The following is a 43,730-nucleotide window of genomic DNA, read 5'->3' on the forward strand; positions in this document are numbered from 1 at the left end:
TCCCCCTCTTTGGTCTTGCGACGTTATGCGGTATTAGCCACCGTTTCCAGTAGTTATCCCCCTCCATCAGGCAGTTTCCCAGACATTACTCACCCGTCCGCCACTCGTCAGCAAAGCAGCCAAGCTGCTTCCTGTTACCGTTCGACTTGCATGTGTTAGGCCTGCCGCCAGCGTTCAATCTGAGCCATGATCAAACTCTTCAATTTAAAAGTTTGATGCTCAAAGAATTAAACTTCGTAATAAATTACGTGTTCACTCCTGAGACTTGGTATTCATTTTTCGTCTTGCGACGTCAAGAATCCGTATCTTCGAGTGCCCACACAGATTGTCTGATAAATTGTTAAAGAGCAGGTGCGACGCGGCTTTCAGCTCACCGTCGCGAGGTGGCGTATATTACGCTTTCCCGCTTCAGAGTCAAGCGTTTATTTTCGCTTTTCTCACAGACTTCTTAACGAAGTCTTCCTGACCCGGCGGCCTGTATGCCGTTGTTCCGTGTCAGTGGTGGCGCATTATAGGGAGTTATTAGAGCCTGACAAGACCTAAATGCAAAAAAAAGCTCAACCGTTCACTTTTCAAACAACATTTGAATCAAAAGCCTATTTTTGCCTGGTTTTTAAACAAAAACGAGCCCGTTAGGGCCCGTTTTATTCAAATTTGTGACTTACTGCACTGCCACAATACGATCATCATTGGCTTCAAGGCGAATCACTTTGCCAGGAACCAGTTCACCAGACAGGATTTGCTGCGCCAGTGGGTTTTCGATCTGCTGTTGAATAGCACGTTTTAACGGACGCGCCCCGTAGACCGGATCGTAACCGTTGGCGCTCAACAGTTTCAGCGCCTCGTCGGAGATATGGATTTCATAACCACGTTCTTCCAGACGTTTGTACAGACGCTGCAGCTGGATCTGAGCAATAGAAGCGATGTGTTGCTCACCTAACGGATGGAATACCACAACTTCATCAATACGGTTGATAAATTCCGGACGGAAGTTTTGGCTAACCACACCCAGCACCATCTCTTTCATTCGACCGTAATCCAGTTCGCCAAAGCGCTCCTGAATGAGATCGGAACCGAGGTTAGAAGTCATAATGACCACCGTATTACGGAAGTCGACCGTTCTCCCCTGCCCGTCAGTCAGTCGACCGTCGTCCAGCACCTGCAACAGAATGTTGAATACATCCGGATGCGCTTTTTCCACTTCATCCAACAAGATGACGGAATAAGGGCGACGGCGCACCGCTTCCGTCAAATAACCGCCTTCTTCATAGCCGACATATCCTGGAGGCGCCCCGACCAAACGAGACACGGAGTGTTTCTCCATAAACTCAGACATGTCGATACGCACCATCGCGTCGTCGCTGTCGAACATAAAGTTAGCCAGCGCTTTACACAGTTCGGTTTTACCGACCCCGGTCGGCCCAAGGAACAGGAAGGAACCAATCGGACGGTTCGGATCGGACAGCCCCGCGCGGCTACGGCGTATGGCGTTCGATACTGCTTCAACGGCTTCATTCTGCCCGATCACACGGCTGTGTAACTCTTGTTCCATACGCAACAGTTTTTCACGTTCGCCTTCCAGCATTCTGGAAACCGGAATACCGGTCCAGCGCGCCAGCACTTCGGCAATTTCCGCATCCGTTACTTTGTTACGTAACAGACGCATGGTTTTACCTTCCGACTGGGTCGCGGCTTCCAGCTGTTTTTCCAGCTCCGGAATTTTGCCGTACTGCAGTTCAGACATTCGCGCGAGGTCGCCAACGCGACGCGCCTGCTCGATGGCGATCTTCGCCTGCTCCAGCTCCGCTTTAATAGTTTGCGTACCAGAGAGCGACGCTTTTTCCGCTTTCCACTCTTCTTCTAACTCAGAGTACTGACGCTCTTTATCGTCCAGTTCTTCATTCAGCATATCGAGACGTTTTTTACTCGCCTCGTCAGACTCTTTCATCAACGCCTGCTGTTCCAGTTTGAGCTGAATAATGCGGCGGTCGAGCCTGTCCAGCTCCTCCGGCTTCGAGTCAATCTGCATACGAATGCTGGATGCCGCTTCATCGATGAGGTCGATAGCTTTATCCGGTAACTGACGGTCGGCGATATAGCGGTGAGATAATGTTGCCGCCGCCACAATCGCCGGGTCAGTGATCTGCACATGGTGATGCAGTTCATAACGCTCTTTCAGACCACGCAAAATCGCAATGGTGTCTTCCACCGACGGCTCTGCCACGAACACTTTCTGGAATCGACGTTCCAGCGCCGCGTCTTTTTCGATGTACTGACGATATTCGTCCAGCGTGGTGGCGCCCACACAGTGCAGTTCCCCACGTGCCAGCGCCGGTTTCAGCATGTTACCGGCATCCATGGCGCCATCAGCTTTACCTGCGCCAACCATGGTGTGCAGCTCGTCGATAAACAGGATGACGTTGCCTTCCTGTTTTGCGAGGTCGTTCAGCACGCCTTTCAGACGCTCTTCAAATTCGCCGCGATATTTCGCCCCGGCCACCAGCGCGCCCATATCCAGCGCCAGCACGCGACGGCCTTTCAGGCCTTCCGGTACTTCACCGTTGATAATACGTTGCGCCAGCCCTTCAACAATGGCGGTTTTACCTACGCCTGGCTCACCGATTAACACCGGGTTGTTTTTAGTACGACGTTGCAATACCTGAATGGTACGGCGAATTTCTTCATCACGACCAATTACCGGGTCAAGCTTACCTTGTTCAGCCCGCTCGGTCAGATCGACGGTATATTTTTTCAAGGCCTGACGTTGGTCTTCAGCCCCTTGATCGTTCACGCTTTCACCTCCGCGCATCTGTTCAATTGCCTGAGTGATATTGGCCGTAGTCGCACCGGCTGATTTCAGCAGATCGGTTAACGTGCCGCGAGACTCAAGCGCCGCCAGAACAAACAGCTCTGACGAAATAAAATTGTCCCCCCGTTTTTGCGCCAGCTTGTCGCAAAGGTTCAGTACGCGTACCAGTTCCGAAGAAGGCTGTACGTCGCCGCCGGTGCCTTCCACCTGCGGTAAACGGCTCAGCGCCTGATCGATAGCAGTGCGCAACTGGCCAGCATTAATGCCGGCGGAGGTTAATAAAGGACGTATCGATCCCCCTTCCTGGTTCAGCAAGGCGCTCATTAAATGAAGAGGTTCGATGAATTGGTTGTCGTGCCCCAGCGCGAGCGACTGGGCATCGGCAAGAGCAAGCTGGAATTTGTTAGTAAGACGATCCAGACGCATAACTCCTCCCATAACAGGTCAAAATTGCTACTGGAGATTAAATGAGGTCATCCCTCAATTATTCAAGGTGAATGACCTGAATTATGTGAAAAGAAAGTTACCCGTACCGGATCGTCTTGATTCTTTAGGTTATATCAGCCAAATAAAACTTGCCATACGACCTGTCGTCTTGTCGCGACGATAAGAGAAGAAAGTCTCACTTTCGCTAAAGGTGCAGCGATCCCCGCCATAGACATGTTCAACGCCAGTATTCGCCAGACGTTGGCGTGCAAGCTGATAAATATCCGCCAGAAATTTTTCCCCGTGCGGCAAAAATGCGCTATCGGCTTGCGCATCTTTTGCTAAAAATGCGTCACGCACTTCCGGCCCCACTTCAAACGCGGCCGGGCCAATCGCCGGACCTAACCAGGCGATGATATTTTCTGGTTTGTCAGCAAAGCAGGTGACAGTTTCCTCCAGTACGCCTTCACATAATCCGCGCCAGCCCGCATGAGCCGCCGCCACTTCTGTCCCCTCACGGTTACAGAATAGCACAGGCAGGCAGTCTGCCGTCATTACCGCGCAGACGGTTCCTGGCGTATTGCTGTAAGACGCATCCGCACGTTTGGAGGCATAAGGTTCTCCGGTAAGCCTCAATACATTTTTACCGTGAACCTGTTCAAGCCAGACAGGTTTCGAAGGCAGATTGCCCGCCGCGAACAGACGCTTGCGGTTCTCTTCAACATGCTCCGGGTTATCGCCGCAATGCGCGCCCAGATTCAGCGAGTCGTAAGGCGATAAACTCACCCCACCAATACGGGTAGAACTACAGGCTGCGACGCCTTTCGGCAGCGGCCACTGCGGGACAATCAGTGCATTCATAACCAGTCCACATCATCTTTATGATCTTCGAAATCGGCGCGCATCGCATCGATAAGGTCCACCATATCTTGTGGAATCGGCGCGTGCCACTCCATTTCGATACCCGATACAGGATGGTAGAGACGCAGCATCGTTGCATGCAGCGCCTGGCGGTCAAACTTACGCAGCGTGGAAATAAATTCTTCCGATGCGCCTTTCGGTGGACGTGGACGACCACCGTAGACCTGATCGCCCACTAACGGATGCGTAATATGCGCCATATGCACGCGGATCTGGTGCGTACGCCCGGTCTCCAGACGCAACCTAAGACGCGTGTGCACACGGAAATGTTCCATAATGCGGTAGTGGGTCACCGCCGGTTTGCCCATAGGATGCACCGACATATGGGTACGTTTGGTCGGGTGACGACTGATGGGTTCATTCACCGTTCCTCCCGCCGTCATATGTCCGATCGCGACCGCTTCATATTCGCGGGTGATCTCGCGCAGCTGCAAAGACTCCACCAGGCGCGTTTGCGCCGGAACGGTTTTGGCCACCACCATCAGCCCCGTCGTGTCCTTATCCAGACGATGCACAATGCCCGCGCGCGGGACATCCGCAATCGGCGGATAATAATGTAGCAACGCGTTCAGTACCGTACCGTCCGGGTTACCCGCGCCAGGATGTACCACCAGATCGCGTGGTTTGTTGATAACCAGAATATCGTCATCTTCATAAACAATATCTAACGGGATATCCTGCGCTTCAAAACGAATCTCTTCGTCGATCTCCGCATCAATAGCCACCCGCTCGCCGCCTAACACTTTTTCTTTTGGCTTATCGCAAAGTTGACCATTGACCAACACGCGCTGATTCAAAATCCATTCTTTTATACGCGAACGTGAATAATCCGGGAACATTTCGGCCAAAGCCTGATCTAAGCGTTGACCGAGTTGGTTTTCGGAGACCGTTGCGGTGAGTTGTACTCGTTGTGCCATATACAGCTTCTTCGTTTAACGTTGGGTTTTACGGCTTTGCCGTTTAATATAGTGTGCTATTGTAGCTGGTCTTAACCGGGAGCAGGAACAGAGAATCTCCCGTAAAACATTTTGAGGAAAGTCAAAACGTCATGACGCGCATGAAATATCTGGTGGCAGCAGCCACGTTGAGCCTGTTTCTGGCGGGTTGCTCGGGTTCAAAGGAAGAGGTGCCCGATAATCCGCCGAATGAAATCTACGCGACTGCTCAGCAAAAGCTGCAGGACGGTAACTGGAAACAGGCAATAACGCAATTGGAAGCGTTAGATAATCGTTATCCATTCGGACCGTATTCTCAGCAGGTGCAGTTGGATCTTATCTACGCCTATTACAAAAACGCCGATTTGCCGCTAGCGCAGGCCGCCATCGATCGTTTTATGCGTCTTAATCCAACGCACCCTAATATTGACTATGTCATGTACATGCGCGGCCTGACGAACATGGCGCTGGATGATAGCGTGCTGCAGGGTTTCTTTGGCGTCGATCGCAGCGATCGCGATCCGCAACATGCGCGGGCGGCGTTCAATGACTTTTCGAAACTGGTACGCAGCTATCCTAATAGCCAGTACACCACCGACGCCACTAAGCGTCTGGTATTCCTGAAAGACCGTCTGGCGAAATATGAATATTCCGTCGCAGAGTACTATACCGCGCGCGGCGCATGGGTTGCGGTCGTAAACCGGGTAGAAGGTATGCTACGCAATTATCCTGATACGCAGGCCACGCGCGATGCGTTGCCGCTGATGGAAAACGCCTATCGTCAGATGCAGCTGAATGCGCAGGCTGACAAAGTCGCGAAAATTATTGCCGCTAACAGCAAAAACACCTGAAGCAATACCAACAAGCAAAACGGCAGCCTTCCGGCTGCCGTTTTTTTATTCGATATCTGATGCAACAGAAATGATTTCACTGCAACGCATCCAGTCAAATATGGCCTGCTTTCAGCCATTCCTCAAGTAAAAGATCGCTTCTTCCTGCGATGCCTCACAAAAAGTTCGCCTTGACAAAAAGTGACAAAATAATGTGATTTACATCACACATTTTGACATTAAGAACGGTATGCTGGAATCACCAAGACGGGAAAGACAAGAGGTAAAATTTATGACAATGAACATTACCAGTAAACAAATGGAAATTACTCCGGCAATCCGCCAACATGTCGCAGACCGTCTCGCCAAACTGGAAAAATGGCAAACTCACCTGATTAATCCTCATATCATTCTGTCTAAAGAGCCACAGGGCTTTATTGCTGACGCCACCATTAATACACCGAACGGACATCTGGTCGCCAGCGCAAAACACGAAGATATGTACACCGCTATTAATGAATTGATCAACAAGCTGGAACGGCAGCTCAATAAAGTGCAGCACAAAGGCGAAGCCCGTCGTGCCACCGCATCGGTGAAAGATGCCAGCTTCGTCGAAGCAGAAGAAGAGTAGTCCCTTACATTGAGTGTATCGCCAACGCGCCTTCGGGCGCGTTTTTTGTTGACAGGATTAAAACAGTACGGGTACTGTACTTACGTACACAAAGGAAACAGTTATGAAGCTCACCCGGTTTTTCTTCGCATTCTTTTTTATCTTCCCCTGACCGGGAGGCGTTTCGTCATGTGATAAAGAATGCGAAGACGAACAAGAAGGCCTCCCCCACCGGGAGGCCTTTTTTATTGATAACAAAAAAGGCAACACTATGACATCGGAAAACCCATTACTGGCGCTGCGAGATAAAATCAGCGCTTTAGACGAAGAGTTACTGGCCTTACTGGCAAAACGACGCGCGCTGGCGATTGAAGTGGGACAAGCAAAACTACTGTCGCATCGTCCGGTTCGGGATATCGATCGTGAACGCGCGCTGCTGGACAGACTCATCCATCTCGGTAAAGCCCACCATCTCGACGCACACTACATTACCCGTCTGTTCCAGCTTATCATTGAAGACTCCGTGCTTACTCAGCAGGCGCTGCTGCAACAACATCTGAATAATACTCACCCTCATTCGGCACGTATTGCGTTTCTTGGGCCGAAAGGCTCCTATTCTCATCTCGCGGCGCGCCAGTATGCTGCACGCCATTTTGAGCAATTTATTGAGAGCGGTTGCGCAAAATTCACCGATATTTTTCATCAGGTCGAAACCGGCCAGGCCGATTACGCCGTGGTTCCGATAGAGAACACCAACTCCGGCGCTATCAACGATGTGTACGACTTATTGCAACACACCAGTCTGTCGATTGTCGGTGAGATGACCGTCACTATCGATCACTGCGTGCTGGTTTCCGGCGCTACGGATCTGAATACCATCGAAACGGTGTACAGCCATCCGCAGCCGTTTCAGCAGTGCAGTAAATTTTTGAGCCGCTATCCGCACTGGAAAATCGACTATACCGAGAGTACGTCGGCAGCGATGGAAAAAGTCGCGCAGGCAAACTCTCCGCGCGTCGCGGCGCTCGGCAGCGAGGCAGGCGGCATGTTGCACGGTTTACAGGTGCTGGAACGCATCGCCGCAAACCAGACACAGAATATCACCCGCTTTCTGGTACTGGCGCGCAAAGCCATCAACGTTTCCGATCAGGTTCCGGCAAAAACCACTCTGTTAATCGCCACCGGGCAGCAAGCTGGCGCGCTGGTCGAAGCGCTGCTGGTGCTGCGTAACCACAATCTCATCATGACGAAACTGGAGTCGCGCCCCATTCACGGCAATCCGTGGGAAGAGATGTTTTATCTCGATATTCAGGCGAACCTGGAGTCGCAGGTAATGCAAAGCGCGCTAAAAGAGCTGGGCGAGATCACGCGCTCAATGAAAGTGCTTGGCTGCTATCCCAGCGAAAACGTCGTGCCGGTAGAACCTGCCTGACGTTCAATAAAACGGCTTTTCTTCATCCCTGCGACGGCTACCTGCAGGGTGAAGATGGCGCCGGAGAGCGGATAATCCGCCACTTCCTGAGCAGACATATTTTCTCTGGTAGTTGTAATAAACAGCGTTTTCATATCTGCGCCGCCAAAGCAAACCATCGTCGGACAACGTACCGGCAACCGGTACTCTTCCAGCTGCTCTCCTTGCGGTGAGAAACGCGCCACGCGCCAGCCGTCAAACATCGCGCTCCAGTAGCACCCTTCGCTATCCATCGCCGCGCCGTCGGGAAGTCCTTCTCCTTCGCCAAAATGGCGAAAAAGTTCACGCTTGCCCGGTTCGCCATGCTTATCAAGTAACGTGCGGTATATCACGCCATTCGGCGTATCGGAAGTATACATCCACTGGTTGTCCGGGCTGAACGCCAGGCCGTTGTGTCCCTGGATACCGCACTGGATCACTTTTGCCGTCAGGTCATGATCGATCCGCATCAGCAACGCGCCATTATAGTCACCCGGCGCCCAGAACGTTCCGGCATAAAAACGGCCATCGCCATCAGTGCCGCCATCGTTGAAACGCGCCAGTTTCGTATTAGAGGGATTGTCGCAAACCTTACGCTGCAATAATCCATTTTTATCGGCCAGCCAAATAGCATGACGCATGGCCACAATAAATCCGCCCTGCTCACGCAAGGCAAAACAGCCTACCTCTTCCGGAAACGCCAGCACGCTATGCGTCCCACTCGCCGGATGGTAACGATAGATCTCCTGTTCCAGGATATCAGTCCAATACAGCGCGCTTTCATCCTCGCTCCATGTGGGGCATTCTGGTAAATGTCCGACATAATCAAATAAAAGGTGCGGCGTAGTCATAACGGTTCCTTAAACGAAAAAAGCCAGCAAAGCTGGCTTTTAGTATAGATGTCATCATTATGGTCGGCTGTCATTCGCCTGACGTAATAACACACGGCTTTCATTCTGGAAGCGTCTGGCATAATCGCCAAACCAGTGTTCAACTTTGCGAAAACTGTCGATAAAAGCCTGCTTATCACCCTGTTCCAGTAACCCGATCGCATCGCCAAAACGTTTATAGTAACGCTTGATAAGCGCCAGATTGCGCTCCGACGACATAATAATGTCTGCATACAGCTGCGGGTCCTGGGCGAACAGACGCCCGACCATCGCCAGCTCCAGTCGATAAATCGGCGATGATAGCGCCAGAAGCTGCTCAAGCTGGACGTTCTCTTCCGCCAGATGCAGCCCATAAGCGAAGGTAGCAAAGTGGCGCAGCGCCTGGATAAAAGCCATGTTCTGATCGTGCTCGACAGCGCTAATTCGGTGCAACCGCGCGCCCCACACCTGGATTTGCTCAAGGAACCACTGATACGCTTCCGGTTGACGCCCATCACACCAGACCACCACCTGCTTCGCCAGGCTCCCGCTGTCCGGGCCAAACATCGGGTGCAAGCCCAGCACGGGGCCATCATGGGCCGCCAACATTGCCTGTAACGGACCGCTTTTCACCGATGCCAGATCGACCAGAATACAGTCGGACGGCAGGGGCGGCAGTTGCGCTATGACCTGTTCAGTAACATGAATCGGCACGCTGACGATCACCATTCCGGCATCGGCGACAATGTCCCTGGCGCGCGGCCAGTCCTGTTGTTCCAGAATACGGACCTGATAGCCCGACAGCGTGAGCATTTTTTCAAACAGACGCCCCATCTGTCCGCCGCCGCCCACAATGACGACCGGACGCAGAGAAGGACAAAGCGTTTTGAACCCCTTATCATTTTCGCTGGAGTAAGATTCACGCATTACCCGGCGCAGGACATCTTCAATGAGATCGGGCGGGACACCGATCGCTTCTGCTTCCGCCCGTCGTGAAGCCAGCATAGAGGCCTCACGCTCCGGCACGTAAATAGGCAGGCCAAAACGGCTTTTCACCTCGCCGACTTTGGCAACCAGTTCCAGGCGCTTAGCCAGTAAATTCAACAACGCTTTATCGACATCATCTATTTGATCGCGTAACGCGGTCAATTCAGCAACCATAACAACCTCTTATGCGACGCGCACCGCCAGCTGGCCGCTCAAATCTTTATGAATTTCACGTAACAGGGCATCGGTCATCTCCCAGCTAATACAAGCATCGGTGACGGAAACGCCATACTTCATTTCGCTGCGCGGCTGTTCGGAAGACTGATTACCCTCATGAATATTACTTTCAATCATTAAGCCAATGATTGAACGATTGCCATCTTTAATCTGCGCAACCACAGATTCGGCAACGGCTGGCTGGCGGCGATAATCTTTATTGGAGTTACCATGACTGCAATCTACCATCAGCGAAGGACGTAGCCCCGCCTGTTCCATCTCTTTTTCACACTGAGCGACATCTGCCGGGCTATAGTTTGGCGCTTTGCCGCCACGCAGAATCACATGGCCATGCGGATTTCCCTGGGTTTGCAATAACGCAACCTGACCGGCCTGGTTAATGCCAACAAAACGATGAGGTTGCGCAGCGGCGCGCATGGCGTTAATCGCTGTCGCCAGGCTGCCATCCGTGCCGTTTTTAAAGCCGACCGGCATAGAAAGACCAGACGCCATTTCGCGGTGGGTTTGCGATTCGGTTGTGCGCGCGCCTATCGCCGACCAGCTAAACAGATCGCCCAGGTATTGCGGGCTGTTCGGATCCAACGCTTCGGTCGCCAATGGCAACCCCATATTCACCAGTTCCACCAGTAGCTGACGCGCTATTTTCAACCCGGCTTCCACATCAAATGAGCCATCCATGTGAGGATCGTTAATCAGCCCTTTCCAGCCGACGGTAGTCCGCGGCTTTTCAAAATAGACGCGCATTACCAGATAGAGGCTATCGCTGACCTCTGCGGCAAGGGCTTTAAATCGACGGGCATATTCCAGAGCGGTTTCAGGATCGTGAATAGAACAAGGACCGCATACCACCAACAGACGCGGATCGCGCCCGGCAATAATGTCAGAAATGATTCCCCGGGACTGCGCTATCTGCGCTTCCTGCGCCAGGCTCAACGGAAAGGCCGCTTTAAGCTGCTCCGGCGTCATTAATACCTGTTCATCGGTGATACGTACGTTATTCAGCGCGTCTTTTTGCATGATGGCGATCCTGTCTTTTCTTGTTTGCGATAGTTGATCCTCCACGAGGATGTTTAAACCATACCACAAAAAGTAAAGATTTCAATCCATATTACGTAAAATAAACTTTACATAGTGCTAAATCGTCGATTAAACCTCTCAATTTCGTATCAAAAACTTTACACAACAAGTGAATTATTTTATTCCCAGCTTCAGAAAAGCGGTAAAATGAGCGATGCTCGCTATTTTTTGATTATTTTTTCTCCGCACGCATAATTTTACTTTCTGATATAGGGTGATTAATACCATTATCACAAGAATTTAATATCAGGGATGCCACTTAAATTATTCATATTATCAATAAGACATAATGACGATATGGCAAAATAATGTTATTTTGCTACAAACAATCACGGATGTATTTTAATGTTTTACGACTGAAGATGGTGGGGACTTGTTAATGCGTTTTTCTCACCGATTTATCCTTCTGTTATCGCTATTATTAGCAAGCTTGCCTCTGTATGCTCAATGTGTCACGGAAGAAGAGAAATCCGTACGCGCCATTGTCTCCGGTATCGTCAGTTATACACACTGGCCAGCGTTATCCGGGCCGCCAAGGCTATGCATATTTTCATCTGCGCGTTTTGTCAGGGTACTTAGCGAAGAGGCTAACTGGGCTTTCCCTTATCAACCGCTTGTCATCCGTACCACACAAGAAGCCCTGAGCGCCCGCTGTGATGGTTTTTACTTTGGCAATGAATCGCCAGCTTATCAGGTGGAGTTAACGCGTCATTATCCAGTTAATGCCTTGTTATTAATTGCCGAGCAAAATACCGAATGTATTATTGGCAGCGCATTTTGTCTGATCATTAACAATGATGAAGTCAAATTTTCCGTCAACCTGGACTCCCTCTCGCATAGCGGCGTGAGAGTGAATCCAGAAGTATTAATGCTTGCACGGAATCAAAAGCATGAATAAGGAATTTTCTCTGTCCAGACCAACATTTAAACGCACACTACGGCGGATTAGTATAATCAGCGTGCTGCTTACAATGACATTGATCTGGCTATTAATTTGCGTTGCGTCTGTCCTTACGCTCAAACAGTATGCGCAAAAGAATCTCGATTTGACCGCCGCCACAATGGCCCATAGCCTTGAAGCGGCACTGGTATTTTCCGATAGCGCGGCCGCAGCGGAAACGCTCGCCACACTGGGACGCCAGGGACAATTTTCAGCGGCGGAGGTCCGCGATAAAAATGGCCGTACTATCGCCTCATGGCGATATGATGCGCGAGCCGCAGACGATAAGCTCATCGGCTTAATTAGCCACTGGCTTTTTCCATTGCCGGTATCGCAACCCGTCTGGCACAACGGCAGGGCTATCGGCGAAGTACGGCTTGTCGCCCGCGACAGCCTTATTGGTCATTTTATCTGGCTATCGCTGGCAGTGCTGACAGGATGTATTCTGCTAGCATCCGGCATTGCCCTGCTACTCACGCGTTATTTACACAATGGCGTTGTGGATGCGCTACAAAATATTACTGAAATTGTACACGACGTTCGCACTAACCGAAATTTTTCACGCCGGGTACCTGATGAGCGTATTGCGGAATTTCACCTGTTTGCGCAGGATTTCAATAGCCTTCTGGATGAGATGGAAGAATGGCAGCTACGGCTTCAGGCTAAAAATGCACAATTACTACGTACCGCGTTGCACGATCCGCTGACGGGGCTTGCCAATCGCGCGGCATTTCGCAGCTGTATTAACGCGCTGATGAAGGACAATTCCGCTCGTAGCAGTTCGGCATTGTTATTTCTGGATGGCGATAACTTTAAATATATTAATGATACCTGGGGACATGCGGCAGGCGACCGCGTACTTATAGAGGTTGCCAAAAGATTAGCGGAATTCGGTGGTAGCCGTTATCAGACTTACCGACTCGGCGGCGATGAATTTGCGATGGTGCTTTACGGTGTACATTCGGAGTATGAAGTACAACGTATTTGCGCAGCACTATCCCAGGCGTTTAATCGACCTTTTGAACTGCATAACGGCCAGCGAATAACGATGACCCTGAGTATTGGCTTTGCGCTGACATGGGAACATGCCACTGCCGAAAAACTACAAGAACTGGCCGATCGAAATATGTATCAGGCTAAACACCGGCGTGCAGAACGCTCGCTAAACTAAGGAACGGGCCAGGCCGTTTCTGACTCAGCGTTGATACCACAGACCCAGCTTAATCATGCAACCGTCTATGGCGTGGAGCAACCCATAAAAAAAGGGGCCAGCGTAATGCCAGCCCCTTCTTTTCTACAAGCTTTCGGATGTTGCGAAAGCGCGTTCTTAGTTAAGACGCTCTTTGATACGAGCTGCTTTACCAGTACGCTCACGCAGGTAGTACAGTTTAGCTTTACGAACAGCACCACGACGTTTAACAGCAATGCTGTCAACTACCGGAGAGTGAGTCTGGAAGACACGCTCAACGCCTTCGCCGTTGGAAATTTTACGAACAGTGAATGCAGAGTGCAGACCGCGGTTACGAATAGCGATAACCACGCCCTCGAATGCCTGCAGACGTTTCTTGGTACCTTCAACAACCCATACTTTCACTTCCACGGTATCGCCCGGACGGAAGGAAGGTACGTTCTGCTTCATCTGCTCTTGTTCAAGTTGCTTAATAATGTTGCTCATAATTTAATCTCTTATCCTGGGTAAACTGATATTCGGGGGCCTATGCCATCCCATCATGTTTATGCTGCTGTTGTGCGTGTTCTGTTTTGAACTCCGCCAGCAACCTTGCTTGCTCTTCAGTCAGAGCCAGGTTTTCCAGAAGTTCAGGTCTTCTAAGCCAGGTTCGGCCCAGTGACTGTTTCAAACGCCAGCGACGTATCTCAGCATGGTTTCCCGACAGCAATACTGGCGGTACTTCCATCCCCTCTAACACTTCAGGGCGCGTATAGTGCGGACAATCCAGCAACCCATCAGCAAACGAATCTTCGATTGCTGATGCCTCATGCCCCAGAACCCCCGGTATAAACCGGGCGACGGAGTCAATCAGCGTCATTGCCGGTAGTTCGCCACCGCTGAGAACGTAATCGCCAATTGACCATTCTTCGTCAATTTCGGCCTGAATTACGCGCTCATCTACGCCTTCGTAGCGACCACACACCAGAATGAGTTTCTGATTCGTGGCCAGCTCGCTAACGCCCGCTTGATCAAGCTTGCGTCCCTGAGGCGACAGATAAATCACTTTAGCGCCTTCACCTGCCGCGGCTTTTGCTGCATGAATGGCGTCCCGCAAGGGTTGCACCATCATTAACATCCCCGGTCCGCCGCCGTAAGGACGGTCGTCCACGGTACGGTGCCGGTCATGCGCGAAGTCGCGAGGACTCCAGCTTTGGATGTTCAGCAGGCCTTTTTTTACTGCCCGGCCAGTTACCCCGTAATCGGTAATTGCGCGGAACATTTCAGGAAACAGGCTAACGATGCCAATAAACACAAGCCAATCCCCATAACGCCATTTATTACCGTTTATCCGGTGGTTTAAAAACCAGGATCCCAGTCTACTTCGATAGTACGAGTAGCGAGATCGACTTTCTTGATAACCTGCCCATCGAGGAACGGTACTAGTCGTTCCTTGATACCAAATGCATCTTTCAGGTTCGCCTTAATGACGAGAACGTCATTCGACCCGGTTTCCATCATGTCGATAACTTTACCGAGATCGTAGCCTTCAGCGGTGACTACCTGGCAACCCATCAGGTCTTTCCAGTAGTAGTCTCCCTCCTCAAGCGCAGGAAGTTGCGAGGAATCCACGACAATTTCGCAATTGGTCAGAAGATTCGCGGCATCTCGATCGTCAACGCCTTTCAGCTTGATGATCAGATCCTGATTGTGGTGCTTCCAGCTTTCCAGCTGTACCTGCTGCCACTGACCCGCCTTCTGGATAAACCAGGGCTGATAGTCAAAAATGCTTTCGGCGTCTTCAGTGGAGGAAAACACTCTGAGCCAACCACGGATACCGTATGAAGAACCCATTTTCCCCAGTACAACCGGTTCAGCGGGTACTTGTGCGGCGAGTTGCTTGCTCATCATGACCACCGTGACAGATTAAGCTGCTTTTTTTACTTCTTTGATCAGCGCCGCAACGCGATCGGAAATGGTTGCGCCCTGGCCAACCCAGTGAGCGATGCGATCCAGATCCAGGCGGGTGCCTTCTTCTTTTTCGCTAGCGATTGGGTTGAAGAAACCAACGCGCTCAATGAAGCGACCGTTGCGTGCATTACGGCTGTCGGTGACAACAACCTGGTAGAACGGACGCTTTTTAGCGCCGTGACGAGCTAAACGAATAGTTACCATAACATCCTCTTGTGTGAATAAAACAACCGGGCCTCATCGAGGAACGGAGCCCGGCGTCATATTAAAAGCCCGAAAATTTTACTGATTTCTGGGGAAAATGCAATCAGCATCTTGCTACTGAACACGAAACAAGGGATAAAAGGCGTATATCGGTGCAGCCAGTTTAGCTCCGGCGTGCGCGCAGAAAGCGGAGCGTACACGCAGTACGTGAGCATTTCGAGCACACCCCGGGGCTAAAATGGCAAACAAGATAGCCTTATACCCTTGTTTTAGCGGCCACGCAGTACGTGAGGATGGCTAGCACACCCCGGTGCCGAAATAGCAAGTGAGCCTAGCCGGGAAATTAGCGGCCTGGAAAACCAGGCGGCATCATCCCCTTCATACTCCGCATCATCTTCGCCATCCCGCCCTTCTTCATTTTCTTCATCATGCGCTGCATGTCGTCGAACTGTTTCAGAAGGCGGTTAACGTCCTGCACCTGCATCCCACAGCCCTGCGCGATACGACGCTTGCGGGAACCTTTAATGATTTCCGGCTTCGCGCGTTCTTTCAGCGTCATCGAATTGATGATCGCCTCCATACGCACCAGCACCTTATCATCCATCTGCGATTTAACGTTGTCCGGAATCTGCCCCATGCCCGGTAATTTGCCCATCAGACTGGCCATACCGCCCATGTTTTTCATCTGTTTGAGCTGCTCCAGGAAGTCGTTCAGGTCGAAACCGTCGCCTTTCTTCAGTTTGGTCGCCAGCTTCTCAGCCTGTGCGCGGTCAACTTTGCTTTCGATATCTTCGATAAGAGACAGTACGTCGCCCATGCCGAGAATACGCGAGGCGATACGATCCGGGTGGAACGGCTCCAGCGCGTCGGTTTTCTCGCCGACACCGAGGAATTTAATCGGCTTGCCGGTGATATGACGAATAGAGAGCGCCGCACCGCCACGCGCATCACCATCAACTTTGGTCAGCACCACACCGGTTAACGGCAGCGCTTCGTTAAAGGCTTTTGCGGTATTCGCCGCATCCTGACCGGTCATCGCATCGACGACAAACAGCGTTTCTACTGGCTTGATAGAAGCGTGGACCTGTTTGATTTCGTCCATCATCGCTTCGTCAACGTGCAGACGACCGGCGGTATCCACCAGCAGCACGTCGTAGAATTTGAGCTTCGCTTCTTTCAGCGCGGCGTTGACGATATCAACCGGTTTCTGGCCGACATCAGACGGGAAGAAATCCACGCCAACCTGCTCAGCCAGCGTTTCGAGCTGTTTGATCGCCGCCGGGCGATAGACGTCGGCAGAGACGACCAGCACTTTCTTCTTGTGCTTCTCGCGCAAGAATTTACCCAACTTACCGACGCTGGTGGTTTTACCCGCCCCCTGCAGACCCGCCATCAATACTACGGCTGGCGGCTGCGCAGCCAGATTCAGGGTCTGGTTTTCTTCGCCCATTGCCGCAACCAGTTCGCTACGGACAATCTTGACGAACTCCTGCCCTGGGGTCAGGCTTTTGTTAACTTCATGACCAACCGCTTTCTCTTTTACGCGATTGATGAACTCACGCACTACCGGCAGCGCAACGTCAGCCTCCAGCAGCGCCATGCGCACTTCGCGCAGCGTCTCTTTAACGTTGTCTTCAGTAAGGCGCCCACGGCCACTGATATTGCGCAGCGTGCGCGACAAACGATCGGTTAAATTATCAAACATTGTCTCTCGCCTGGGGTGGAAACGGTTGGTCGCCGCAGCGACACAGTTACAGAATTTCGCCACAGTATACCATGAAGCCGTCTTTGTTGTTATGCAACGGTTGGAGCTGCGGTCACGTAACGCTATACTGCTTCTCTTTCTCACTGGTCAACTGTCGACACAACTATGCCCGTTTTTGCTTTACTTGCCCTTGTCGCCTACTCCTTCAGCCTCGCGCTGATCGTTCCCGGACTGTTGCAAAAAAACAGCGGCTGGCGGCGTATGGCTATTCTTTCTGCGGTCATCGCGCTGGTGTGCCATGCTGTCGCGCTGGAATCGCGTATTCTGCCCGGCGGCGACAGTGGACAAAACCTGAGCCTGCTGAATGTCGGTTCGCTGGTCAGCCTGATGATCTGCACGGTGATGACCATTGTCGCGTCGCGTAATCGCGGCTGGCTACTTCTGCCCATTGTCTATGCTTTTGCGCTGATTAACCTGGCCTTCGCCACGTTCATGCCTAATGAATATATTACGCATCTGGAAGCGACCCCAGGCATGATGGTGCACATCGGTCTGTCGCTTTTCTCTTACGCGACGCTGATAATCGCCGCGCTGTATGCGCTACAACTGGCGTGGATCGACTATCAGTTGAAGAACAAAAAGCTGGCGTTTAGTAATGAAATGCCGCCATTGATGAGCATTGAGCGCAAAATGTTTCATATCACGCAGATTGGCGTCGTACTGCTGACCCTTACTCTGTGTACCGGCCTGTTTTACATGCATAACCTGTTCAGTACTGAAAATATTGATAAAGCCGTGCTCTCTATCGTGGCATGGTTTGTCTATATCGTTCTGCTGTGGGGGCATTACCATGAAGGCTGGCGGGGTCGTCGGGTCGTGTGGTTTAACGTCGCAGGCGCGGGTATTCTGACGCTGGCCTATTTTGGTAGCCGCATATTACAGCAATTTGTAAGCTAAGCTTTTAAAGGAGTTTCCCCTGGAACACATCTCCACCACCACGCTGATTATCATATTAATCATCATGGTGGTCATCTCGGCCTATTTTTCCGGTTCCGAAACTGGAATGATGACGCTAAACCGTTACCGTTTACGCCATATGGCGAAGCAAGGTAATCGCTCGGCAAAACGGGTAGAAAAATTACTGCGTAAACCCGACCGACTGATAAGCCTGGTGCTGATTGGCAATAACCTGGTCAACATTCTTGCCTCGGCGCTCGGCACGATTGTGGGTATGCGGCTTTACGGCGATGCCGGCGTGGCTATCGCCACCGGGGTACTGACGTTTGTCGTGTTAGTTTTTGCCGAAGTCCTGCCCAAAACTATCGCCGCGCTCTATCCGGAAAAAGTGGCCTATCCCAGCAGCTTCCTGCTGGCGCCGTTACAGATACTGATGATGCCGCTGGTGTGGTTACTTAACACCATCACCCGCCTGCTGATGCGTCTGATGGGAATTAAAACGGACATCGTGGTCAGCGGGTCGTTAAGCAAAGAGGAATTACGCACTATCGTGCATGAATCCCGTTCGCAAATCTCTCGCCGCAATCAGGATATGCTGCTGTCGGTTCTCGATCTGGAAAAGGTCAGCGTGGATGACATCATGGTGCCGCGTAATGAAATTATCGGGATCGATATCAATGACGACTGGAAGTCTATCGAGCGGCAGCTCACCCACTCGCCGCACGGACGCATTGTGCTCTATCGCGATTCGCTGGATGACGCCATCAGTATGCTGCGCGTGCGTGAAGCCTGGCGGTTAATGGCCGAGAAAAAAGAGTTCACCAAAGAGATGATGCTGCGCGCCGCCGATGAAATCTATTACGTCCCGGAAGGTACGCCGCTCAGTACGCAACTGATTAAATTTCAGCGCAATAAAAAGAAAGTCGGACTGGTCGTCAACGAATATGGCGATATCCAGGGGCTGGTCACCGTGGAAGATATTCTCGAGGAGATCGTTGGCGACTTCACCACATCGATGTCGCCGACACTGGCGGAAGAGGTCACGCCGCAAAACGACGGTTCGGTCATTATTGACGGTACCGCCAACGTCCGGGAAATCAATAAAGCGTTTAACTGGCACCTGCCGGAAGATGACGCGCGCACCGTCAACGGGGTGATTCTGGAGGCGCTGGAGGAAATTCCGGTTGCTGGCACGCGCGTGCGCATTGAGCAGTACGATATCGATATTCTCGATGTACAGGAAAATATGATTAAGCAGGTAAAGGTTGTACCGGTAAAACCGCTGCGCGAGAGTGTGGCGGAGTAACACAATGGCGAACTCCGGTTCGCCTTTTTTATCGCCGTCTTTTAAGATTCCATCAATTCCTGCCATTTACTTAACAATGCAATAATGTCTTTTCAGGCATTCAGAAAGGATATTGATGTTATGTCAGAAGATTATGTAATTGAATGGGATAAGAATTTTGCAGACGACCTCAACGTCGTCGCCAACGTTTTTTTATCGCACAACCCAACCTTATGGCCCACTATTTTCTCTCAACTTTCGACGCAACCTGAAATCTTTGAAGACGAAGATGAAGACGAATATGGGTTGCAAGACGTCCTGGATTGTAGCGGTGGCGATCTCGGAAATAACGAGCTGGCACAGGCATTTTTACAAGTTCTACGCGGCGAAGGATTTATTCACCTCGTTGACTGGAAAGGTGAAGATGAAGAAGGCGAACTGGCTAATTTTGCCGCAGATCGCTTTTATGAACTCACAAAAAACCTGACGGATTCTGAGGAATTAAGAAATCTTCTTGTCGAAATAACCCAAGAGGATGAAATCTCCGATGTCTGTGAAGCCGGGGACCGTTACCTTGACGAGATCTTTGAACGCATCCAGACCGAACTCAATAAGAGGGGCTTCCAGATTTTTGATCTGAATGAAGGATCTGACACCTATAATGTGGTCGTTCTGCCAATGAGCGAATATAAAAAATAGAGGATTTCAACACGCCGTGGCTGGAAGTGCAGGATTTTTTAAGCTAAAAAAATGGCCGACTTTACATCGGCCATTAGACTTTTACTTCGCCTTCGCTACAGTCACCATCGCCGCGCGAATGGTACGACCGTTCAGCGTGTAGCCTTTCTGCATAATACCCAGCACATTGCCTGCCGGAACCTCTTCCGATTCCACCATCGCAATCGCCTGATGCACGTTCGGGTCCAGCGGCACGTTGGTCTCAGCAATCACTTCCACGCCGAACTTACGCACCACATCCAGCATAGACTTCAGCGTCAGCTCAATCCCTTCGACCATTGCCGCCATATCCGGATTGGCTTTGTCTGCGACTTCCAGCGCGCGATCCAGGCTATCGATTACCGGCAGCAATTCGTTGACGAACTTCTCGAGAGCGAATTTATGCGCTTTTTCGATATCCTGTTCAGTACGGCGGCGCAGGTTTTCCATTTCCGCTTTGATACGCAACACGGTGTCGCGTTCGCGAGTCTGGGCTTCGGCAAGCTGAACTTCCAGATTCGCAATTTTTTCATCGCGCGGATCCACCTGCTCAGCAGAATCGTTTGGTTCAACTGCCTCAACCTCTTCGTGCTGATCCATGATAATTTCTTCCGGGGCTTGCCCCTCAGGCGTTTTCTGTTCTTTACTACTCATGAATTTCTCCGCGTTTTTTTTCGCATTCATCTCGCTAACTTCGCTTATTATGGGGATCAGATTCAGGGTTTCAAGGGAAGTACTCACATTGTCATCAATCTTCGCTACAAGGACCTCAGAAAAATGAATAATCATTTCAAGTGTATCGGCATTGTGGGGCATCCGCGTCATCCCACCGCACTCACGACACATGAAATGCTCTACCGTTGGCTATGCGATCAGGGTTATGAGGTCATTGTGGAGCAACAAATCGCCCACGAATTACAGCTAAAAAATGTGCCAACCGGCACGCTGGCGGAAATTGGTCAACAGGCGGATCTGGCGGTAGTTGTGGGCGGCGACGGCAATATGCTTGGCGCAGCGCGTACGCTGGCGCGTTATGACATCAATGTGATTGGCATTAACCGCGGTAATCTTGGCTTCCTGACCGATCTCGATCCGGACAACGCCCTGCAACAATTATCGGATGTGCTGGAAGGACGCTATATCTCCGAAAAACGTTTTCTGCTGGAAGCGCAGGTCTGCCAACAGGACCGCCAGAAGCGTATCAGCACAGCCATTAATGAAGTGGTGCTGCATCCGGGAAAAGTGGCGCATATGATCGAATTCGAGGTTTATATTGATGAAACCTTCGCTTTTTCACAGCGATCTGATGGTCTGATCATTTCTACGCCGACCGGCTCCACCGCCTATTCGCTCTCCGCAGGCGGCCCTATTCTGACCCCTTCACTGGATGCCATCACCCTGGTGCCGATGTTCCCGCATACCTTGTCGGCGCGCCCGTTAGTCATTAACAGCAGTAGCACGATTCGTCTGCGTTTTTCGCATCGCCGTAGCGATCTGGAAATTAGCTGCGACAGTCAGATAGCGCTGCCTATTCAGGAAGGAGAAGATGTGCTGATTCGCCGCTGCGACTACCATCTCAACCTGATACATCCCAAAGACTATAGCTATTTCAATACATTAAGCACAAAACTCGGCTGGTCAAAAAAATTATTCTAATTTTACGTTAGCCTCTTTACTGTATAAAAAACCAGTTTATACTGTATTTAATTACAGTCATGGTTTTTCATACAGGAAAACAGCTATGTTGGCGCAACTGACCATCAGCAATTTTGCTATCGTTCGTGAGCTTGAGATCGATTTTCAGAGCGGAATGACCGTCATTACTGGTGAAACCGGCGCGGGTAAATCTATTGCGATTGATGCCCTGGGTCTGTGTCTGGGCGGTCGCGCTGAGGCCGATATGGTCCGTACCGGAGCGACCCGCGCCGATTTGTGTGCCCGCTTTGCGCTGAAAGACACGCCTGCGGCATTGCGCTGGCTGGAAGAAAACCAGCTTGAAGAAGGTCGCGAATGCTTACTTCGCCGCGTTATCAGCAGCGATGGCCGCTCACGGGGCTTTATTAACGGCACCGCTGTGCCCCTATCTCAATTGCGCGAGCTCGGTCAGTTGCTGATTCAAATTCATGGTCAACATACGCACCAGCAGCTGACCAAACCCGAACAGCAAAAATCGCTGCTGGATAGCTATGCCAACGAAGCCGCTTTAGCGCAGCAGATGGCTGCCCACTACCAATTATGGCATCAAAGCTGCCGCGATCTCGCCCATCACCAGCAACAAAGTCAGGAACGCGCCGCGCGCGCGGAACTGCTGCAATATCAGTTAAAAGAGTTGAACGACTTTAATCCGCAGGCCGGCGAATTCGAGCAAATTGACGAAGAGTACAAACGGCTGGCCAACAGCGGGCAGTTGCTTACGACCAGCCAGAACGCTCTGGCGCTACTCGCGGACGGCGAAGACGTTAACCTGCAAAGCCAGTTATATAGCGCAAAACAACTGGTTAGCGAGCTGGTGGGTATGGACAGCAAGCTTTCCGGCATCCTGGATATGCTGGAAGAAGCCACTATCCAACTCACCGAAGCCAGCGATGAATTACGCCACTATTGCGAGCGTCTGGATTTAGACCCCAATCGCCTGTTTGAGCTTGAACAGCGCATCGCTAAACAAATTTCGCTGGCGCGAAAACATCACGTCAGCCCGGAAGCGCTGCCGCAGCTTTATCAGTCACTGCTCGAAGAACAGCAGCAGCTCGACGATCAGGCCGATTCGCTGGAAACGCTGACGCTGGCGGTTAATAAGCATCACCAACAAGCGCTGGAAACGGCGCAAGCGCTGCATCAACAGCGTCAGTTTTACGCCCAGGAGCTGGGGCAGTTGATCACTGAAAGTATGCATTTACTTTCGATGCCGCACGGTCTGTTTACTATCGACGTGAAATTTGATGAGCATCATCTGAGCAACGACGGCGCCGATCGCGTGGAGTTTAAAGTGACGACAAACCCGGGTCAGCCGCTGCAGCCTATCGCTAAAGTCGCGTCTGGCGGTGAACTGTCGCGCATTGCGCTGGCTATTCAGGTGATTACCGCGCGCAAAATGGAAACGCCGGCGCTAATTTTTGACGAGGTTGATGTTGGCATCAGCGGCCCAACCGCCGCCGTGGTCGGTAAACTCCTGCGTCAGCTTGGCGAATCCACTCAGGTGATGTGCGTCACTCACCTACCACAGGTAGCCGGGTGCGGTCACCAGCACTTCTTTGTCAGTAAAGAAACAGACGGGGCAATGACCGAAACCCATATGCAACCTTTGGATAAACGTGCGCGTTTACAGGAACTGGCCCGCCTGTTGGGAGGAAGTGAAGTTACGCGTAATACGCTGGCAAACGCAAAAGAACTGCTGGCGGCGTAAACTTTTTTATCTCCCGAAGGTCTGAGTTCACAACAAAAACGCCGTAAGACCCGACAGCAAAAGGTTTTAAAGTGATGAAAGGTCTATTATCATCGGCATATTAATATGAGCCACGTACTGCTCAGGCCCGAAAAGGAACCCAATCACTATGCGCTGTAAAACGCTGACTGCTGCCGCAGCAGTACTCCTGATGTTGACCGCAGGCTGTTCCACTCTGGAGCGAGTGGTTTACCGACCTGACATCAATCAGGGGAACTATCTTACACCTACGGATGTCGCCAAAGTGCGTGTTGGTATGACGCAACAACAGGTTGCGTATGCTTTAGGCACGCCGATGATGACCGATCCTTTTGGTACGAACACCTGGTTTTATGTCTTCCGCCAGCAGCCAGGACATGAGAACGTGACGCAGCAGACTCTGACGCTCACCTTTAACAGCAGCGGCGTGTTAACCAATATTGATAACAAACCGGCGTTGACGAAGTAATTTTGTGATACCGCCTGATGAGGTTACGTTCATCAGGCCTGCAAACCTCTCCCCCGCCATTTGGTACGAATTTGCCTGATGGCGCTACGTTTATCTGGCTTACAGGCACGCCTGTGCTTCAGGTGTGGTACGGCTTTCACACCGTTATCCGGCAAAAGAGGCTAATTATCTGCCAGCCGATTTTTCGGCACGCTGGCGGCGTAATGCTTTTGGATCGGCGATTAAGGGACGGTAAATTTCAACCCGATCGCCATCCTGCACCGTATCGGTGAGTTTTACCGGACGACTGTAGATACCTACTTTATTTTTCGCCAGATCGATATCCGTGCGCAATTCCAGCAAGCCGGAAGCGCGAATCGCCTCTTCGACCGTCGCGCCCTCCTCCAGCGTTACGCGCTGCAAATACTGCTTTTCCGGCAGCGCATAAGCCACTTCAACCACAAGTTTATCCGGCACGGTAAACCTCTTTGGCGCGAACCGTAAACGCCTGCACCATGTTGGACGCTAACTCTTTGAATATACGACCAAACGCCAGCTCAATGAGTTTATTGGTAAACTCAAAATCAAGCTGAAACTCAATGCGGCACGCCTCGGGGCTGAGCGGGGTAAATTTCCAGCCGCCGATCAGCTTTTTAAAGGGGCCATCCACCAGATGCATCAGAATACTCTGGTTACGCGTTAGCTGATTACGCGTCGTAAACGTCTTGCTGATACCCGCCTTCGACACGTCAACAGCCGCCGTCATCTGTGCTGGCGATGACTCCAGGACACGACTGCCAACACACCCAGGCAAAAACTGGGGATACGATTGCACGTCATTCACTAACTGATACATCTGTTCCGCACTGTAGGGGACTAAAGCAGTCCGACTAATCTGAGGCATAGCAATTCCCATCAACATAAATCGTGTAAATAATACCACTTATCAGCGAGTAAAAAAAATGCTGTCCCCAACCGTCATGCCTTAATTGTGCGTGCATAGCCCAACTCATGCTAAGATAGATTTTTGCACCTCATCAGGACGTAATGGGGTGTTTTCGATATCAGATTACCTATGAATTCACGACACTTATGACGAAGAAAAAAGCACATAAACCGGGCTCAGCCACCATCGCGCTGAATAAGCGCGCCCGGCACGAATACTTTATCGAAGAAGAGTTCGAGGCTGGTCTCGCCCTGCAAGGCTGGGAAGTAAAATCTCTGCGCGCAGGAAAAGCCAATATCGGCGACAGTTACGTTATCCTCAAAGATGGCGAGGCCTGGCTGTTTGGCGCAAACTTTACGCCGATGGCGGTCGCCTCGACACATGTCGTATGCGACCCAACCCGAACCCGCAAACTGTTGTTAAATCAGCGTGAGCTTGATTCGCTGTATGGCCGTATTAATCGTGAAGGTTATACTGTCGTCGCGCTTTCTCTGTACTGGAAAAATGCCTGGTGCAAAGTGAAGATCGGCGTGGCGAAAGGTAAAAAACAACATGATAAACGTTCCGATCTTAAAGAACGTGAGTGGCAACTGGATAAAGCACGCATTATGAAAAATGCAGGCCGATAATAGACATTTTTTGTGACCAGCTTCTCAGTATGAAGCTGGTCAATGTTCATATCTCATGCATGCCTCGAAAATATATTCTCTGTGTCTGACGCTTATCAATAGCAATAAATACCACACCACAACAAGAATATATTCTTTGTTTAAAAAATTTTTATAGCCTAATAACACAATACTTCAAATGATTTTTATAAAATTTAATATTGCTGAATACCTTCACAAAAAGTATTGTTTTTATGTTAAAAGAGAAAAAGAAGAAAAAATTAAAATTCATTATAAAACATAAAGATAAATAAAAAATTATCATGCATTGTTAGCCCACCCTACCTCTCCTTAACACAAACTCCGTTATATTTCAGACGCACTAACACCTTTATCAATAGATCTTAATTTGCAGAAAGATTTTTTTCTGACTATATCATCTAATACGAAAGCACTAGTCAGGCACAAAAAACAAATGGTTATTCGACGAGAAAACCAGACCTTCACCTACGCTCATAAAAAAGAATATGGCTACGGAAATTCATCTCTCACGATAAACGGGAAGGCTCGTCTACGCATTTTGCCCTGAACGTCGTGCCCGTTAATTAATACACAGAGCAAATCCATCAGGAGCTAATTTATGCGTCTACTCGCCGTGGTTTCGAAATTGACTGGCGTCTCCACCACTCTGGAATCCTCAGCGGTCACTCTTAACGCGCCTTCAATTGTTAAATTATCAGTGGCCCGGGATGAAATTAGTCAACTTACGCGCATTAATCAGGATCTGGTGGTGAGGCTCCATTCCGGCGAAACGATCACGATTAAAAACTTTTACGTTACCAACGATCTGGGCGCAAGCCAGCTGGTACTGGCGGAAAACGATGGCACGTTATGGTGGGTGGAAAATCCGCAAGCCGGGCTACATTTTGAACAAATCGCTGATATTAATGAGCTGCTGGTCACTTCCGGCGCTTCCCATGAAGCAGGCGGCGCCGTTTGGCCGTGGGTACTGGCTGGCGCGGTGGCGGCTGGCGGCATTGCCGCTATCGCGTCTTCCGGCGGCGGCGATTCCCACCATCATTCGGATGGCGATAATCCGCCCCCCGATAACACCAATCCTGACGGTAATCCCCCTGATAACAGCAATCCCGGCGGCAGTAACCCTAACGGCAATACTCCAGGTAGCAGTAATCCTGTAGATACTACCCCGCCTCTCGCTCCCGGCGAATTATTGATTTCAGCGGACGGAAAAACGGTGAGCGGCGAGGCCGAAGCGGGCAGTCTCATTACCATCAAAGATCCCTCAGGCAACGTCGTTGGCGAGGGCAAAGCGGATAGCGACGGTAAATTTAGTATTGATCTGACAGCGCCACAGATTAGCGGCGAACAACTTACCGTGACTGCGACTGACGATGCCGGCAATACCGGCCCATCCGCAACCATTGATGCGCCCAACATTCCTCTCCCCGATACACCGGTTATCACCGCCGCTATCGATGATGCCGCTCCCCTCACCGGCACGCTGAGCAATAATCAGTTTACGAACGACAATACCCCCACTCTGGAGGGCACCGGCAGCGCAGGCACAGTCATCCATATTTACGCCAATGGTCAGGAAATAGGCTCAACAACAGTTGATACCAGCGGAAACTGGCATTTTGCCATTACCAGCGCGCTAGCGGATGGGGAAAATCATTTCACCGCCATTGCGACTAACGTTAAAGGCGAAAGTAGCGAATCAGCCCGCTTTACGCTGACTATCGACACACTCAGCCCCGATGCTCCACGCGTTGAACTGATGGCCGATAACACCGGTTTGCTCACCGGACCGCTACAGAATAATGACCGGACTGACGAGGCAAAACCGCTATTTTCCGGGCAGGGAGAGGCAGGCAATACCATCACGATTAAAGAGGGTTCAACCGTTATCGGCAGCGCTACCGTAGACGAAAATGGACGCTGGACCTTTACGCCGACTACGCCGTTAAGCGATGGCGAACATACCTTTACCGTCGAACAGAGCGACAAAGCCGGAAACGCAAGCCGCGTGACGACAACGCCTACTATCATTGTGGACACCACGCCGCCGGACGCCGCTATCATTGATAATGTCGCGAAAGACGGCACAACCGTTAGCGGCACCGCTGAAGCTGGCAGTACCGTGTCGATCTATGACCCGGCGGGAAATTACCTGGGCTCCACGATTACCGGAGAAAATAACCACTTCAGCATCACGCTGAATCCGGCCCAGACCCACGGCGAGCGTCTGGAAGCGCGTATTCAGGACGCCGTCGGTAACATCGGCCCCGCCACAGAGTTTACCGCTTCTGACTCACAGTATCCTGCCCAGCCGACTATCCTTACCGTGACGGATGACGCTGGCGCCGTTACCGGGCTGTTGAAAAATGGCGATGCCACAGATGATAACCGCCCAACCCTCAGCGGTACTGCTGAACCAGGCAGTACGATATCGATTAACGATAATGGCTTTCCTGTTCCGAGCTTTCCGCCCATTGTCGCTGACGCTGACGGCAAATGGAGCTTTACCCCCTCGCTGGCGCTTGCCGATGGCGACCATGTCTTTACCGCTACCGCGACCAACGATCGCGGCACTAGCGGGCAGTCCGTCGCCTTTACCATTGATATCGACACGCAGCCGCCGGTGCTGGAAGGCCTGGCAGTTAGCGACGTCGGCGACAGACTCACCGGCACTACGGAAGCTGGCAGCACTGTGGTTATCAAAGATAGCCTGGGAAATACGCTCGGGAGTGGAACGGCAGGCGACGACGGCACCTTCTCAATAGGTATTAGCCCGGCGAAAATTAACGGTGAAACATTAAGCATTAGCGTTACCGATAAAGCCGCGAATAGCGGTCCGGTAGAAACGCTGAACGCGCCGGATAAAACTGCGCCTGCGGCACCGAACGGTCTTATCGTGGCGACCGACGGTCTGTCCGTAAGCGGTCAGGCGGAAGCCGGGGCAACGGTCACTATCCGCGACAGTAGCAATACCGTACTTGGCAGCGCCGTCGCTAACGGCAACGGACAATTTATCGTTCCGCTGAATGCGGCGCAGACTAACGGCCAGGCGCTTATCGCTACCGCCACCGATATAGCGAACAACGAAAGCGCCGCCGCGACGGTCGACGCGCCGGACAGTACCGCGCCAGAAATGCCGAAAAACGTGGTAATTAGTGAGGATGGCGCCAGTATCAGCGGCACCGCCGAACCGGGTAGCTCCATTACGATCACCACGCCGGACGGCACGCCGCTCGGCAGCGGCAAAGCAGATGGCGAAGGTCATTTTACCCTTCCCCTCGCCCCCGCACAGACCAACGGCGAACAGGTTACCGTCACCGCCACCGACAGCGCCAACAACGTCAGCCCGCCAACTACAGCGCAAGCGCCCGATATCACCGCCCCGGATAAGCCCATTATCACCCAGGTGCTGGACGATGTTGAAAGCTTCACCGGGCCGCTGGTTAACGGACAAACCACCAATGACAACCGCCCCACCCTTAGCGGTACGGCGGAGGCTGGCGCGCGTGTCGAAATTTTTGATAACGGCGTTTCGCTGGGGCTCGCCACGCTACAGCCCAACGGCGGCTGGACGTTTACGCCGTCGCAAAATTTAGGTGAAGGCGCGCATCGACTGACCGTAATCGCAACCGACGCTAAAGGCAATGCCAGTCCGGCGGGGAACGAAAGTCCGGAATCCATCAGCTTTACCCTACGCATCGATACCCAGGCGCCGGATGCGCCGCAGATCGTGTCAGCCGCCATCACAGGCGGAGAAGGCGAGGTGCTACTGGCAAACGGCAGTATTACCAATCAGCGTATGCCGACCCTCAGCGGCACCGGCGAACCCGGCGCCATCATCACCCTGTACAATAACGGCGTAGAACTGGCTACCGTCCAGGTCAATCCACAGGGTAGCTGGACCTATCCGCTAACCCGTAATCTGAGCGAAGGGTTAAACATCCTGACGGCCACCGCCACGGATGCCGCAGGCAATAGTAGCCCGACCTCCGGCGTTTTCTCCGTTACCCTTGATACCCAGCCTCCAGCGCAGCCTGACGCGCCGCTAATCAGCGATAACGTCGCGCCGGTTATCGGCAACATCGGCAATAATGGCGCAACGAACGATACCACGCCGACCTTCAGCGGCACGGGAGAGATCGGCAGCACGATAATTCTCTACAATAATGGCAGTGAAATTGGTCGCACAACGGTAGGCGATAACGGTAGCTGGAACTTTACGCCTGCGGCACTGACGCCAGAAACCTATACCATTACCGTCACGGAAACCGATATAGCGGGCAATATCAGTCCACCTTCCGCCTCAGTCACTTTTACGCTAGACACCACTGCGCCCGCCAATCCGGTTATCACTTTTGCCGAAGATAACGTCGGCGAAGTCCAGGATACTATTGTCAGCGGCGCAACCACTGACGACAATACACCGGTCATTCACGGCACTGGCGACATCGGCAGCGTGATCACGCTCTATAATGGCAGTAGTGTCGTGGGCGTAGTCACCGTCGATGAGACCGGTACCTGGACGCTGCCGGTGACCAGCGCGTTGCCGGATGGCGTCTACACCCTGACCGCCATTGCCGCCGATGCCGCCGGAAACAGCAGCGGCGTATCGAACAGCTTTACCTTCACCGTCGACACCGTTCCGTTGCAGCCGCCCGTCGTCAATGAGATCCTCGACGATGTTGCACCAGTGACCGGGCCATTAACCGATGGCGCCTTTACTAACGATCGGACGCTGACTATTAACGGCAGCGGCGAAAACGGCAGCACCGTCACGATTTACGACAATGGCGTGGCAATCGGGACGGCGCTCGTTACCGACGGGGTCTGGACATTCAATACGTCCGAATTGTCAGAAGCCAGCCATGCGCTAACCTTCAGCGCGACTGACGATGCTGGAAATACCACGGCGCAAACCCAACCGATCACCATTACCGTGGATATCACCGCCCCGCCCGCGCCAACGATCCAGACGGTGGCCGATGATGGCACGCGCGTCGCCGGACTTGCCGATCCTTACGCTACCGTTGAAATTCATCATGCCGATGGCACCCTGGTCGGCAGCGCTGTCGCTAATGGCACCGGTGAATTTGTCGTCACGCTCAGTCCGGCGCAAACCGATGGCGGTACGCTGACGGCAATTGCTATCGATCGCGCGGGGAATAACGGCCCGGCTACGAATTTTCCTGCTTCCGACAGCGGTCTGCCCGCCGTCCCGGCCATCACGGCGATTGAAGATGATGTCGGGAGCATACAGGGGAATATTGCAGCGGGCGGCGCCACGGACGACACCATGCCGACGCTGCGCGGCACCACGGATATCGGCTCTACCGTTGAAGTTTTCATTGATGGCGATTCGGCAGGCTTTGCCACCGTTGACGCCAGCGGGAACTGGATCTTTGAGATCGCGACGCCATTAAGCGAAAGCACACATTACTTCACCGTCCAGGCAACCAATGCGAATGGCCCGGGCGGCCTGTCCGCACCGGTCGGGATCACTGTCGATCTTAGCGCGCCGGCACAACCGGTTATTACCAGCGCAACGGATGATGTCCCCGGCATGACCGGTACGCTGGATAACGGCGCGCTCACCAATGATTCACGCCCGACGCTCAACGGAACGGGAGAAGCAGGCGCCACAATCCGCATTCTGGATAACGGCGTAGAAATCGGTTCCGCTACGGTAGATCAAAGCGGCAACTGGCGCTTCACCCCGAACACGCCGCTGGAGAGCAACGCACACATCTTTACCGCCGTGGCGACCGATCCCGCCGGCAATAGCGGTCAGCTTTCGGATGGTTTTACGCTGAACATTGACGCGCAGGCACCAGATGTGCCGGTTATCACCTCCGTGATTGACGATAACAATCAACCGACCGTCCCGGTGTTACCGGGGCAATCCACCGACGATCGGCAGCCAATACTGAACGGAACTGGCGAACCTGGCGCGACAATCACCATTTTTGATAACGGTACGCCGCTTGGCACGGCTCAGGTAGGCGAAAACGGTAGCTGGACCTTCCCGGTGCCCCGCAATTTGTCAGAGGGAAGCCATAATCTGACGGTTAGCGCTACCGATCCGGCGGGCAATACCAGCGCGGTCTCCGCGCCGTGGACGATCGTGGTCGATATTACGCCTCCGGCGATCCCGGTTCTCACCTCCGTTGTGGATGACCAGCCCGGTATTACCGGCAACCTGGTTAGCGGGCAGCTAACGAACGATGCGACGCCCACCCTGAACGGGCGCGGAGAGGCAGGCGCGACGATTAATGTCTATCTTGACGGTAATCCCGCGTCCATCGGTACCACGACGGTGAATAGCGACGGCACGTGGAGTTTCACGCCGCAGACGCCGCTTGCAAACGGTAGCCACACGTTCACCCTTAGCGCCACCGATCCGGCGGGTAATAGCAGCGCGGTGTCCAGCGGATTTGTGCTGACGATTGACACCACACCGCCCGCCGCGCCGGTTATCGCCAGCGTGGCAGATAATACGGCGCCGGTAACGGGCATCGTCCCCAACGGCGGCTCGACGAACGAAACCCGACCAACACTCTCGGGTACCGGTGAGGCGGGTACAACCATCTCGATTTATAATGGCAGCGCGCTGGTCGGCACGGCGCAAGTTCAGGCCAACGGTAGCTGGAGCTTTACACCGTCTACCTCGCTGGGCGCGGGCGTCTGGAACCTGACGGCGACAGCAACCGATGCGGCAGGCAATACCAGCGCCGCGTCCGAAATACGCTCGTTTACTATTGATACCACGGCTCCCGCCGCGCCTGTTATTGATACGGTCTACGACGGTACGGGCCCCATTACCGGCAATCTGAGTTCAGGGCAGATCACAGACGAGGCGCGCCCTGTCATTAGCGGCACCCGTGAAGCCAACACAACTATTCGTCTCTACGATAACGGCACGCTGCTGGCTGAAATTCCCGCCGACAATAGCAGTAGCTGGCGCTACACGCCCGACGCCTCGCTGGCGACGGGCAACCATGTAATTACCGTCATTGCCGTTGATGCCGCAGGCAACGCCAGCCCCGTTTCGGACAGCGTTAATTTCGTCGTCGATACCACGCCGCCGCTGACGCCGGTAATCACATCAGTCAGTGACGATCAGGCGCCAGGCCTCGGCACGATCGCGAACGGCCAAAATACCAACGATCCTACGCCAACCTTCAGCGGCACCGCAGAAGCCGGCGCCACGATCACGCTCTATGAAAATGGTACGGTCATTGGCACGACAACGGCTCAGCCTGACGGCGCGTGGAGCGTCTCCACCTCAACGTTGGCAAGCGGAACGCACGTCATCACCGCCGTCGCCACCGATGCCGCAGGAAACAGCAGCCCGAACAGTACGGCTTTCACCCTGACGGTCGATACCACCGCGCCGCAAACGCCAATCCTGACGTCCGTGGTGGATGACGTCGCGGGCGGGGTCACAGGAAATCTCGCTAATGGTCAGATAACCAATGATAACCGCCCCACGCTGAACGGCACTGCCGAAGCGGGCAGCGTGGTCAGTATCTATGATGGCGACACTCTGCTTGGCGTCACCTCGGCTAACGCTAGCGGCGCATGGAGCTTCACGCCGACGACAGGGTTAAACGACGGCACGCGCACATTAACAGTGACCGCCACCGACCCAGCAGGCAACGTTAGCCCGGCCACCAGCGGTTTTACTATCGTGGTCGATACCCTTGCGCCAACGGTTCCGCTTATAACCAGCATCGTTGATGATGTCCCGAACAATACCGGCGCCATTGGCAATGGACAATCGACCAATGACACACAGCCGACGCTCAACGGTACCGCGGAAGCCAACAGCGCGGTAAGTATCTTCGATAATGGCGCGCTGGTCACGACCGTGAACGCCAATGCCAGCGGCAACTGGAGCTGGACGCCAACCGCCTCGCTCGGCCAGGGAAGTCATGCCTATAGCGTTAGCGCCGCCGATGCGGCTGGCAACGTTAGCGCCGCTTCGCCATCGACAACGATTATCGTGGATACCATTGCGCCCGGCGCGCCCGGTAACCTAGTCATCAATGCTACCGGTAATCGGGTGACGGGCACCGCGGAAGCAGGCAGCACAGTGACGATTACCTCTGAGACTGGTGTGGTACTGGGAACCGCCACCGCCGACGGTACGGGCAGCTTCACCGCCACACTCACGCCCGCGCAGACCAATGGTCAGCCGCTACTGGCATTTGCCCAGGATAAAGCAGGCAACACTGGCATTGCCGCCGGATTTACCGCGCCCGATACGCGCGTGCCGGAAGCGCCGATCATCACCAACGTAGTGGATGATGTGGGTATTTATACCGGCGCTATCGCCAACGGTCCGGTCACTAATGACGCACAACCCACATTGAATGGTACCGCTCAGGCGGGCGCCACGGTGAGCATTTATAACAACGGGGCGCTGCTCGGCACCACCACGGCGAACGCCAGCGGGAACTGGAGCTTTACCCCGACAGGCAATTTGACCGAAGGCAGCCACGCCTTCACCGCTACCGCAACTAACGCCAACGGTACAGGCAGCGTCTCCACCGCCGCGACGGTGATTGTCGATACGCTGGCGCCCGGTACGCCGTCAGGTACGCTCAGCGCCGATGGCGGTTCACTTTCCGGACAGGCTGAGGCAAACAGCACCGTAACCGTAACGCTGGCGGGGGGCGTGACGCTCACCACCACCGCCGGCAGCAACGGCGCATGGTCTCTCACCTTGCCGACAAAACAAATTGAAGGTCAACTCATTAACGTGACGGCCACTGACGCTGCGGGTAACGCCTCCGGCACGTTAGGCATTACCGCGCCGATTCTGCCGCTGGCGGCAAGGGATAACATAACCAGTCTTGATCTGACCTCTACCGCCGTCACCAGCACGCAAAACTATTCGGATTACGGCCTGCTGCTGGTTGGCGCGCTTGGCAATGTCGCCTCGGTTTTGGGTAACGATACCGCTCAGGTTGAGTTCACCATTGCTGAAGGTGGTACGGGCGACGTCACCATCGATGCCGCCGCAACGGGAATCGTGCTTTCGCTGCTCAGCACTCAGGAGATAGTGGTACAGCGCTATGACACCAGCCTCGGCACCTGGACGACGATCGTCAACACCGCCGTTGGCGACTTCGCGAATTTGCTTACCCTGACCGGGAGCGGCGTTACCCTGAACCTGAACGGACTGGGCGAAGGCCAGTACCGGGTACTCACTTATAACACCAGTCTGCTCGCCACCGGGTCATATACCAGCCTGGATGTCGATGTACACCAGACCAGCGCAGGTATTATTAGCGGGCCAACCATCAGTACCGGCAACGTCATGGCTGATGATACCGCGCCGACGGGCACCACGGTCACCGCCATCACCAACGCCAACGGCGTCAGTACGCCGGTCGGCGCGGGCGGCGTGGATATCCTGGGGCAATACGGCACGCTGCACATTAATCAGGATGGCAGTTACACCTACACGCTGACTAAGCCCACGGCGGGATACGGACATAAAGAGAGCTTCACCTACACCATCACCCAGAATGGCGTCGGTAGCAGCGCCGCGCAACTGGTTATTAATTTGGGTCCCGCGCCTGTACCGGGCAGCGTGATAGCGACAGACAATAACGCCTCGCTGGTCTTTGATACTCACGTTAGCTACGTCAACAACGGCCCCTCGACACAAAGCGGCGTCACGGTATTAAGCGTCGGACTTGGTAATGTACTGAACGCGAATCTGCTTGATGATATGACTAATCCGATCATCTTTAACGTTGAAGAAGGCGCTACGCGAACCATGACGTTACAGGGAACCGTCGGCGGCGTCTCACTGGTTTCCACGTTCGATCTGTACGTTTATCGCTTCAACGATGCCATTCAACAATATGAGCAGTTCCGGGTGCAAAAGGGCTGGATTAACACCCTGCTGTTAGCCGGACAGTCCCAGCCGCTGACCCTGACGTTGCCTGGCGGCGAATACTTGTTCGTGCTGAATACCGCCAGCGGCATTAGCGTCCTCACTGGCTATACGTTGGCGATTTCCCAGGACCACACCTATGCCGTTGACAGTATCACCGCCAACACCACCGGCAACGTACTGACCAATGATGTCGCCCCTACGGACGCCCTCCTCACTGAAGTAAACGGCGTGGCGATTGCGGCGACCGGCACGACGGAGGTAAATGGGCTGTATGGCTCGCTCATCATTGACGCAAGAGGCAACTATACCTACACGCTGAAGAACGGCGTCGGCGCCGACAGCATTAAAACGCCGGACAGCTTTATCTATACGCTCAAAGCGCCAAACGGCGATACCGATACGGCCTCGCTCAATATCACGCCAACCGCCAGGGCGCTGGATGCGATTAATGATGTCAGCGATACCCTTAGCGTCGCCACGCTTCAGGATACCGCTGCCTGGCTGGACTCCAGCGTCGGCAGCGCCAGTTGGGGGCTACTCGGCAAATCGGGCAGCGGGAGCGGCACCTTTGACGTTGCAACGGGCACCGTACTTAAAGGCGCGTCACTGGTCTTTGATGTCTCCACGCTCATTACGCTGGGCAATCTGAATATTAGCTGGGCCATTCAGGAGAACGGAACCGTCATACGCAACGGAACCGTCCCGGTGGCGAATATCACGCTGGGCAGCGCGACGGTGACCGTCAACCTGAGCGGCCTGGAGCTGGATGCCGGAACGTACACGCTTAACTTTACCGGCACCAATACCCTGGCCGGGGCGGCGACAATCACGCCACGCGTCATCGGCACCACCGTCGATCTGGATAATTTTGAAACGTCCGGAACGCATACCGTTCTCGGCAATATTTTTGACGGCAGCGACGCGGCGGGGGCGATGGATCAGCTTAATACGGTGAATACTCGCCTGAGCATTAGCGGGTATAACGGCAGCGCCGCCACGCTGGACGCCGCGGCGAATACCACCAGCGCCACGATTCAGGGACATTACGGCACATTGCAAATTAACCTCGATGGCGCTTACACCTACACCCTGAATAATGGCGTCGCGATGTCGTCCATCACCAGTAAAGAGGTCTTTACCTATCAACTGGATGACAAGATAGGTCATACGGATAGCGCCACATTGACCATTGATATGGCGCCGCAAATCGTCAGTACCAACCAAAACGATGTTCTTATCGGCTCCGCCTATGGCGATACGCTGATTTATCACCTGTTAAACGGCGCGGACGCGACCGGCGGCAACGGCGCCGATCGCTGGCAAAACTTCTCCACCGCGCAGGGCGACAAGATCGATATCCACGAACTGCTGACCGGCTGGGATCACCAGGCGGCGACGCTAGGTAACTTTGTTCAGGTTCATACCAGCGGCGCCAATACGGTGATATCCGTCGATCGCGACGGCGCCGGCAGCGCGTTTAAATCAACTGACCTTGTCACTTTGGAGAATGTGCAGCTCACGCTAAATGATCTGTTGCAGAACAACCACCTGATAACCGGCGGTTGATAAAAAGCCCCGAACGCCACGACGTTCGGGGCAACAAGCGGTGATATTTAAAAGGGATAAACTATGGGAAGAGTCGCGCCTGTCGCCATCGTACTGGCATTTGCTTTGTTTCATCACCAGCCCCGGGGCGCAGAAGCGCTGCCAATGATTACATCCGAAGGATTAGCAACGGACCAGATGCTTCCTTCGCTGGATGGCTCCGCCGCTGAGTTGCCGCTCAGCGCCGCCGCGCCGGGCAACCTGACGCTCAATGACGCGGTCAATCGCGCCGTTAACTGGCATCCTTCTATTCGCGAAGCCGTCGGCAAACTGCTCGCACAGAATGAACAAATAGAGGTCGCCAAATCGAAATATTATCCGCAAGTCAGCGCTGGCGTGAACAATGGGTACAGCAATACCTACACCGATCACGGGTATAGCCCCTCGCTGGTGCTGTCGGTATCGCAAATGCTTTATGACTTCGGCAAAGTGGCAAGCCAGGTTCGCGCCGAAACCGCAGGCGCAGCACAGCAACAGGCCAACGTGTTGCTCAGTATTGATACCGTCGCGCACGAAACCGCCAACGCCATTGTACAAACGCAGAGCTGGCAGCAAATGGTAGAAGCGGCGGAAGAACAGCTCGTCGCGCTGGACAGCATCGGTAAACTTATCCGGCAGCGCAGCGATGAAGGCGCTACGTCGCTATCTGACGTGGTGCAAACCGAAGCCAGAATCGAATCCGCCCGCTCGCAACTGGCGCAGTATCAGGCCAATCTCGACAGTGCGAAAGCCTCACTGATGAGCTGGCTGGGCTGGAATTCGCTTAACGGCATCAATAATGACTTCCCGGCGAAACTCGCTCGCAGCTGTGAGACAGCGACGCCCGAAGATCGGCTGGTGCCCGCGGTACTGGCCGCCTGGGCGCAGGCCAACGTTGCGCGGGCGAATCTGGACTATGCCAGTGCGCAAATGACGCCGACGATTTCGCTCGAACCTTCTGTACAACATTATCTTAATGACAAATATCCCAGTCATGAAGTGCTGGATAAAACCCAGTATTCCACCTGGGTGAAAGTTGAGATGCCGCTTTATCAGGGCGGAGGGCTGACTGCCCGACGCAACGCCGCCAGCCATGCGGTAGACGCGGCTCAGTCGACCATTCAGCGCACCCGGCTTGATGTCCGCCAGAAACTGATGGAGGCGCGCAGCCAGGCAATGAGTCTTGCCAGCGCGTTACAAATCCTTCGTCGGCAACAGCAGCTTAGCGAACGCACGCGCGAACTGTATCAGCAGCAATACCTTGACCTCGGTTCCCGCCCGTTGCTCGACGTGCTTAATGCGGAGCAGGAGGTTTACCAGGCGCGTTTTGCCGAACTGCAAACGGAAAGCCAGTTGCATCAGTTACAACTGAACTATCTGTATAACACCGGCGCGCTTCGTCAGGCGTTCGCGTTAAATCATCGCAGCATTCAATCCGTGGAGATCCAGCCATGACCCGCGCCGCCCCCGATGTAGAAGAGGTACTCAGTGAGCGCGCGCTAAGCCAATGGGCGCAGGCCATCAGCCATGTCGCCGGTCATTATCGCGTTGCCTGTTCTCCCGGTTCAATTCAGGCCAACGCCCCGTGGTTTAGGGGTAAAAGCAGAACGACCGCCTTAACGCAGCTCGCGCGGCAGGCGGGTTTATCCTTTCATGCGCCGGACATAGACAAAACGGCATTTAGTCAGTGGCGATTGCCGTTGGTTGTCGAGCTCCGGGACGGGCAGTTATTGGTCATCGAACATGTTAATGGCGAAGATGCGGTAGACGTTTTTGTGATTGAAGAAGAGGGTCAGCGTAACCGCCTGACGCTCAGCGAGTTATTGCCGGAGATCCTCTATGTTGCCGCGCTACGCCCGCTATCGGCGCTCAAGGATAGCCGCGTCGACCGCTATATCTCCCGCTTTAAACCCGACTGGATGCGCGAGCTGGTTCTGCAGGATATTCGCCCTTATTTACCGGTAATGGTCGCCGCCTTTCTGATTAACGTGCTGTCTCTGGCCGGGATTGTGTTCTCTATGCAGGTTTACGATCGGGTGATCCCCGCTCAGTCATATCCTACCCTGTACGTGCTCTCCTTCGGCGTGCTGGTAGCGGTGCTGTTCGGTTTTCTGCTGCGTGAAGCGCGTACGCACATTATGGACGTGCTCGGTAAACGCGCCGATATGCGCATTTCCGATCGGGTATTCGGTCATGCGTTAAGGCTGCGCAACAGCGCTATCCCCCGTTCCACCGGCAGTTTTATCTCGCAGTTACGTGAACTGGAGCAGATCCGCGAGATGATTACCTCTTCAACGCTGGCGACCATTGTCGATCTGCCTTTCTTTTTCCTGTTTATGATAGTCTTGGCGATTATTGCCCCACCGCTGGCATGGATAGCGCCCGTGGCGGCTCTGCTGATGATCCTGCCGGGCGTCGCACTGCAAAAAAAACTGGCTGTCCTCGCCAACCAGGCCGCCCACGAAGCGACGCTACGCAATGCGGTCTTGGTCGAAAGCGTTCAGGGGCTGGAAGATATTAAACTGATGCAGGCGGAGAACCGCTTTCTTCAGCAGTGGAATAGCTATATCCGTATTACCGGCGAGTCGGGTCTACGCACCCGCAAACTCACGCAAAGGCTTATCAGTTGGGGGATGTCGGTACAAAGTCTGGTGTATGCCGCAGTGATTATGTTCGGCGCGCCGATGGTCATTGAAGGCAGTATGACTACCGGCGCCGTGGTCGCCGCGTCGATGCTCGGCTCACGGATGATCGCGCCAATGGCTAACCTGTGCGGCGTGCTGGCGCGCTGGCAGCAGGTGAAAGCGGCGAAGATGGGTCTCGACAACATTATGCAACTGCCCACTGAGACACAGCATGACGATAGCCTGATACACCGCGACATCCTCCACGGGCATTACCTCTTTGAAAACGCTCAGTTTCGTTACCATAACGACGATCAACGCATACCGCTGCGCCTCGTGCGTCTGGAGATCATGCCAGGCGAGCGGATTGCGATACTGGGGCGTAACGGTGCGGGTAAATCCACACTTTTACAGGCGATGGCGGGCGGCCTGGAGATGATTCAGGGAGATGCCCGGCTTGATAATCTCAGCTTGTCGCACATCGATATGGCGGATTTACGCCGCAACATCGGCTTTCTTAGCCAGAACGCGCGGCTTTTCTTCGGCACCCTACGAGAGAACCTGACGCTCGGCGCGCCGCACGCCAACGATGAACAGATTTTTGACGCGCTCGAAGTCAGCGGCGGCGCCGTCTTCGTCAGGCGGCTGGCAAAAGGGTTGGATCATCCCATTATGGAGGGTGGTAACGGCCTGTCCGGCGGGCAGCGTCAGTCCCTGTTGCTGGCGAGAATGCTGCTGCGCTCCCCCAATATTGTGCTACTTGACGAACCCAGCGCCTCGCTGGACGAGCATACGGAACGAGAGTTTATTCAGCGGTTACATCAGTGGCTTGGCAACCGTACCCTGGTCGTCGCAACGCACCGGGTACCAATACTGGAGCTGGTTGAGCGTGTCGTTGTCCTGAAAGAAGGACAACTGGTGATGGACGCGCCAAAAGCGCAGGCGCTTAACGCGGATCGGATGCAAAGTCACCGTCGGGAGTAGAAAAATGAAAATCAATCAGCATGATGCCGCGATGGACGATTTCGATATTCAGCGTGAACGGGCGTTTTCCGGCGCGGGTCGTATTGTTCTGATCTGCTCACTGTTATTTCTCATTCTCGGCATCTGGGCGTGGTTTGGCCGACTGGATGAGGTTTCCACCGGCAACGGGAAAGTAATCCCCAGTTCACGCGAACAGGTTCTGCAGTCGCTGGATGGCGGCATTCTGGCGCAGTTGACGGTGCGGGAAGGCGACAGAGTTCAGGCTAACCAGATTGTCGCCCAGCTTGATCCGACGCGTCTGGCGTCCAATGTTGGTGAAAGTGCGGCAAAATATCGCGCTTCACTCGCCTCCAGCGCACGGTTAACCGCGGAAGTCAGCGACTTACCTCTCGCCTTCCCCGCTGAGCTGAACGGCTGGCCGGATCTGATTGCCGCAGAGACGCGTCTCTATAAAAGCCGCCGCGCGCAGCTGGCCGATACCGAAGCCGAGCTACGGGATGCGCTGGCGTCGGTTAATAAAGAGCTGACCATTACCCAGCGGCTGGAGAAAAGCGGCGCGGCCAGTCATGTTGAAGTGCTACGCCTGCAACGACAAAAAAGCGATTTAGGCTTAAAAATTACCGATCTGCGCTCACAATATTATGTGCAGGCACGCGAAGCGTTATCAAAAGCGAACGCTGAGGTCGATATGCTCTCCGCCATTTTAAAAGGACGCGAGGATTCCGTCACCCGCCTTACCATACGTTCGCCGGTACGCGGCATTGTTAAAAATATCCAGGTCACGACGATTGGCGGCGTGATCCCGCCTAACGGTGAGATGATGGAGATAGTGCCGGTAGACGATCGTCTGTTGATTGAAACCCGCCTTTCGCCGCGTGATATCGCCTTTATTCATCCCGGCCAACGCGCATTGGTTAAAATTACTGCTTACGATTACGCCATTTACGGCGGGCTTGACGGCGTGGTGGAGACCATTTCACCGGATACCATTCAGGATAAAGTGAAACCGGAAATTTTCTACTATCGCGTGTTTATCCGCACCCACCAGGACTATCTACAAAATAAATCAGGACGCCGTTTTTCGATTGTTCCAGGCATGATCGCCACGGTGGATATCAAAACCGGTGAAAAAACCATTGTCGACTATTTAATCAAACCGTTTAATCGCGCGAAAGAAGCGCTGCGCGAGCGGTAAATCGCTGAAGATAAGAAGATACGGGGGCTGGTCACGCGTGTCACAAGTCTGTTATACTTACCTTACACATTGGGGCTGATTCTGGATTCGACGGGATTTGCGAAACCCAAGGTGCATGCCGAGGGGCGGTTGGCCTCGTAAAAAGCCGCAAAAAAATAGTCGCAAACGACGAAACCTACGCTTTAGCAGCTTAATAACCTGCTTAGAGCCCTCTCTCCCTAGCCTCCGCTCTTAGGACGGGGATCAAGAGAGGTCAAACCCAAAAGAGATCGCGCGGATGCCCTGCCTGGGGTTGAAGCGTTAAAACGAATCAGGCTAGTCTGGTAGTGGCGTGTCCGTCCGCAGGTGCCAGGCGAATGTAAAGACTGACTAAGCATGTAGTACCGAGGATGTAGGAATTTCGGACGCGGGTTCAACTCCCGCCAGCTCCACCAAATAAATCAAGGGGTTACGTGAAAGCGTAGCCCTTTTTTCTTTGGTAGTGGCGGCAAAATGGCGGCAGGCATTCAGTCAAGCCCAGTTGCTACTACATGCGATCGCAATTACAACTTAAAGAGTTTCGCTTGCCCTGGATTAACAGCTTCGACGTAGTTTTTGACCCCTATTCTGTGCGGCTCATAATTGCTTGAATAGAAATCAATCAGGAAGTCACTCATTTTCTGAGATGTGACTTTCATAACTCCCTTACTCAAAGTTAAATTAAACACGCTAATCTTTGACGATGGTGCCTGAGTTTTACTCATGTTGGCTTGATAACCAGATTTACGCATTGCCACTAGTGCTTCGTCGTAAGCCGCTTGTAATTGGGCCAAATTGTTTGACGAGATGATCACATCATCCATAAACACACTTAGCTTGAGATCATGATGTTTGTTCAATCGGCGTAGTAAGCTACCAAAATAACTTTTATCTAAGCAGAGGGTTGCAAGTATTGGAGATTGAACAAAACCAAAAGGGAGGACATGCTTATGTGGACTATGGGACAAGTTTCTTACAGTTGAAAATGTTGAGATTTCCCGCGCTTGAGAATAGGTGAAGTAGCTCTTTAGATCACGGGTGATACGACTACGGCTCGTTGACTGAAAAAATTGTTTAATATCAACAACGGCAAAAAAATCACTTTTTAAGTGTAATCTGGCAGCTTTAAGATGCCCACCAGTTCTTAGATGGTAAAAATAGAGTGGCGGAATCCACTTGTTTCTGACAGCCTGAAGTATCTTCCCTCCGACTTTACGTGCCTCAACGCTTGGGACATAAACCCAAACCCCGGGCTTAATCTCAAATTTATCTTCCCACCTTTGAACTTCTATTGTCATGAGTTAAATTGTTGTAGTTGAAGGCCATGTTAAGAACGGCGTAAACCGCACCAACTAAGCCAACAAACGCGGTTGCGCATTTGAGCATAGCGGTGATCAGTTCAACACGCGCCTTAACTAAGCCAAGTTCGTTTGTATCCATAACTTGTTCCTCCATAGATACCTGACGTCTCTTAGCGCAAGCGCATGGCCCTAACTAAATAAAAAATAACAACCAGTTAGCCCAGAAAGCTTAACAAGTCGGCGTCCGATTACATGGCAACCAGGTAATCGGTCCGCAGTCGCAAAGCGACAAACTACATATCTACGGAGTGGGGATAAATCCCCGCTAACGTCAGGCATTGTTAATTTAACCTCAACTTATAGAAAAGTATAGTTTTAAATCATGTAGTTATGTCGCCATTTAAATCGGCAAACCCACCTGTTTAAATTTATGAGGATGCGGCTGAACCGGATTTGACTCTTTTGGCGTTGCAATCGAACGAACAAAAGTTTCATGGGTAACAAAAGTATGGCTGCAGTTAATGTTCTGGCACTGGTTGTAACGCTCTTTGGTC

General features: G+C 53.0%; 33 protein-coding genes, 1 rRNA gene, 1 other RNA gene, 1 pseudogene and 1 other annotated feature. Of the genes and pseudogenes, 18 read left to right on the forward strand and 18 right to left on the reverse strand.

What is annotated here, in order from left to right:
• From AAYN39_RS10955 to rluD, 4 genes are all read right to left on the reverse strand, one after another.
• A 16S ribosomal RNA gene (locus AAYN39_RS10955) occupies nt 1–206 on the reverse strand; the annotation flags it as partial.
• A 455-nt stretch (nt 207–661) separates the two neighbouring features.
• Nucleotides 662–3,235 (reverse strand): ATP-dependent chaperone ClpB, encoded by a 2,574-nt coding sequence (gene clpB / locus AAYN39_RS10960; protein WP_001235094.1) that lies wholly within the window; start codon nt 3,233–3,235, stop codon nt 662–664.
• A gap of 129 nt (nt 3,236–3,364) precedes the next feature.
• Nucleotides 3,365–4,096, reverse strand: a complete 732-nt coding sequence (yfiH, locus tag AAYN39_RS10965) for a purine nucleoside phosphorylase YfiH (protein WP_000992642.1) — start codon at nt 4,094–4,096, stop codon at nt 3,365–3,367.
• The gene (gene rluD, locus AAYN39_RS10970; protein ID WP_000079130.1) at nt 4,093–5,073 is read right to left on the reverse strand and encodes a 23S rRNA pseudouridine(1911/1915/1917) synthase RluD; all 981 of its coding nucleotides are present in this window, start codon (nt 5,071–5,073) and stop codon (nt 4,093–4,095) included. The genes yfiH and rluD overlap by 4 nt, the downstream gene beginning before the upstream one ends.
• Before the next feature lie 131 nt (nt 5,074–5,204).
• On the opposite strand from rluD, the gene bamD reads away from it, so the two are divergent.
• The 4 genes from bamD to pheA all read left to right on the forward strand — a co-directional run bounded on the left by bamD (nt 5,205) and on the right by pheA (nt 7,963).
• Entirely contained in the window at nt 5,205–5,942 is a 738-nt protein-coding gene (bamD, locus tag AAYN39_RS10975) for an outer membrane protein assembly factor BamD (RefSeq protein ID WP_000197667.1), read from the forward strand.
• A 271-nt stretch (nt 5,943–6,213) separates the two neighbouring features.
• A complete protein-coding gene (gene raiA, locus AAYN39_RS10980; protein WP_000178449.1) occupies nt 6,214–6,552 on the forward strand; it encodes a ribosome-associated translation inhibitor RaiA in 339 nt (112 codons plus the stop codon).
• Nucleotides 6,553–6,654: 102 nt separating this feature from the next.
• Nucleotides 6,655–6,780 (forward strand) — a sequence feature (Phe leader region).
• The gene (pheL, locus tag AAYN39_RS10985; RefSeq protein WP_010989056.1) at nt 6,656–6,703 is read left to right on the forward strand and encodes a pheA operon leader peptide PheL; all 48 of its coding nucleotides are present in this window, start codon (nt 6,656–6,658) and stop codon (nt 6,701–6,703) included. (Overlaps the previous feature by 48 nt.)
• A 22-nt stretch (nt 6,781–6,802) precedes the next feature.
• On the forward strand, nt 6,803–7,963 hold the full coding sequence (gene pheA, locus AAYN39_RS10990; RefSeq protein WP_000200079.1) for a bifunctional chorismate mutase/prephenate dehydratase: 1,161 nt from the start codon (nt 6,803–6,805) through the stop codon (nt 7,961–7,963).
• On the opposite strand, the gene AAYN39_RS10995 is transcribed toward pheA, so the two are convergent.
• The 3 genes from AAYN39_RS10995 to aroF are packed head-to-tail and all read right to left on the reverse strand — an operon-like array spanning nt 7,924 to nt 11,091.
• Complete coding sequence (locus AAYN39_RS10995; RefSeq protein WP_000210976.1) at nt 7,924–8,832, reverse strand: SMP-30/gluconolactonase/LRE family protein; 909 nt, start codon at nt 8,830–8,832, stop codon at nt 7,924–7,926. The two genes, pheA and AAYN39_RS10995, sit on opposite strands and share 40 nt — an antisense overlap.
• 57 nt (nt 8,833–8,889) lie before the next feature.
• Nucleotides 8,890–10,011, reverse strand: coding sequence for a bifunctional chorismate mutase/prephenate dehydrogenase (gene tyrA, locus AAYN39_RS11000; protein ID WP_000225191.1), 1,122 nt, complete (start codon nt 10,009–10,011; stop codon nt 8,890–8,892).
• A 9-nt stretch (nt 10,012–10,020) separates the two neighbouring features.
• Entirely contained in the window at nt 10,021–11,091 is a 1,071-nt protein-coding gene (aroF, locus tag AAYN39_RS11005; protein WP_001168062.1) for a 3-deoxy-7-phosphoheptulonate synthase AroF, read from the reverse strand.
• A gap of 439 nt (nt 11,092–11,530) precedes the next feature.
• Here aroF and AAYN39_RS11010 point away from each other — a divergent pair, with 439 nt between their 5' ends.
• Nucleotides 11,531–12,049, forward strand: a complete 519-nt coding sequence (locus AAYN39_RS11010; RefSeq protein ID WP_001212373.1) for a YfiR family protein — start codon at nt 11,531–11,533, stop codon at nt 12,047–12,049.
• Nucleotides 12,042–13,262, forward strand: a complete 1,221-nt coding sequence (dgcN, locus tag AAYN39_RS11015) for a diguanylate cyclase DgcN (RefSeq protein WP_001030993.1) — start codon at nt 12,042–12,044, stop codon at nt 13,260–13,262. Before AAYN39_RS11010 ends, dgcN begins: the two co-directional genes overlap by 8 nt.
• Before the next feature lie 156 nt (nt 13,263–13,418).
• Here dgcN and rplS read toward each other — a convergent pair whose 3' ends face one another.
• The 5 genes from rplS to ffh form a co-directional block, all read right to left on the reverse strand.
• A complete protein-coding gene (gene rplS / locus AAYN39_RS11020) occupies nt 13,419–13,766 on the reverse strand; it encodes a 50S ribosomal protein L19 (protein ID WP_000065257.1) in 348 nt (115 codons plus the stop codon).
• Between the two features lie 40 nt (nt 13,767–13,806).
• Nucleotides 13,807–14,574 carry a tRNA (guanosine(37)-N1)-methyltransferase TrmD gene (trmD, locus tag AAYN39_RS11025; protein WP_000469802.1) on the reverse strand — a complete coding sequence of 256 codons (768 nt, stop codon included), beginning with the start codon at nt 14,572–14,574 and terminating at the stop codon, nt 13,807–13,809.
• A 44-nt stretch (nt 14,575–14,618) separates the two neighbouring features.
• The gene (gene rimM / locus AAYN39_RS11030) at nt 14,619–15,167 is read right to left on the reverse strand and encodes a ribosome maturation factor RimM (protein ID WP_000043266.1); all 549 of its coding nucleotides are present in this window, start codon (nt 15,165–15,167) and stop codon (nt 14,619–14,621) included.
• A gap of 18 nt (nt 15,168–15,185) precedes the next feature.
• A complete protein-coding gene (gene rpsP, locus AAYN39_RS11035; protein WP_000256453.1) occupies nt 15,186–15,434 on the reverse strand; it encodes a 30S ribosomal protein S16 in 249 nt (82 codons plus the stop codon).
• Between the two features lie 343 nt (nt 15,435–15,777).
• The gene (gene ffh, locus AAYN39_RS11040; RefSeq protein WP_000460052.1) at nt 15,778–17,139 is read right to left on the reverse strand and encodes a signal recognition particle protein; all 1,362 of its coding nucleotides are present in this window, start codon (nt 17,137–17,139) and stop codon (nt 15,778–15,780) included.
• Nucleotides 17,140–17,304: 165 nt separating this feature from the next.
• Between ffh and AAYN39_RS11045 the strand changes: the two genes are divergently transcribed.
• The 3 genes and pseudogenes from AAYN39_RS11045 to AAYN39_RS11055 all read left to right on the forward strand — a co-directional run bounded on the left by AAYN39_RS11045 (nt 17,305) and on the right by AAYN39_RS11055 (nt 20,127).
• Complete coding sequence (locus AAYN39_RS11045; RefSeq protein ID WP_001537507.1) at nt 17,305–18,096, forward strand: inner membrane protein YpjD; 792 nt, start codon at nt 17,305–17,307, stop codon at nt 18,094–18,096.
• 19 nt (nt 18,097–18,115) lie between these two features.
• Nucleotides 18,116–19,402, forward strand: a complete 1,287-nt coding sequence (locus AAYN39_RS11050; RefSeq protein WP_127172650.1) for an HlyC/CorC family transporter — start codon at nt 18,116–18,118, stop codon at nt 19,400–19,402.
• Between the two features lie 120 nt (nt 19,403–19,522).
• Nucleotides 19,523–20,127, forward strand: a pseudogene (locus tag AAYN39_RS11055) (cytoplasmic protein).
• Between the two features lie 34 nt (nt 20,128–20,161).
• Here the strand turns inward: AAYN39_RS11055 and grpE are convergent.
• A complete protein-coding gene (gene grpE / locus AAYN39_RS11060; RefSeq protein ID WP_001518875.1) occupies nt 20,162–20,752 on the reverse strand; it encodes a nucleotide exchange factor GrpE in 591 nt (196 codons plus the stop codon).
• A gap of 123 nt (nt 20,753–20,875) precedes the next feature.
• On the opposite strand from grpE, the gene nadK reads away from it, so the two are divergent.
• From nadK to bamE, 3 genes are all read left to right on the forward strand, one after another.
• Nucleotides 20,876–21,754 (forward strand): NAD(+) kinase, encoded by an 879-nt coding sequence (gene nadK, locus AAYN39_RS11065; protein WP_001059155.1) that lies wholly within the window; start codon nt 20,876–20,878, stop codon nt 21,752–21,754.
• A gap of 85 nt (nt 21,755–21,839) precedes the next feature.
• The gene (recN, locus tag AAYN39_RS11070; RefSeq protein WP_000880973.1) at nt 21,840–23,501 is read left to right on the forward strand and encodes a DNA repair protein RecN; all 1,662 of its coding nucleotides are present in this window, start codon (nt 21,840–21,842) and stop codon (nt 23,499–23,501) included.
• A gap of 148 nt (nt 23,502–23,649) precedes the next feature.
• Nucleotides 23,650–23,988, forward strand: coding sequence for an outer membrane protein assembly factor BamE (gene bamE, locus AAYN39_RS11075; RefSeq protein ID WP_001203445.1), 339 nt, complete (start codon nt 23,650–23,652; stop codon nt 23,986–23,988).
• 165 nt (nt 23,989–24,153) lie between these two features.
• Here the strand turns inward: bamE and AAYN39_RS11080 are convergent, their stop codons facing one another.
• Together AAYN39_RS11080 and AAYN39_RS11085 are read right to left on the reverse strand one after the other, a co-directional pair.
• On the reverse strand, nt 24,154–24,444 hold the full coding sequence (locus AAYN39_RS11080; protein ID WP_001112990.1) for an RnfH family protein: 291 nt from the start codon (nt 24,442–24,444) through the stop codon (nt 24,154–24,156).
• Nucleotides 24,434–24,871: a type II toxin-antitoxin system RatA family toxin gene (locus AAYN39_RS11085; RefSeq protein WP_001537508.1), complete on the reverse strand. Its 438-nt coding sequence runs from the start codon at nt 24,869–24,871 to the stop codon at nt 24,434–24,436. The genes AAYN39_RS11080 and AAYN39_RS11085 overlap by 11 nt, the downstream gene beginning before the upstream one ends.
• Nucleotides 24,872–25,059: 188 nt before the next feature.
• Here AAYN39_RS11085 and smpB point away from each other — a divergent pair, with 188 nt between their 5' ends.
• The 6 genes from smpB (at nt 25,060) to ssrA (ending at nt 42,291) form a co-directional block, all read left to right on the forward strand.
• The gene (smpB, locus tag AAYN39_RS11090) at nt 25,060–25,542 is read left to right on the forward strand and encodes an SsrA-binding protein SmpB (protein ID WP_001518569.1); all 483 of its coding nucleotides are present in this window, start codon (nt 25,060–25,062) and stop codon (nt 25,540–25,542) included.
• A 619-nt stretch (nt 25,543–26,161) separates the two neighbouring features.
• Nucleotides 26,162–37,036, forward strand: a complete 10,875-nt coding sequence (locus AAYN39_RS11095; RefSeq protein WP_001237649.1) for an Ig-like domain repeat protein — start codon at nt 26,162–26,164, stop codon at nt 37,034–37,036.
• A 63-nt stretch (nt 37,037–37,099) separates the two neighbouring features.
• A complete protein-coding gene (locus AAYN39_RS11100) occupies nt 37,100–38,509 on the forward strand; it encodes a TolC family outer membrane protein (protein WP_000533850.1) in 1,410 nt (469 codons plus the stop codon).
• Nucleotides 38,506–40,662 (forward strand): type I secretion system permease/ATPase, encoded by a 2,157-nt coding sequence (locus AAYN39_RS11105; RefSeq protein WP_000196137.1) that lies wholly within the window; start codon nt 38,506–38,508, stop codon nt 40,660–40,662. The genes AAYN39_RS11100 and AAYN39_RS11105 overlap by 4 nt, the downstream gene beginning before the upstream one ends.
• 31 nt (nt 40,663–40,693) lie before the next feature.
• Nucleotides 40,694–41,857 carry an HlyD family type I secretion periplasmic adaptor subunit gene (locus tag AAYN39_RS11110; protein ID WP_010989217.1) on the forward strand — a complete coding sequence of 388 codons (1,164 nt, stop codon included), beginning with the start codon at nt 40,694–40,696 and terminating at the stop codon, nt 41,855–41,857.
• A gap of 71 nt (nt 41,858–41,928) precedes the next feature.
• Nucleotides 41,929–42,291, forward strand: a transfer-messenger RNA (tmRNA) gene (ssrA, locus tag AAYN39_RS11115).
• A gap of 108 nt (nt 42,292–42,399) precedes the next feature.
• Here the strand turns inward: ssrA and AAYN39_RS11120 are convergent.
• From AAYN39_RS11120 to AAYN39_RS11130, 3 genes are all read right to left on the reverse strand, one after another.
• Entirely contained in the window at nt 42,400–43,173 is a 774-nt protein-coding gene (locus AAYN39_RS11120; RefSeq protein ID WP_000151542.1) for a reverse transcriptase domain-containing protein, read from the reverse strand.
• The gene (locus AAYN39_RS11125) at nt 43,142–43,315 is read right to left on the reverse strand and encodes a hypothetical protein (RefSeq protein ID WP_000380485.1); all 174 of its coding nucleotides are present in this window, start codon (nt 43,313–43,315) and stop codon (nt 43,142–43,144) included. Before AAYN39_RS11125 ends, AAYN39_RS11120 begins: the two co-directional genes overlap by 32 nt.
• A gap of 261 nt (nt 43,316–43,576) precedes the next feature.
• Nucleotides 43,577–43,730, reverse strand: a 154-nt coding sequence (locus AAYN39_RS11130) for an ogr/Delta-like zinc finger family protein (protein WP_061388660.1), incomplete at its 5' end; no start/stop codon positions are given.

The sequence above is a fragment of the Salmonella sp. K21076 genome (genome assembly GCF_039650795.1).
In the GTDB taxonomy this organism is placed as follows: domain Bacteria; phylum Pseudomonadota; class Gammaproteobacteria; order Enterobacterales; family Enterobacteriaceae; genus Salmonella; species Salmonella enterica.

What these genes read in the sequence shown, in the direction of transcription:
- AAYN39_RS11010 (WP_001212373.1), top strand. Translation starts at nt 11,531, where the DNA reads ATGCGTTTTTCTCACCGATTTATCCTTCTGTTATCGCTATTATTAGCA.
- recN (WP_000880973.1), top strand. Translation starts at nt 21,840, where the DNA reads ATGTTGGCGCAACTGACCATCAGCAATTTTGCTATCGTTCGTGAGCTT.
- bamE (WP_001203445.1), top strand. Translation starts at nt 23,650, where the DNA reads ATGCGCTGTAAAACGCTGACTGCTGCCGCAGCAGTACTCCTGATGTTG.
- rluD (WP_000079130.1), bottom strand. Translation starts at nt 5,073, where the DNA reads ATGGCACAACGAGTACAACTCACCGCAACGGTCTCCGAAAACCAACTC.
- ffh (WP_000460052.1), bottom strand. Translation starts at nt 17,139, where the DNA reads ATGTTTGATAATTTAACCGATCGTTTGTCGCGCACGCTGCGCAATATC.
- raiA (WP_000178449.1), top strand. Translation starts at nt 6,214, where the DNA reads ATGACAATGAACATTACCAGTAAACAAATGGAAATTACTCCGGCAATC.
- AAYN39_RS11095 (WP_001237649.1), top strand. Translation starts at nt 26,162, where the DNA reads ATGCGTCTACTCGCCGTGGTTTCGAAATTGACTGGCGTCTCCACCACT.
- AAYN39_RS11100 (WP_000533850.1), top strand. Translation starts at nt 37,100, where the DNA reads ATGGGAAGAGTCGCGCCTGTCGCCATCGTACTGGCATTTGCTTTGTTT.
- AAYN39_RS11045 (WP_001537507.1), top strand. Translation starts at nt 17,305, where the DNA reads ATGCCCGTTTTTGCTTTACTTGCCCTTGTCGCCTACTCCTTCAGCCTC.
- smpB (WP_001518569.1), top strand. Translation starts at nt 25,060, where the DNA reads ATGACGAAGAAAAAAGCACATAAACCGGGCTCAGCCACCATCGCGCTG.
- AAYN39_RS11105 (WP_000196137.1), top strand. Translation starts at nt 38,506, where the DNA reads ATGACCCGCGCCGCCCCCGATGTAGAAGAGGTACTCAGTGAGCGCGCG.
- AAYN39_RS11110 (WP_010989217.1), top strand. Translation starts at nt 40,694, where the DNA reads ATGGACGATTTCGATATTCAGCGTGAACGGGCGTTTTCCGGCGCGGGT.
- AAYN39_RS11125 (WP_000380485.1), bottom strand. Translation starts at nt 43,315, where the DNA reads ATGGATACAAACGAACTTGGCTTAGTTAAGGCGCGTGTTGAACTGATC.
- aroF (WP_001168062.1), bottom strand. Translation starts at nt 11,091, where the DNA reads ATGCAAAAAGACGCGCTGAATAACGTACGTATCACCGATGAACAGGTA.
- tyrA (WP_000225191.1), bottom strand. Translation starts at nt 10,011, where the DNA reads ATGGTTGCTGAATTGACCGCGTTACGCGATCAAATAGATGATGTCGAT.
- nadK (WP_001059155.1), top strand. Translation starts at nt 20,876, where the DNA reads ATGAATAATCATTTCAAGTGTATCGGCATTGTGGGGCATCCGCGTCAT.
- pheA (WP_000200079.1), top strand. Translation starts at nt 6,803, where the DNA reads ATGACATCGGAAAACCCATTACTGGCGCTGCGAGATAAAATCAGCGCT.
- bamD (WP_000197667.1), top strand. Translation starts at nt 5,205, where the DNA reads ATGACGCGCATGAAATATCTGGTGGCAGCAGCCACGTTGAGCCTGTTT.
- yfiH (WP_000992642.1), bottom strand. Translation starts at nt 4,096, where the DNA reads ATGAATGCACTGATTGTCCCGCAGTGGCCGCTGCCGAAAGGCGTCGCA.
- rplS (WP_000065257.1), bottom strand. Translation starts at nt 13,766, where the DNA reads ATGAGCAACATTATTAAGCAACTTGAACAAGAGCAGATGAAGCAGAAC.
- grpE (WP_001518875.1), bottom strand. Translation starts at nt 20,752, where the DNA reads ATGAGTAGTAAAGAACAGAAAACGCCTGAGGGGCAAGCCCCGGAAGAA.
- AAYN39_RS11120 (WP_000151542.1), bottom strand. Translation starts at nt 43,173, where the DNA reads ATGACAATAGAAGTTCAAAGGTGGGAAGATAAATTTGAGATTAAGCCC.
- clpB (WP_001235094.1), bottom strand. Translation starts at nt 3,235, where the DNA reads ATGCGTCTGGATCGTCTTACTAACAAATTCCAGCTTGCTCTTGCCGAT.
- dgcN (WP_001030993.1), top strand. Translation starts at nt 12,042, where the DNA reads ATGAATAAGGAATTTTCTCTGTCCAGACCAACATTTAAACGCACACTA.
- AAYN39_RS10995 (WP_000210976.1), bottom strand. Translation starts at nt 8,832, where the DNA reads ATGACTACGCCGCACCTTTTATTTGATTATGTCGGACATTTACCAGAA.
- AAYN39_RS11085 (WP_001537508.1), bottom strand. Translation starts at nt 24,871, where the DNA reads ATGCCTCAGATTAGTCGGACTGCTTTAGTCCCCTACAGTGCGGAACAG.
- rimM (WP_000043266.1), bottom strand. Translation starts at nt 15,167, where the DNA reads ATGAGCAAGCAACTCGCCGCACAAGTACCCGCTGAACCGGTTGTACTG.
- rpsP (WP_000256453.1), bottom strand. Translation starts at nt 15,434, where the DNA reads ATGGTAACTATTCGTTTAGCTCGTCACGGCGCTAAAAAGCGTCCGTTC.